At 54.3% G+C, this 57,671-nt stretch carries 49 protein-coding genes and 1 pseudogene (2 of these 50 cut by a window edge); 38 read left to right on the top strand and 12 right to left on the bottom strand.

Annotated elements, in window-relative coordinates:
* Window positions 1-272, top strand: the 3' portion of a protein-coding gene (locus KB449_RS01400) for a DinB family protein (RefSeq protein ID WP_282906644.1). 217 nt of this gene lie to the left of the window's left edge; only the last 272 of its 489 coding nucleotides appear in the window; its start codon lies beyond the left edge, outside the window; its stop codon occupies window positions 270-272.
* Window positions 273-559: 287 nt separating this feature from the next.
* Window positions 560-2,932 (top strand): alpha-L-arabinofuranosidase C-terminal domain-containing protein, encoded by a 2,373-nt coding sequence (locus KB449_RS01405; RefSeq protein WP_282906645.1) that lies wholly within the window; start codon window positions 560-562, stop codon window positions 2,930-2,932.
* Window positions 2,933-2,952: 20 nt separating this feature from the next.
* Here the strand turns inward: KB449_RS01405 and KB449_RS01410 are convergent, their stop codons facing one another.
* Window positions 2,953-3,096: an adenylosuccinate synthetase gene (locus KB449_RS01410; protein ID WP_282906646.1), complete on the bottom strand. Its 144-nt coding sequence runs from the start codon at window positions 3,094-3,096 to the stop codon at window positions 2,953-2,955.
* Window positions 3,089-3,958 carry a LysR family transcriptional regulator gene (locus KB449_RS01415; protein WP_282906647.1) on the bottom strand — a complete coding sequence of 290 codons (870 nt, stop codon included), beginning with the start codon at window positions 3,956-3,958 and terminating at the stop codon, window positions 3,089-3,091. The genes KB449_RS01410 and KB449_RS01415 overlap by 8 nt, the downstream gene beginning before the upstream one ends.
* Before the next feature lie 122 nt (window positions 3,959-4,080).
* Between KB449_RS01415 and aroC the strand changes: the two genes are divergently transcribed.
* On the top strand, window positions 4,081-5,136 hold the full coding sequence (aroC, locus tag KB449_RS01420; RefSeq protein WP_282906648.1) for a chorismate synthase: 1,056 nt from the start codon (window positions 4,081-4,083) through the stop codon (window positions 5,134-5,136).
* A 269-nt stretch (window positions 5,137-5,405) separates the two neighbouring features.
* Here the strand turns inward: aroC and KB449_RS01425 are convergent, their stop codons facing one another.
* The 3 genes from KB449_RS01425 to KB449_RS01435 form a co-directional block, all read right to left on the bottom strand.
* A complete protein-coding gene (locus KB449_RS01425) occupies window positions 5,406-6,695 on the bottom strand; it encodes a glycoside hydrolase family 27 protein (RefSeq protein WP_282906649.1) in 1,290 nt (429 codons plus the stop codon).
* A gap of 115 nt (window positions 6,696-6,810) precedes the next feature.
* Window positions 6,811-7,698, bottom strand: coding sequence for an AraC family transcriptional regulator (locus KB449_RS01430; RefSeq protein WP_282906650.1), 888 nt, complete (start codon window positions 7,696-7,698; stop codon window positions 6,811-6,813).
* Window positions 7,699-7,728: 30 nt separating this feature from the next.
* A complete protein-coding gene (locus tag KB449_RS01435; protein ID WP_282906651.1) occupies window positions 7,729-8,595 on the bottom strand; it encodes a helix-turn-helix transcriptional regulator in 867 nt (288 codons plus the stop codon).
* A gap of 124 nt (window positions 8,596-8,719) precedes the next feature.
* Between KB449_RS01435 and KB449_RS01440 the strand changes: the two genes are divergently transcribed.
* From KB449_RS01440 to KB449_RS01475, 8 genes are all read left to right on the top strand, one after another.
* Window positions 8,720-10,255: a glycoside hydrolase family 31 protein gene (locus tag KB449_RS01440; protein ID WP_282906652.1), complete on the top strand. Its 1,536-nt coding sequence runs from the start codon at window positions 8,720-8,722 to the stop codon at window positions 10,253-10,255.
* A 452-nt stretch (window positions 10,256-10,707) separates the two neighbouring features.
* Window positions 10,708-10,899, top strand: coding sequence for a hypothetical protein (locus KB449_RS01445; RefSeq protein WP_282906653.1), 192 nt, complete (start codon window positions 10,708-10,710; stop codon window positions 10,897-10,899).
* Window positions 10,900-10,904: 5 nt separating this feature from the next.
* Window positions 10,905-11,405 carry a GNAT family N-acetyltransferase gene (locus tag KB449_RS01450; protein ID WP_282906654.1) on the top strand — a complete coding sequence of 167 codons (501 nt, stop codon included), beginning with the start codon at window positions 10,905-10,907 and terminating at the stop codon, window positions 11,403-11,405.
* A 90-nt stretch (window positions 11,406-11,495) separates the two neighbouring features.
* Complete coding sequence (locus KB449_RS01455) at window positions 11,496-13,631, top strand: winged helix-turn-helix domain-containing protein (RefSeq protein ID WP_282906655.1); 2,136 nt, start codon at window positions 11,496-11,498, stop codon at window positions 13,629-13,631.
* A 75-nt stretch (window positions 13,632-13,706) separates the two neighbouring features.
* A complete protein-coding gene (locus tag KB449_RS01460; RefSeq protein ID WP_282906656.1) occupies window positions 13,707-14,363 on the top strand; it encodes a DUF4386 domain-containing protein in 657 nt (218 codons plus the stop codon).
* A 152-nt stretch (window positions 14,364-14,515) separates the two neighbouring features.
* Window positions 14,516-15,508: a cation diffusion facilitator family transporter gene (locus KB449_RS01465; RefSeq protein WP_282906657.1), complete on the top strand. Its 993-nt coding sequence runs from the start codon at window positions 14,516-14,518 to the stop codon at window positions 15,506-15,508.
* A gap of 138 nt (window positions 15,509-15,646) precedes the next feature.
* Window positions 15,647-16,087, top strand: a complete 441-nt coding sequence (locus tag KB449_RS01470; protein WP_282906658.1) for a hypothetical protein — start codon at window positions 15,647-15,649, stop codon at window positions 16,085-16,087.
* Window positions 16,088-16,228: 141 nt separating this feature from the next.
* On the top strand, window positions 16,229-16,999 hold the full coding sequence (locus KB449_RS01475) for a hypothetical protein (protein ID WP_282906659.1): 771 nt from the start codon (window positions 16,229-16,231) through the stop codon (window positions 16,997-16,999).
* Between the two features lie 337 nt (window positions 17,000-17,336).
* On the opposite strand, the gene KB449_RS01480 is transcribed toward KB449_RS01475, so the two are convergent.
* Window positions 17,337-18,455: a phosphotransferase gene (locus tag KB449_RS01480; protein WP_282906660.1), complete on the bottom strand. Its 1,119-nt coding sequence runs from the start codon at window positions 18,453-18,455 to the stop codon at window positions 17,337-17,339.
* A gap of 183 nt (window positions 18,456-18,638) precedes the next feature.
* Between KB449_RS01480 and KB449_RS01485 the strand changes: the two genes are divergently transcribed.
* Complete coding sequence (locus KB449_RS01485) at window positions 18,639-19,322, top strand: VOC family protein (protein WP_282906661.1); 684 nt, start codon at window positions 18,639-18,641, stop codon at window positions 19,320-19,322.
* Window positions 19,323-19,596: 274 nt separating this feature from the next.
* Here the strand turns inward: KB449_RS01485 and KB449_RS01490 are convergent.
* Window positions 19,597-19,880 (bottom strand): annotated as a pseudogene (locus tag KB449_RS01490) (carbohydrate ABC transporter permease); the annotation flags it as partial.
* A 244-nt stretch (window positions 19,881-20,124) separates the two neighbouring features.
* Between KB449_RS01490 and KB449_RS01495 the strand changes: the two are divergent.
* A complete protein-coding gene (locus tag KB449_RS01495; protein ID WP_282906662.1) occupies window positions 20,125-21,573 on the top strand; it encodes an ATP-binding protein in 1,449 nt (482 codons plus the stop codon).
* 52 nt (window positions 21,574-21,625) lie between these two features.
* Here KB449_RS01495 and KB449_RS01500 read toward each other — a convergent pair whose 3' ends face one another.
* Window positions 21,626-22,933, bottom strand: a complete 1,308-nt coding sequence (locus tag KB449_RS01500) for an amidohydrolase family protein (protein ID WP_282906663.1) — start codon at window positions 22,931-22,933, stop codon at window positions 21,626-21,628.
* A gap of 158 nt (window positions 22,934-23,091) precedes the next feature.
* Here KB449_RS01500 and KB449_RS01505 point away from each other — a divergent pair, with 158 nt between their 5' ends.
* Window positions 23,092-23,520 carry a MarR family winged helix-turn-helix transcriptional regulator gene (locus KB449_RS01505; RefSeq protein ID WP_282906664.1) on the top strand — a complete coding sequence of 143 codons (429 nt, stop codon included), beginning with the start codon at window positions 23,092-23,094 and terminating at the stop codon, window positions 23,518-23,520.
* 69 nt (window positions 23,521-23,589) lie between these two features.
* Here KB449_RS01505 and KB449_RS01510 read toward each other — a convergent pair whose 3' ends face one another.
* Together KB449_RS01510 and KB449_RS01515 are read right to left on the bottom strand one after the other, a co-directional pair.
* Window positions 23,590-24,252, bottom strand: coding sequence for a zf-HC2 domain-containing protein (locus tag KB449_RS01510; protein WP_282906665.1), 663 nt, complete (start codon window positions 24,250-24,252; stop codon window positions 23,590-23,592).
* Complete coding sequence (locus KB449_RS01515; RefSeq protein ID WP_282906666.1) at window positions 24,237-24,737, bottom strand: RNA polymerase sigma factor; 501 nt, start codon at window positions 24,735-24,737, stop codon at window positions 24,237-24,239. Before KB449_RS01515 ends, KB449_RS01510 begins: the two co-directional genes overlap by 16 nt.
* Before the next feature lie 200 nt (window positions 24,738-24,937).
* Here KB449_RS01515 and KB449_RS01520 point away from each other — a divergent pair, with 200 nt between their 5' ends.
* The 10 genes from KB449_RS01520 (at window position 24,938) to KB449_RS01565 (ending at window position 32,995) form a co-directional block, all read left to right on the top strand.
* Window positions 24,938-25,426 (top strand): DedA family protein, encoded by a 489-nt coding sequence (locus tag KB449_RS01520; RefSeq protein ID WP_282906667.1) that lies wholly within the window; start codon window positions 24,938-24,940, stop codon window positions 25,424-25,426.
* A gap of 11 nt (window positions 25,427-25,437) precedes the next feature.
* A complete protein-coding gene (locus tag KB449_RS01525; protein WP_282906668.1) occupies window positions 25,438-26,004 on the top strand; it encodes a class I SAM-dependent methyltransferase in 567 nt (188 codons plus the stop codon).
* 26 nt (window positions 26,005-26,030) lie between these two features.
* Window positions 26,031-26,717 (top strand): response regulator transcription factor, encoded by a 687-nt coding sequence (locus KB449_RS01530; RefSeq protein ID WP_282906669.1) that lies wholly within the window; start codon window positions 26,031-26,033, stop codon window positions 26,715-26,717.
* A gap of 109 nt (window positions 26,718-26,826) precedes the next feature.
* Entirely contained in the window at window positions 26,827-27,816 is a 990-nt protein-coding gene (locus tag KB449_RS01535) for a HAMP domain-containing sensor histidine kinase (RefSeq protein WP_282906670.1), read from the top strand.
* Window positions 27,817-27,911: 95 nt separating this feature from the next.
* Complete coding sequence (locus tag KB449_RS01540; protein ID WP_282906671.1) at window positions 27,912-28,235, top strand: hypothetical protein; 324 nt, start codon at window positions 27,912-27,914, stop codon at window positions 28,233-28,235.
* Between the two features lie 195 nt (window positions 28,236-28,430).
* A complete protein-coding gene (locus tag KB449_RS01545) occupies window positions 28,431-28,997 on the top strand; it encodes a helix-turn-helix domain-containing protein (RefSeq protein ID WP_282906672.1) in 567 nt (188 codons plus the stop codon).
* Between the two features lie 543 nt (window positions 28,998-29,540).
* Window positions 29,541-30,758: a CynX/NimT family MFS transporter gene (locus KB449_RS01550; protein ID WP_282906673.1), complete on the top strand. Its 1,218-nt coding sequence runs from the start codon at window positions 29,541-29,543 to the stop codon at window positions 30,756-30,758.
* Between the two features lie 169 nt (window positions 30,759-30,927).
* Window positions 30,928-31,512, top strand: a complete 585-nt coding sequence (locus tag KB449_RS01555) for an ATP-binding cassette domain-containing protein (protein WP_282906674.1) — start codon at window positions 30,928-30,930, stop codon at window positions 31,510-31,512.
* Entirely contained in the window at window positions 31,505-32,263 is a 759-nt protein-coding gene (locus KB449_RS01560; protein ID WP_282906675.1) for an ABC transporter permease, read from the top strand. The genes KB449_RS01555 and KB449_RS01560 overlap by 8 nt, the downstream gene beginning before the upstream one ends.
* A gap of 177 nt (window positions 32,264-32,440) precedes the next feature.
* On the top strand, window positions 32,441-32,995 hold the full coding sequence (locus tag KB449_RS01565) for a dihydrofolate reductase family protein (RefSeq protein ID WP_282906676.1): 555 nt from the start codon (window positions 32,441-32,443) through the stop codon (window positions 32,993-32,995).
* A 173-nt stretch (window positions 32,996-33,168) separates the two neighbouring features.
* On the opposite strand, the gene KB449_RS01570 is transcribed toward KB449_RS01565, so the two are convergent.
* Window positions 33,169-34,773 carry a response regulator gene (locus tag KB449_RS01570; protein WP_282906677.1) on the bottom strand — a complete coding sequence of 535 codons (1,605 nt, stop codon included), beginning with the start codon at window positions 34,771-34,773 and terminating at the stop codon, window positions 33,169-33,171.
* Window positions 34,773-36,563 (bottom strand): cache domain-containing sensor histidine kinase, encoded by a 1,791-nt coding sequence (locus KB449_RS01575; protein WP_282906678.1) that lies wholly within the window; start codon window positions 36,561-36,563, stop codon window positions 34,773-34,775. Before KB449_RS01575 ends, KB449_RS01570 begins: the two co-directional genes overlap by 1 nt.
* Before the next feature lie 245 nt (window positions 36,564-36,808).
* Here KB449_RS01575 and KB449_RS01580 point away from each other — a divergent pair, with 245 nt between their 5' ends.
* The 14 genes from KB449_RS01580 to KB449_RS01645 form a co-directional block, all read left to right on the top strand.
* On the top strand, window positions 36,809-38,158 hold the full coding sequence (locus KB449_RS01580; protein ID WP_282906679.1) for an ABC transporter substrate-binding protein: 1,350 nt from the start codon (window positions 36,809-36,811) through the stop codon (window positions 38,156-38,158).
* Between the two features lie 62 nt (window positions 38,159-38,220).
* Window positions 38,221-39,108: a carbohydrate ABC transporter permease gene (locus tag KB449_RS01585; RefSeq protein ID WP_282906680.1), complete on the top strand. Its 888-nt coding sequence runs from the start codon at window positions 38,221-38,223 to the stop codon at window positions 39,106-39,108.
* Window positions 39,109-39,918: a carbohydrate ABC transporter permease gene (locus KB449_RS01590; protein ID WP_282906681.1), complete on the top strand. Its 810-nt coding sequence runs from the start codon at window positions 39,109-39,111 to the stop codon at window positions 39,916-39,918.
* Window positions 39,919-39,945: 27 nt separating this feature from the next.
* On the top strand, window positions 39,946-41,244 hold the full coding sequence (locus tag KB449_RS01595; RefSeq protein ID WP_282906682.1) for an FAD-dependent oxidoreductase: 1,299 nt from the start codon (window positions 39,946-39,948) through the stop codon (window positions 41,242-41,244).
* Window positions 41,241-43,556, top strand: a complete 2,316-nt coding sequence (locus KB449_RS01600; RefSeq protein WP_282906683.1) for a glycoside hydrolase family 36 protein — start codon at window positions 41,241-41,243, stop codon at window positions 43,554-43,556. The genes KB449_RS01595 and KB449_RS01600 overlap by 4 nt, the downstream gene beginning before the upstream one ends.
* Window positions 43,557-43,635: 79 nt before the next feature.
* Complete coding sequence (locus tag KB449_RS01605) at window positions 43,636-48,756, top strand: galactose-binding domain-containing protein (RefSeq protein WP_282906684.1); 5,121 nt, start codon at window positions 43,636-43,638, stop codon at window positions 48,754-48,756.
* Window positions 48,757-48,852: 96 nt separating this feature from the next.
* A complete protein-coding gene (locus KB449_RS01610) occupies window positions 48,853-50,172 on the top strand; it encodes an FAD-dependent oxidoreductase (protein ID WP_282912708.1) in 1,320 nt (439 codons plus the stop codon).
* Between the two features lie 558 nt (window positions 50,173-50,730).
* Entirely contained in the window at window positions 50,731-51,591 is an 861-nt protein-coding gene (locus KB449_RS01615) for an ankyrin repeat domain-containing protein (protein WP_282906685.1), read from the top strand.
* A 134-nt stretch (window positions 51,592-51,725) separates the two neighbouring features.
* Window positions 51,726-52,715 carry an aldo/keto reductase gene (locus KB449_RS01620; RefSeq protein ID WP_282906686.1) on the top strand — a complete coding sequence of 330 codons (990 nt, stop codon included), beginning with the start codon at window positions 51,726-51,728 and terminating at the stop codon, window positions 52,713-52,715.
* Window positions 52,716-52,762: 47 nt separating this feature from the next.
* Window positions 52,763-54,148 (top strand): LLM class flavin-dependent oxidoreductase, encoded by a 1,386-nt coding sequence (locus tag KB449_RS01625; RefSeq protein WP_282906687.1) that lies wholly within the window; start codon window positions 52,763-52,765, stop codon window positions 54,146-54,148.
* A gap of 18 nt (window positions 54,149-54,166) precedes the next feature.
* Window positions 54,167-54,946 (top strand): ABC transporter permease, encoded by a 780-nt coding sequence (locus KB449_RS01630; protein ID WP_282906688.1) that lies wholly within the window; start codon window positions 54,167-54,169, stop codon window positions 54,944-54,946.
* Window positions 54,947-55,021: 75 nt separating this feature from the next.
* Window positions 55,022-56,074 (top strand): ABC transporter substrate-binding protein, encoded by a 1,053-nt coding sequence (locus KB449_RS01635; RefSeq protein ID WP_282906689.1) that lies wholly within the window; start codon window positions 55,022-55,024, stop codon window positions 56,072-56,074.
* Between the two features lie 19 nt (window positions 56,075-56,093).
* Window positions 56,094-56,867, top strand: a complete 774-nt coding sequence (locus KB449_RS01640) for an ABC transporter ATP-binding protein (protein WP_282906690.1) — start codon at window positions 56,094-56,096, stop codon at window positions 56,865-56,867.
* Between the two features lie 175 nt (window positions 56,868-57,042).
* Window positions 57,043-57,671, top strand: partial view of a sulfurtransferase gene (locus tag KB449_RS01645; protein ID WP_282906691.1) — the 5' portion only. It continues 226 nt past the right edge of the window; the window shows 629 of its 855 coding nt (coding positions 1-629); the start codon lies at window positions 57,043-57,045; its stop codon lies off the right edge, out of view.

Consider the following 57,671-nt stretch of genomic DNA (forward strand, 5'->3'; position numbering starts at 1 on the left):
AAGCCGCATCCGTCCCGGAAATCTTGACGCTTTTGGAGCGATCCACCGCGGCAGCGGCCGGCAAGATCCGCGAGTGGAGTGACGACGAACTCCAGCATCCCTTCAGCTGGACGCTTGGCGGCACGGCGATCGTCTCGACCTCGCGATACGAGCAGGTTCGCTCGACGCTTCTTAACCACTGCTATCATCATCGCGGTCAATTGACGGTTTATCTCCGCCTGCTCGATGTGCCGATCCCCGGCATTTACGGCCCCAGCGCGGACGAGCAATAAAGAGAATCATCTACGGCAGCCCAATTCGTCCGATCGGACGAATTGGGCTGTTTGCATATCCGCAGCATGGCCTTTAACGGCATTCATTTTCGCATCATCGATCAGGTTTTTCTCGATCATCGATCATTTACGCTGTAAATAAAAGATGAGATTCTAGGAAATAGAACGCGCTTTGCGTGTCCGGCCGGTCTGCGCCACGGCGGCGTTCTCCAGCTTCGCACAGGCGATTGCGCCCGCCTGTTGGCCGCATACGCATACGGCAAATGACGTTAAGGAGCGAATCTCAGATGACCATTCCAGGCAAATTGACGATAAACACGCAACAAAAAGGAACGCCGCTGGGCGACCTGTTCGGCATCTTTTTCGAGGATCTCAATCACGCCGCGGACGGCGGGCTGTACGCCGAGCTGGTCCGCAATCGCTCCTTCGAGTTCGATCCGATCGATCATCCGGACTATCGCGCGCTGACGGGCTGGGAAAAAATCGAGCGCGGCGCGGGCAAGGCGACGCTAACCGTCGAAGATGCGCATCCGATTAATGATCGCAATACGCATTATGCGGCCATCGACATTATAGAGGCAGGGGATGGCGTCGGCATCGCCAATCAGGGCTTCAATACCGGCATTCCCGTCCGTGCCGGCGAGCAGTATCGGTTCTCGGTCTATGCAAGGCGGGACGCCTCCTTCGCGGAGCCCGTGCGCATTGCGGTCGAGAGCGAAGACGGGACGGTCCGTGCGGAAGCCGTCATCCAGGTCGAATCCGCCGAATGGAAGCGCTACGAGACCGTGCTTGCTGCGAGCGCAACCGACTTCGGCAGCTGGCTGACGATCGTGACCGGAGGAACGGGCAAGCTGTATCTGGATATGGTGTCCCTGTTTCCCGCGAAGACGTTCCGCGACCGGCCGAACGGACTTCGCGCGGATATCGCGCAGCTGCTGGGCGACCTGAAGCCGAAGTTCATGCGGTTTCCGGGTGGGTGCCTGGTGCATGACGGCTCGTTGAATGCGGAAGACCGGGATTCCATGTACCGCTGGAAAAATACGATCGGCGACGTCGCGCAGCGTCCCCCCAGGCGCAACAATTGGCGGTATCATCAAACGCTTGGACTCGGTTATTATGAATACTTTCAATTCTGCGAAGACATCGGAGCAAAGCCGATTCCGATCCTGCCCGCCGGCTACGATCCGCATCACAAGCGAATCGTGCCGATCGAGGCGCTGGGTCCGTGGATCGACGACGCGCTCGACCTGATCGAATTCGCGAACGGCGACGCGTCGACCGAATGGGGAAGCATCCGAGCGAAGCTCGGGCATCCGGCACCCTTCAATCTCGAATATATCGGAATCGGGAACGAAGAGGTCGGCGCGCCGTTTTTCGAACGGTACGCGCACTTCCACAAGGCCATCAAGGACAAGCATCCGGCAATTAAAATCATTAATTCCAGCGGCCCCTTCGCCGCGGGCGGCGAGTACGAACGCGGCTGGCGCTCTGCCAGGGAGAACGGGTCGGACTTGGTGGACGAGCACTATTACCAATCGCCGGAGTGGTTTCTGGCCAACGTCCGTCGGTATGACAGCTTCAAGTCGGAAGAGCCGAAGGTGTTCCTGGGCGAATATGCTTCCTGGGGAAATGCTTATCTAAATGCGTTGGCGGAAGCCGCGTTCATGACCGGGCTGGAGCGGAGCGCGCATGCGGTCGGTCTGGCGTGCTACGCGCCGCTGCTCTGCAACGTCGATTACGTGAATTGGAAGCCCGATCTGATCTGGTTCAACAACCGCGAGGCGTTCGGAACCGCGAATTATTACGTGCAGCAGCTGTTCATGCACCATCAAGGCGACTACTTGCTTCCGGTCGAGGCCTCCGGCTTGAAGCCTTCCGAGCCCTATCGGGAAGTGACGCCGATCCGCGGCGGGATTGGATTTGGCGCGAACGCGAACGTGGTCGAGTACACCTCGATCCGATTGATCAATCATGCGACGGGCGAGACCCTCTCCTTTGCGGATACGGCGTTTGACCGAACGGGCGCGGGAGACAAGCAGACCGCCATGCTAGGCGCCACTCATTGGGAGGACTATACGCTCTCGCTCAAAGCCAAAAAAACGGACGGCGGTCAATGGGGATTTGCCGTTTACTTCGACTGGGCCGACGACCGGCAGCATCTGCAGTGGGACATCGGCGGCTGGCAGAACCAGGATTCCCTGATCCACTCCGTCATCGGCGGCAAAGGTTCGGTACTCACTCAAAGTCTGTTCGAGGTGCAGAACGGCGTGGAGTACGATCTGGCGCTTCGCGTTACGGGGAGAAAAATCGTCGCCTCTATCGACGGAGTCGTGGTCGGGGAGACGGAGGACCATATCCCGTACATCGAGCCTCTATATTATTCGGCGAGCCTGGAGGAAACGACGGGCGACATCATCGTGAAGGTCGTCAACGTCCGCTGCGAGTCCGAGACCGTGGAGCTGGCGTTCGAGGGCGTGGAGAGCGGCCGTCCGCTCGTCGCGGAAGTCCATGAGCTTAGCGGCCACGGTCTCGAAGACGAGAATTCGTTCGAACAACCGGCCAGAATCGCGCCGCGCACGAAGACATTCACGGTCGATCGGCCGGCATTCGCTTACGAGTTTCCGAAGCATTCGGTGACGGTTATTAGGATATCTGGTTGATGCCGTGAGTCTAGCCTTGCCTAGTCGATCCAGACCGTCTGCTCTCTTCGGGGCCCTACGGACACGCATCCGACTTTGACGCCGGTCGTCTCTTCGACGAAGGCGATATAGCCGCGCGCCGCGGCCGGAAGCTCAGAGAATCGGCGTGCGCCGGGGTCAGTCATCCAGCATATCCATAAAGGCTTTGGCTGCGAGCGAAGGCGCCGAATCCTTGCGCAAGCCCATTCCGAAGTGCCTTGCCGGCAGCGGAACTTGTGTGTTCAGCGCCAGTAATGAGCCGCTTGCAACGCGGGAAGCGATGAAGGCTTTCGGGACGAAGGCTACGCCATAACCGCGCTCCGCGAATTCCGCGAGCATCTCAAGACTGCTCAGCTCGAAGTCGGCTTCGGCCTGGATCCCATGCGATTGGAACCATCTTTCGATAAACAGCCGGGACGAGCTGCCGGGAGACAGCATCAGAAGAGGGAGCTCCGCAAGCCGCTCCATCGATAGCGTCTCCTCGGCCCAATCGGCATGCACGCTTCCTGCGACAGCGCAATACGGCGAAGCATGGGAGACGCCTACTTGGATTTCTTCGTCCTCTACGGGCAAATGAACGAAGCCGAGGTCCAGCGAGCCCTCCTTCAACCTTTCCACGATTCTGCCGGTCCGTTCTTGCGAGAGCTGAATACGGACAGCGGGATATCGGGCATGAAAAGCGTCTAGCGAGGGGAGAAGGAAGTCTTTGACGATCGCCCCGTTTGCGCCAATCCGCAGCCGGCCCTCCTCGAATTGCTTCAGCTGCTTCATATGCCGCTCTGCCGCATCGAGTTCGGCGAATGCTTGCCGTACATAGCGGTATAAGGCTTGTCCTTCCGAAGTCAACCGGACCCCTTTGGACAGTCTGTCGAACAGCCCAATCCCGAGCGCCTCTTCAAGCTGCTTGATCGCGTAGCTTACCGAAGGCTGCGTCATATGAAGGTTTTGCGCGGCTTTGGTCAGGTTGGAAGTTTCTGCGGCCTGCAAGAAAATGCGATACCATTCCATATTTGCGATTATTTGATATCGTTCCTCTCTATGACAAACGTCGATTATTCTGATTTCATTTATTGCAAGTATAGCCCTAAACTCAAAGAGAAGAAATCTTAACGAGTCGGGGAGGCGGCGGCATGGCCGGAAGTACGTTCGGGGAACGCTTGAAAATGACGACGTTCGGGGAGTCGCATGGCGTGTCTGTCGGTGTCATTGTGGAAGGCGTTACGCCGGGCGTCGAGCTTGACGAAGCTTACATTCAGGTTCAAATGGACCGAAGGAAGCCGGGGCAGTCCTCGGTCACGACTCCGCGAAAGGAATACGATAAAATTCGCATTTTGTCAGGCGTCTTTGAAGGTCGAACGACGGGGACGCCATTATGCATCATGCTCGACAATACGGACATGATCCCTTCGGCATACGACGATCTTAAAGCCATGTTTCGGCCCGGACACGCGGATTTTACCTACGAAAAGAAGTACGGCATTCGCGACTACCGGGGGAGCGGCAGGGCTTCCGGGAGAGAGACGGCAGCGCGGGTAGCGGCCGGCGCAGTTGCGCGCAAGCTGTTGGAGAGAAGAGGCGTGTCCGTCCTGGCGTATACAACCGAGATCGGCGGCATCCGGTGCGAAACCTTCGATGCGGATGCGATCGATCGCAATATCGTGCGGGCGTGCGACGCTCAAGCGGCGGTACGCATGATCGAACAAGTGGAACGATTAGCTGCGGAAGGGGACAGCTGCGGGGGAATCGTGGAGTGCAGGATCGGCGGCGTCGAGGCGGGGCTCGGAGAGCCTGTGTTTGACAAATTGGACGCGGAGCTTGCGAAAGCGATGCTGTCTGTCGGCGCGATCAAGGGAATTGAATTCGGAGCGGGCTTTCAGGCTGCTTCGATGCGGGGGAGCGAGCACAACGACCAGATGGATGCGGGCGGCTTTCTGACAAACCATGCGGGCGGCATCGTCGGCGGCATCAGTACCGGCTCGGACATTGTGTTCCGAGTCGCCGTCAAGCCCACATCATCGATCTCTACCGCGCAAAGGACCGTTGACGCGGATGGCCGGGAGCGGGAGATCTCGACGATCGGCAGGCACGACCCGTGTATTTGCCCCCGGATCGTTCCTGTGATCGAAGCAATGGCGTGCATGGTGATTGAGGATCATTACAAGAGACAAACGGCTCTGCTAGACTAGGTTGATGAAACTAGGCAACGACATAAAACCGATTAAACCCGAGGGGTGTACGCAGGCGGCAAGAAGTCTCAACCAGAAACAAACTTAGCTCGTACGCGGCGAACCTGCCGCAAGAGGTCCCAACCAGAAACAAACGCAGCCTGAACGCGGCGATCCCGCCGCAAGAAGTCTCAACCAGAAACAAATCGAGTCCCGGACGCCAACGTCCGAGACTCGATTATTCTCAAACCCAAAACAACCCCAAAAACCGGCAAGCTCGTAGTCCCACGCTAGCTCAACCTCACCAATCGCGCCCCATGCGACGCGACCTCCAGCTCGAGCCGCTCTCCAACCGGCGCAAGCGCCGATGAAGCCCACATATCGAACGCCTTGGCGTCGTCGGCGCGTCCGCGCCAGCCGAGCGCGTCCAGCCCGACGCCGACCCGCAGCGGCGAGTCGCCAACATTAAACAGCGCGACATAGCGCACGCCGTCAGGCCCGTTCGATGTCCAGACGATGCGGTCCCCGTCCCGCGACACCAGTCTGGCGTCCGTTCCGTCGCGATGCATGGCGAGCACGTCGCGGTTCGTGAGCAGCGACAGCGTCCAGTCGTCGTTGTCGTTCAGTTCGCCGCCGAAAAACAGAGGCGAGCGGAACAGCGTCCATAGCGTCATCATCGTCACCTGCTCGTCCCTGCTGAAGCGCGTCCAGCGGTCCGCGCCGCCGCCGTCGACCGAGCGGATGCCGATGTGTCCGAGCGGCAGCATGTCGCAGTCGGGCCAATGTCCCGGTCCCGTCCGGCCCTGCCACTGCTCGCAGCGGTCGAACATGTCGAGCAGCGGCTCCCACAGGTCCCAGAAATCGTCGGTCATCCGCCACATATTGGCGTTCGCCTCCAGGAAGTCGGCGTGAGCGAGCGGCGCCGGTCCCGGCGACAGGCTCAGCGTCATCGGACGTCCGCAGCGGTCGATCGCCCACCGAATCATCGCGATCTCCGGCAGATGCGTATCGTACAGCCGAGATGCGGCGATATCGTCCACTTTGACGAAGTCGACACCCCACTGCGCATACAGCTGGAACAACGAGTCATAGTAGGCCTGCGCGCCTTCCTTGGATGCGTCCACGCCGTACATGTCGGTGTTCCACGGGCAGATCGAGTTCGGATGCGCGATATCGCGCGCGGTGTCGGATGTGCCTTTGATCGCCGTGGCGGCATGCGCGGCCTGGCGCGGGATGCCCCGCATGATGTGGATGCCGAATTTAAGTCCGAGATCATGAATGTAGTCGGCAAGCGGCTTGAAGCCCCGGCCGTCCGCCGCGGACGGGAACCGGTTCACGGCGGGCATCAGCCGCGAATATTCGTCCATCTCGAGCGGCACGAACGAACGGTACTGCGAGGAGACGGCGCCCGGCTCGTACCACTGAATATCGACGACGACGTATTCCCAGCCAAATTCCTTCAGATGCGCGGCCATATAGTCGGCATTGGCGCGGATTTCCTTTTCCGTCACGGCTGCGCCGTAGCAGTCCCAGCTGTTCCAGCCCATGGGCGGCGTCGGGGCGATCAGATGATGATGCAAGCGGAGACACTCCCTGTACAAGAGATATTATTGCGGTCATGTCCTCATCATAATGCCGACGGAACTTGCTGAGAACCGTAATTTCAGATGATGGATAGCACAAAATTGCTGTCCGTCACGAATCGTAGAACAGCCGGCTGTACGGGAGCTGGCGGCCTTCGCGATACTGCCCCGGCGTCTGGCCGGTCAGCTTGCGGAACACTTTGATAAAATAACTGCCGCTCGAGTACCCGACGGCCGAAGCGATCGCTTCGACGCTCCAGTCGGTCCGGCCGAGTAGCTCGACGGAACGCTCGATGCGCACGCGGTTCAGATAATCGTTGGGCGTCTGGCCGACATAACGCGAGAACGTCCTGAGGAAGTGATACTTGGACAAGCCCGACTCGGCAGCCAGCTGCGATTGGCCGACCATCTCGGCGTAGTTCGCGTCGATGAAGCGGACAGCCGCGCGGACGGCATCCGGCCATGCGTCCCATTCCCGGTCTGGCGCCGACGCGAAGCGGGCGAGCGCCATGACGAATTGATAGACGTGGGAGGAAGCGGTGAACGGGTCGGTTATTTTGCCGCCGCGCGCTTCCTCGAAGATCGCCCGCAGCTTGCGGATCGGGGCGCTGCCTGACGGCAGCTCGATGATATCTCCCAGCTTCGACTTGATCGCCTCCCAGGCGGGGAGGAGGAGACGCGGCCTGAACAGCAGAAAATAAAAGGTCCACTCCGCATGGTCCGCCGGCAGATAGTAGCGATGGTCTCCGGGAATCTCGACGAGGAAGGCCGAGCCCGGGCGGACGTCTTCCCGTCGCTCCCCGATCTCGACGGCACCCTGGCCGGCCAGCGTGTACTGAAAGAGCAGGAGCGGCCCGTCGTCGCGCGTCAGGCCGTCCCAGCGATACGCGGCGCTGACCTCCCGCTCCCGTCCGACCGCGAATAAGCCGCATAACGGCAGCTCCGGGGAATCGGCGAAGCGGAAGCCGTAGGTGCCGTATTCGGCGGCGGCTTCGATCATGTCATCGTCTCCTTTTCGCACCCCTCAAGGTCAATCGTAGTAGATGGCATCGTACGGGAACTCCAGCTTCTTGTTCCGGTACGCGACCGGCGACATATTCATATATTCTCGGAACACCTTGCCGAAGTAGCTGGGGCTGTCGAAGCCGCACCGCCTGCCCACTTCCTGAACCGGCAGATCCGTCGTTCGGAGCATCGCGATCGCGGCTTCAACCCTTCTGTCCCGCAGATAGGCAAGCGGCGAGGTGTGCTCGGCTTTTTGGAACAGTCTGCAAAAATGATATTTGTTCACTCCAAGCTCCCGGGCGATCGCATCCAGCGTTAAGGGCGAAGCGAAGTTCGCCTTCATCAGCCGCTTGGCTTCATGCAGCAGCGTGTGAGACTTCGAGCTGACTTCCCGTCCCGCATCACGGCTGGATTGGAGCAGCGCGAGCATCCACTCGTAGGCGAGGACCGACAAGCGGTACTTATCCGTGATCTTCTCTTCGGAGACAGTCCGATAGAGCTTCCACAGCTGCGAGATTAAGGGAGAGTCCGCATCCCTGCGAATGACCGCCCCTTCCTGCGCCAGGACGAGATCCCAGATCCGGCTGGCTTCGTCGCCCCGCAGATTAAGCCAGAGCACTTCCCAAGGGGCGCCATTCTCCTCGTAGTAATAACGGTGGTTGCCCGGAATCCGGACAAGGAACGCCGACCCTTTCGGCAAGCGGACCCGCCGCTGCTCGTATTCGATCCAGCCTTCGCCGCTAAGCGTATATTGGAAGACGACATGTCCGCAGTCCGGACGGTCATCGCCAGAGAAGGCGTATCCGGCGTTCGCGATGTGCTGCCAGCCGATCGAATCGACGGTCAACATCGATTGCTCTTCATGGCGAAATCCGTAGACGGAAGGCTCCATCTTCTATTTATCTCCCATTTCGTCAAAGTCAATTTTGTTATAGTATAGCGCACAAACTTAAGATTGTCCCCCAACAGGCCCGGCGGTAATATCGAGGTACGAAGCCGTCCCTTAAGGAGGAAATATGAAATACGAGACAATCCGCATCGCATTGCTGGAAAATGAATATTGGTGGGGCGGGGCCGTAAGCGATGGCGTGCAGATGCCGTTTGGCGGCCGCGACCACTGGAGAGATCTGTACGGCGATGCCGGCTATAACCAGGCGAGTCCGCTGCTGCTCTCCAGCCGGGGGAGGAGCGTATGGTCGGAAGCGCCGTTCCACTTCGCCTTCAAGGACGGCGCGCTGACCGTCTCAGGGCAAGCGGGAACGATCAAGATCGAGCAAAACGGGGGAAATCTGCGGGAGGCGTTCGGTCATGCCGCGCGCACGTATTTTCCGGCGTCGGGCGCCTCTCCGGATCCGCTGTTTTTTAACGTGCCGCAGTACAATACCTGGATGGAGATGAGCTACGAACCGACGCAGGAGAAGGTGCTGGCTTATGCGGAAGCGATCGTCGCGAACGGATTTCCGTCCGGCATCCTGATGATCGACGACAATTGGCACGAGGATTACGGCACGCTGACGTTCCATGCGGGGCGCTTCCCGGATCCCAGGGCGATGGTCGAAAGGCTGCATGCGCTCGGGTTTCGCGTGATGCTGTGGGTCAGCCCGTTCGTCAGCCCCGACGGGGAGGTGTTCCGGTATCTTCACCGGCAGGGGTTTTTGCTGCGGGAAGCGGACGGCGAGCCTGTCATCCGCAAGTGGTGGAACGGCTACAGCGGGATCTTGGACGGCACGAACGAGGGCGCCCTGAACTGGTTCAACGGGCAGCTTGATCGTCTTATCGAGAAGTATGGAATCGACGGATTCAAGCTGGATGCCGGAGATCCGCAGTACTACAAGCCTTCGGACGTCGGCGCAAGGCCAGCGACGCCGAACGAGCAGTGCGAAGCATGGGCGCGGCTGGGACTCCGGTATGCGTTCAATGAATACCGGGCCTGCTGGAAGCTGGCCGGCCAGCCGATCGTCCAGCGCCTGAGCGACAAAAATCACAGCTGGATCGGGGACGGTCTCGCCAGCTTGATCCCGAACGGCCTGGCGCAAGGGCTGGTTGGCTACGCGTTCAACTGCCCGGACATGGTCGGCGGCGGCCAGTACGAGGACCTGATCCGTCCCGACTTCGAGGTCGATCAGGAGCTGTTCGTGCGGTACGCGCAGTGCTCGGCGCTGTTCCCGATGATCCAGTTTTCCACGGCGCCCTGGCGAGTGCTGGATGAACGGCACTTGGCTTATTGCCTGGAGGCCGCCAAGCTTCACTGCACGCTCGGACCCGAGATCGAGCAGCTCGTCCGGCAGTCCGCGGCGTCGGGCGAGCCGATCATGCGGCATATGGCGTACGCGTTCCCGGAGGGCGGCTTCGAGACCGTCTCCGACCAGTTCATGCTGGGGAACGACATTTTGGCGGCGCCGGTATTGGAAAAAGGAGCGACCTCGCGAAAAGTCGCCTTCCCGCAAGGGACATGGCAGGGCGACGACGGCAGCTCCGTGAGTGGCCCGTGCACGGTCGAAGTGGAGGCGCCGTTGTCCAGGCTGCCCTGGTATCGCCGCGAACAAGCATAGAAGCATAGGTTAAACGGAAGAGCCCATCACGCAGCGGGCTCTTTTTGTTATTAGGATTAATAGGCGGAATCGTGCAAAAGGTTCGCGTAATTGTCCGAAGGCCAGCCGGCGGCATTCCGTTCATGCTGCCGCTTACCTCGGATACGGAGCAAATCGCCCGCGTTTAACTACGAGACGGATGCTTCTAATTTTAAACTGTTCGAGTCGTTCGTGGAGGCGTGCGAGTGTTCGTATCAGATTCAAGCGTTGTTAGTTTGATCCAAGAAAGTACTAGAACACGGAATTGGTAATTCTACTAAACTTACTACGTTTATATATGGTAGAATATAGTATTACGTGATATATTGCAGATAAGTAATTGAAATAATTTCCTATCGCGTATCTCATAATGTTTACTAGGATACAAACATGGACATCATTCTAGGGTAAGCAACTCTAGGAGGTGTCTAGCGGTGAAAAAAGGGAGGAGATTAAAGATGCCTACTGCTGCGACGAAGCCCATACGTCCTACCAAAGCAAGTTTTAACTCTTCTGAGGAAAAGCAAAAGTTTATCGACTATGCTACTCAAACAAAAAAAACAGAGTCGGTAGGCATGGATAAGGTTAGAGAAATGGTTCGTAACCATAGAGAAAAAAGGAAGTAATCATTTTGCTTGAGTGGGACTTCATCGATCAAAAATATATGACCAAAATTGAGGATTTTCAATGTAGCGACGAACCAAGCGTCCGAGCATTTCTTCAAGAAGAGGCTTTGTCTTTCCATAACCTTGGGATTGCCAAAACAAAGTTATTTTTTGATGATGAAGACAATCTTGTCGGATATTTTACGCTATACAACGACATGATGACGATAGGCAGAAAGAAACGTAGACGACACAATTTAAACGAACTGCCGTCATATAAATATTATCCCGCAATTAAATTACATTACATGGGCGTTGACCAGCGGTTTAGAAACAGAGGATTCGGGGCGTACCTTCTCTCCTCGGCGATGGTTGCGGCTAAAGAAGTATCAGAGCAATCCGGATGCCTTTTCCTTACAGTAGAATCGCTAAAAAGTGCTATAGGATTCTATTACAAATACGAATTTAACAAATTGAATGTCAATGGCTCTTACCTCAATATGTTTCTTAAACTAAATGAATTGTAGCGCGACCACTTCCTCTCCGAAGTGGTTTTTTATGATTGCCCCGACAAGTCCGCTCTTTGATGACGCCATCCCCGATGGTAAGATATAACTATGTCGACGACGATACTAGCCACCAAATTTCATATGCCGCCGCGCCGCCCCGGCACGGTGCTTCGCCGGCGGCTGATCGATAAGCTGCAGCAGGGCTTGCACCGCAAATTGACCCTGATCTCCGCTCCCGCAGGTTACGGAAAAACGTCGCTGGCCGGCGAATGGATCGCCGATTGCGGGCGGCCGGCCGCATGGCTGTCCTTGGACGAAGCTGACGGCGAGATCGCGCGCTTCCTGGCCTGCTTCATCGCGTCCCTGCAGACGATCGAGGAGAAGATCGGGCATGGCGTCCTTGCCGTGCTTCAATCGCCGGAGCCGCCGCCGATAGAGCCGGTTCTCTCCGCGCTCGTCGAGGAGACGGCGGGCATGGCGCCGTTCATTCTCGTCCTGGACGATTATCACGCAGCGGCATCGATGCCCGTCGACGCTGCCGTTGCTTTCTTGCTCGATCATCTGCCCGCACATGCCCATCTGGCGATCGTCACCCGCGAGGACCCGCTTATCCCGGTGGCGCGGCTGCGGGCGCGGGACCAGATGACCGAATTGCGCGCGGCCGACATGCGATTTACATCGGCCGAGATCCAAGACTTCCTGAACGGCGTCATGGGACTTCGTCTGCCCGCGGATCAAGTAGGCGTACTGGAATCCCGCACGGAAGGCTGGATCGCCGGCTTGCAGCTCGCTGCGCTCTCGATCCAGGGCGACCGCGGGTCGGACCGCTTTATGCAGTCGATCTCCGGCAGCCATCGATTCGTGCTGGATTATCTGGTCGAAGAGGTTCTGCATCGGCAGCCCGAAGCCGTTCAGGATTTTCTGGTGCACACCTCCATCCTCGACCGCCTGTGCGGTTCGCTTTGCGATGCGCTGCTGACCGATCCCAAGGCAACGGGTCGCCATCGGCTGCTTGATCTTGAACGCCAGAATTTGTTCATCGTCCCTCTGGACCATGAACGACGGTGGTATCGATATCATCACTTGTTTGCCGAATCCTTGCAGAGAAAGCTGCAGGATCGTCTGGACGCGAGCGGCATCGCGGAATTGCATGGCCGAGCAAGCGCATGGTATGAAGCGCAAGGCTTCGAGCTTGAAGCGTTCGGCCATGCCGCGAAGGCGGCCGATATCGACCGCGCCGCACGGCTGCTCGAGGGCAACGGGATGCCGCTGCATCTTCGCGGAGCTGCAGGTCTCGCGCTGCAATGGCTGGCTTCGCTGCTTCGAGCCGAATTGGACGCCAGGCCGGCTTTGTGGGTCATGTACGGATCGGCGCTGCTGATCGCGGGGAAGCCGACGCATATTGAGCCCAAGCTGCGAGCCGCGGAAGCGGCGTTCCAAGACGCCCCTCAGGATGCCCGCGTCCAGGACTGGATCGGGGTAATCGCCGCGACCCGGGCCGCGGTGGCCTCGCTCGCGCTGGCTGCGACGCCGGTCGGCTCCGAGCTCAAATTGCAGTCAGCCGAAGCTACCATGCAAGCGTCGGCGCAGGACGACAAGACCGAAGACTTGATCGGACTGATCGCGCCCGTCAAGGATGCGGGGGCAAGCGCAAGCGCCGAGATATTGGACCGGGTGATCGCCCAGTCCAGCCGCGCATTGGCTTACCTTGGGCCGGACCAGCTATCCGTGCGGACGTCTGCCGCATGGATGCTTGGCGTCGCGTGCCAACGGCGGGGAGACTATGCGGGGGCCAGACAGGCGTACCGCCAAGTCGTCTCTTACAGCCACCAGCTTGGCCACACGCTAATGGCGGTCCTGTCATGGATCGGACTCGGCCAGATCGAGGAGGCGGACGGCCAGCCGGAAGCGGCAGCCTCGAGCTACGAAGAAGCGCTCCGGCTGGCCGGCGATCTGCCGCTTCCGGCGCTGCGCGAAGCGCAGGACGGTCTTCGGCGCGCGAGGCAGGACTGCCAGCCGGGAGCGAAGGGCGGCTTGATCGAGCCGCTCAGTCCGCGCGAGCTCGAGGTGCTGGCCCTCATCGCCGAGGGACTCTCCAACCGGGACATCGGCGAGCGGCTGTTCTTGGCCCTGGACACGGTCAAAGGGCACAATCGAAGGATTTTCGAGAAGCTGCAGGTGCAGAGGCGCACGGAAGCGATCGCGCGCGCCCAAGCGTTGAATCTGCTCCCGCCTCCCCGATAACCACACTAAAGTGTCTACGGTTCGTCGCGCCCCCTTCGCTATAATTCGGGTAACACAAGCGAAGGGGAGATCCGCATGAATGGATTGGCAAAAGCGGCAGGCGCGCTTTTTTTGGTATCGACGGCGGCGTACATGATCGGGAGCGGGCTGCTGAATCCCGTCCTCCAAGGGTCCGAAGTTCTTGGGCGTATAGACGGAGCGCGAACAAGCGTAATCGCGGGAACGCTGCTGGAGCTCGTCAATGCTGCGGCGGTCGCGGGAATCGCGATGCTGCTGTATCCGATATTAAAAAAGCGGCATGAGGCGTTTGCGCTGGGCTATTTCGGTTCGAGGATCATCGAGTCCGCAATTCTGATCGTCAGTTTAATCGTTCCGGTCGTTTTTCTGATGTTCGGTGAAAAGGATGCGGCTACCGCGGCAGCGGATCGTTCCGTCTATCAGGCGATTGCGGATTGGGCGGTAGAAGCGCATTATATGCTCTTTGAACTGGCCATGATCGTGCTGGGATTGGGAAGCCTGCCGTTCTGTTACATTCTCTATCGCTTCAGGCTGGTGCCGCGATTTTTGCCCGTGTTCGGCTTCGTCGGCTATGCCGGCCTATTGACGAGCAGCTGCCTGGCGCTGGCCGGCCGGGATATGGGGACCGCTCTGTATATTCCGGGAGCCATCTTCGAAATCGGACTTCCGCTCTGGCTCATTTTTAAGGGCGTTAATCCGCGGACGGAAGGTTAGTTGGATACCATTATAATTTATCCATTAATGGGTAATCCCATTATAGTGGATGAAGGATCCCGCGCATGATATGAAAACGCAAAGTTAGCGCGACCGTCGCCCTGTTCTTAACTTAGAAAGCTCTTGACATCAATTAGGAGGGACTATGCATCGTGGAATCTGACAGGCAACGGACAGGCTTTATCGCATTATTGAAAAAAGGCAATACCTCTTCGGCTACGGCTGCCATCGGCAACACCGGGGTGGCGATCGTCAAGGGCATCGCGGCGGTAACGACGGGCAGCGGGGCGATGTTCGCATCGACCATGCACTCGATCGCCGATGCCGTGAATCAAGCTTTCGTATTCGCCGGCAGCGTGTTAGCCGAGAAAAAGCCGACGCGCCGCTTCCCCACCGGATTCGGCCGGGTCATTAACCTGTTTTGTATGGTGGCCGTCATCGTCGTCACCGTGATGGCTTACGAGACCATCCTGGAAGGTTTCCATCTGCTGGCGCACCCTTCCGCAGAATCGCATGGCTTTTGGTTTAATCTCATTGTGCTGCTCCTGTCTGTCGCGGTCGACGGATTTGTTCTTATAAAAGCGATGAAGGAAATCGTGCATGAATCGCGTACGGAAGCGAAGGGACTGGCGATCGTCCCTCAGGCCTTCAAAAACGTAGGACGTGCCGCGCCGCCGACGCGCCTGGTCTTTTACGAAGATCTTGTCGCGACGACCGGTGCGCTTCTGGCGCTTCTGGCTGTTGTCGTTACGTCGCTGACGAGCTTTGCGTTGCTGGACGGCATCTCGACCATCCTCATCGGCTTGCTGATGGTCGGGGTAGCGTTCAAGGTCGGTTACGATAATATGGTCGGGCTCATCGGCGTATCCGCTCCCCGCGATGTCGAGGACAAAGTCGCGCAGATCATTTTCTCCAACAGCTACGTGACCGATATTTATCAAATGCGGATTTTGCAGGAAGGCCGTTACTACCACGTCGAGGGACTGATCGAGCTGCGCCCCGGTCTAACGCTTGCGGACGCGGACGATATCAAGTTCAAGATAAGAGATCGCTTGCTGCTGGACAGCGACATTGCAGATGTGACGATCGGGATTATCGAAGACAACGGCGTGAAGAACTGGAATCCGGAGCCCGTGAATTCTTAAGCGCATTAACTGGTAGCCTGCCGGCGCAATCCGGCGGGCTTTTTTATGTGGAGCGGAGGCGGTCGAGCAACTTTTGAAGAAAGCTTAACGTTCTAAGCTTGTAACAGGTATTTCCACTATTGGGATGGGGGGGGCGGAATGAGAGTTTTTACGGTCATTTTGTTGCTTCTGTGCATCGCTGCGACCGGCTGCGCGAACGATGCGGGCACAAAGGGGAAGGTCGTGCTGAACGGAAAAGAAATTGTATCCGTGAAGCTTGAATGCGCGGAGTTTTGCAAGCAAGCGGGGACTCCGTTTGCTGAAAAGACGTTTACGAAAGAAAATGGCGAAGAGCTCAAGGTATTCCACAAGGCGATCGTTAACGCAGAAAAAATAAATGGGGAAGTGGATTATGGCGTCATCTTCTTCATGAATCTCTCGTTCGAGGATGGCAAGCAAAAGAAATACGTACTTAACGTCGCAGACGAAGCGGGCAGAACCGCCTTGCTCGTGGACACGGACGATAGCAGCCAGGGATACACGATATCCAAAGGACTAACGAACGAACTGAGAAGCGTTATTTATGGGGCTAACGATTAAGATGGAGCAGGTTGGCGATTGACAGCGGTAATTCCTGCGTGATATTTTGGCAATAGAATAAAGGCCATGCAACCTTCGGGTTCAACCTCGCTGCAAAGTGGGTTGAGCCCTTTTTGCATTTCAAATTCGGGGAGGATACGTATGCTTAGAACGGAACGGCTGCTGCAGCGGCTGGGCGAGATCGGCCAATCGCTCGAACGGACGGGAGGCGCGCTTTTATTGTTAGGCGTCGGTTCCGTCGGGGTCGAGACGGCGCGGTTGGATGAATATTCGGATCTGGATTTCTTTGTTATCGCGAAGCCGGGGGAGAAGAGCAGATACCTCGATCGTCTGGATTGGCTCGAAGACACATTTCCGCTTGCCTATGCCTTTAAAAATTCCGACGCCGGTTACAAGATTCTGTTCGAGGACGGCATATTCGGGGAATACGCGATATTCGAGGAGCGCGAGCTGGCGAACGCCGCCTATCCGGAGGGCCGAGTCGTCTGGAAGGATCCTGCGTATCAAAACCTCGCCATCGCCAAGTCTGCCATTCCGATCCCCGGCCTCAAAGCAGAATCGTTGGACTTTCCATTGAACGAGGCTTTAACCAATCTTTACGTAGGTCTCGGCCGCTTCGCAAGGGGAGAGCGCCTATCCGCCGCAAGGTTCATCCAAGGCTACGCGATTGACCGAATTCTGTCGGTGCTTCACCTTCTGGAGCCCGAGGTCGATTACTATCCCGATCCGTTTGGCAACGAGAGACGATTGGAGAAAAGATTCCCCCGCTTCGCGACGATCGTCGGGGACATGATGCAAGGATACGACCGCGTCCCCGAATCGGCCCTGCGCATCTTGGCGTTTTTGGAAGAGGCGTATCCGGTCAATCCGAGGATGTGCGAGGAGATTCGGCGATTGGCTGAGCGGGTTTGACTGTAGAAGCCGGAGCTGTTGTAAAGGTCTCTTTGCCAGACGTGCGGGCGACAGAAGGGCAGCCAACGGAGGCGAGGAAGCGCTGTACAGCGTCACATAGCGGTGCCGGATAGCCAACGGAGGCGAAGAGGCGCTGTACAGCGTCACATGGCGGTGCCGGATAGCCAACGGAGGTAAAGAGGCGCTGTACAGCGTTACATGGCGGTGCCGGATAGCCAACGGAGGCGAAGAGGCGCTGTAGAGCGTTACATCGTCCGATCGAGCAGACAACCGGGACGAAGAGGCGCTGTACAACGTCACATGGCAGTATAGGCCAGCCAACAGGGGCCAAGAGGCGCTAAGTAGCGCCTCCAGCCATTTCAATTGACGCTTCCGCAAGCTCAAGCAAATGCAACGCAACCGCGCAGCGTTCATTCCATTTAGCCGGAACCTCATCGGTTTCGGGGAGGCGAGAAAGCTGCTCGAACAGGCTGGGAAACATCATTCCGCACCGTATGCCGGCAGAAGCCATAAACCCGAATTTAGCTAATCGATCATCTCCGCGCCACCCGGCTTTACGCAGACCTCCGCAGTATCGAATCGCCATATCATCCGCAAATGCCCGCTTATCGGGTAGATGGCCAAGATCCGAGTTCAGGCTCAAGCCGTAATAACGTCCCAACTCCTCCCCGACACCGGCAAGACCGCAATTGGACCAATCGATCATCGTCAGCCCGCGGCCTGCAGAAGGAAACAGGTTCGGCTTCCAGGCATCGTTGTGGGTGAATACTTTCGGAAGCTTCTGAAGGCTTGCCAGCAGCAGCTCCCTGTTTTGACAAAACGACAGATAGCGTTCAAAAGTGCCTTCGGGCAAAAGTTCTTTTACGCGCGATTGAGCCCATGTCTCTTCAAGTCTTGCGATACCGCTGTCGTATTTATCGCACTCGTGCGTCCAGGACTGGAGGAAACCACGGCATAGCCAAGGTTCAGAAGGCAGCGGGAGACCGGCAAGATAGGCGCCGTTAAACTGCCCTAGCATCTCGGCAATCTCCCCGTACCTTGGCAGCTCCCATGGTCCATCCAAGTGTTCGGTAATCTCCTCCAGCCACATCCGCCATGTGCCGTCATCCCCTTGCTCGACGCCATAACACTGCGGCGCCCGCACCGGCTCGGGGAGCGTCTTGAGCAGCCCGGATTGGTAGAGCAGCGGCTCGCGTTTCCAATAGCAGTAGTGGTTGGGATCATCCGTCTCGGGCGCCGGAATGATCACTTTGAGGATAAAGGACCAGTCGAGCGTCATCCTGTCGACAAGCACCTTCCCAGTAATGCGATATAAGGCGTCCGTCACCGTATTCGACGCTTTCCAATTCAGCTTGGTCATAGACCAATCGGCCAGCGATAGTTCATCTGCGTTGAATTTGACGGCAAGATGGCGGACGATCTGTTGTTTTGAGATTGCCGCTTGCAAGTCGGGCATGGGCGCTCCTCCAATTTTGGCTTTTATGAGGACAGAACCATGGTAACATTGCAGTATAGGAAATGGGAATAATCGGGCGCAAAGGTTTGTAGGAGGGAGTCCATTTTACTGGAAGAAGAGATGGTTCGGATCGATGGCAACCCGGGACACTAGTTTTGTGCAACAAGACGAGGAGGGGCTTGTTTGAGAATACAACATGTCCAATTACTGACGAAACACTTAGGACAACTAAAGGCATTTTATATAAACGAACTTGGACTTCCCCTGGCGAAAGATTCCGATAATACGTTTACTGTGGGCATCGGGCGCTCGGGGCTTACTTTTGTGCAGACTCGTAATGCCGAGGACCCCTTTTATCATTTTGCGTTCGACATCCCTCGGAATAAAATCGATGAATCCATCGCGTGGTTACAATCGATCGGCGTTGCCATCCATGTGTTCCCGGATTATTCCAACCGCGTATACTCCGAATCTTGGAATTCAACCTCCATTTATTTTCACGACGCGGGGGGAAATATCGTTGAATTCATCGCAAGACACGATTGCGGCCCTGACATCGATACGCCGTTTACGGCTGACAGTCTTATCAGCATTAGCGAGATCGGGCTTGTCGTTAGCGACGTGAACAAGGTTAAAGACGCGATGCACGCCGATTGTTTTATAAACGAGTATAAAAATGGCCATGAATCGTTTGCTGCCGTAGGGGACGAAGACGGATTGTTCATTTTGTCGGCGACCGGTAGAGTATGGCTTGGTTCCGATATAAAAGCGCAAGTGTTTAAAACGGAAGTTACGGTTGAAGGAAGTCAAGCCGGCGTGTACGCGGTTGGTGAGTATCCGTATACGCTGTCGTTTGTTGGTTCGTAGTACCGGATAAAAAAAGGGCGGTCCCTTTGTCCAGAACGGGGGCGCCCTATTAAACGAAGTTAACCTTCGACTGACCAACTCACGTCGTTCCGGTCAATCGTCACGCGGACTGTCCGGCCTTCCGTCGTGTACACGATGGAGGCTGCTTGGCGTTCGTCGTCGAGGTCGAACTTCTGAAGGCTGGTGGCCGGGGATCCGGTCGCAGCCGGCTGCGGTAAGACAATGCAGGCGATGCCCGCCGTTCCGTTCGCTTGGCCGCCCATCGACAGAACGGCAGGATCGTGGTGAGCATCGCGTATTCCGCGCCCAGCCAGTTGATCGGGGAAGAGATCAGATGGTATTTCATCAGGAATTGATTGGCCATGCCATTGTACGCGTTGAAAATAATGAAGAAGACGATGGACATGACGGCGTCGCTGATAATCGTGGGCAAGAAATAAATGGCCCGCAGCAGCTGTCTGCCGCGAAATGCCTTATTCAGAACGACCGTCAGACCAGCGAGATCGGCAGCGTCAGGATGAGCTTGCCGCCTGCGTAGATAAACGTGTTTTTCACCGAAGCCGCGCCGTAGCCGGGATAATCGTAAGAGAGAGGAGAAAGTGACTGTGAGGGGGGAGATTATGGTTGGTGGCAGGAAATCTAGCTGTCTTTAAGAATTCATGCGCAAGATTGGTATGCCACGATGGATAACGGAGAACGTTAAATTGTAGATGGGAATAATGAAAATAGTCCTAAAAGTGTAAAGTATAATTTACACTTTTGTAGATAATAATTATAATAGAAGTAATCGGGGGTGATGAGGATGAAGGATTTGATTACCGACGAAAGTGTCTTGCAAGTGTTGCGGGGCTACAATAAGTGGTGGGAAATCGGCAAGGTGCCTAATGACTTCGCCAAGCCCGTAAAGCGATTTGCTTACTTCGACGCAAAACAAAGCTTTGAGCACACGTCGATTCGGCGGCATGTCATTTTAACCGGACCGCGCAGAGTCGGAAAATCAACGATCATGTATCAGACCATACAAGACATGTTGGACATAGGAATCCCATCTAAAAATATTCTTTATGTTTCTTTCGACCATCCGCTATTAAAAATGTCGGCCATGGACCGGATCTTGAAAATATATATTAATAATGTCGCCGTAGATGAGCATATTTATCTCTTTCTGGATGAAATTCAGTATGCCCAGGAGTGGAACGGGTGGTTGAAGACGATCTACGATAACTACCCTTCTTATCGGGTGATGGCAACCGGATCTGCAAGTCCGGTCTTAAGCGACAAAATGCCGGAAAGCGGCGTGGGGCGCTGGGTCCAGATTCGGATCCCAACCTTATCCTTTTATGAATATTTGGAGCTCCGCGGGATCGAAGTCCCTCTCCTTGAACAAAAAATCAAACCAACAGCTTTAAGCGAATTAAGCCAGAAAGAACTGGCCGGATTAATGGGAAGCCTGGAACCCCTGGAGCGTCATTTTCACAGGTATTTATTGATCGGCGGTTTTCCCGAAATTGCACAAACGGACGACCTGCCGTATGCCCAAAGGATTATTCGCGAAGACGTGGTCGATAAAGTGTTAAAGAGAGACATGGTATCTCTTTTTAATGTTAGGCATATCGACGAGCTTGAACGCGTATTTCTCTACCTATGCCTGACGACCGGAAATATCGTAGAAGCAACGACAATTGCCAACAACATGGACATCACGCGACCGACGGCATTAAAGTATCTGGATTTTCTCGAGTTGGCTAACCTCATCTATATGGGATATCCGGTCGATATGGCCGGGAAAAAAATACTGAAAGCAAAACCGAAAGTTTATCTGGCGGATGCGGCTATTCGGAATGCCGTCCTTCTGCAGGGCGAGGAAGTGCTGCAGGATCCCGATCAGATGGGCATGATCGTTGAATCTGCCGTATACAAACACATCAATACCTTCTACTATAACTTCAACCCCAGAATTGGATATTATAGAGATTCGAATTCACAAAAAGAAATCGATATTGTCGTTATGATGCCCAACTCTAAAATATTGATCGAGATTAAATATCGCGAGAATCCAAGGATTAAAGAGACGGAGGCTATTGTAGACTGGTCTAAAAAAGAGGGATCGTCGACGGCTTCTCTACTGGTGACGAAGCATGCCGGGGATTATGGGATGTTGGATCATGCGCCTATTATGAGAATCCCGGCGTTTGCGTTTTTATACCTGCTAGGTCATGCGGAAAAAACGCGGTTTAGAAAACCGGAATAGCAGCAGGGTACGCCTTAAAGTAGGGTACCCTGCCGCCGCAAAATGGTTGTTGTTATCGTTGCTGCACACCTTTAAACCATACGGCTTTAAGTGACAGGGTGTCCGAGATGTCAGTTGTCGGATCGCCGTCTACCAATACGAGATCGGCACGCGCACCTACGGCTATGCGGCCGCGATCGTGAAGACCGAACCGACGGGCCGGCTTCGAGGTAGCGGACTGCAGCGCTTCGATCGGCGTGAACCCGGCCTGAACCAGCAGCTGCAATTCGTGATGTACGCTGGCTCCATGAGCAAGTCCGCCTAAATTCGGAACGGGAACGGGGGCGACATCCGTCCCGACCAGAATGTCCACGCCGGCACGGTGAAGGTCCATCACGTTTTTAAAGCTATTCTCCAAGTTGCCTTGCGGGAAGGTATTGAAGCTGGCATTCAAAATATCGATCCAGTCCGGGCTTAACTTGGTGTGAACGCGATCGTCGTTCGCCAATTCCGCTGCCGGGTTCCCAAGAATGGACGAGTTCAATACCAGGCACGGCGTAACAAATGCGCCGGAATCGACAATGGCTTGCACGACCTCCGGCGTGTAAGCGGGCCTGTCGATAAACAGATGCCCCAAGCCGTCCACGCCAAGATCGATGGCGGTTTGCGACGAACGAGCGGTTAAGACGTGTGCGATGACGATTTTATCGAACTTATGGGCTTCATCAACGGCTGCTTTTAGAATCTCGTCGCTAAGTACAGGCAGGCCGGGGGCACCCATGACGGTTCCTTCTTCGATCATGATCTTTATATAATCGGCGCCATTTTCCACCTGGGCGCGCACATGCTTAATCGCTTCTTCCACATTCGTTACTTGCGGCACTTCTTCATGATCGTGCGCATAAGCCGCCAGCATCGCTTCCCGGTCTTCCTCCGACAGCTTCTCCAGTTCCTTTAATATGAATTCCGGAATTTCGCCATCATCGGGCAGCAACTCGTCCGGATGTCCTCCGGGAGCGGTGATTGCCATTCCGGCAGAACGGACATCCGCGACGTCATCGATATTTTTTAATTGGATCGCACGCCCTCTTTCCGTAAAGTCGCCGTTCATTTCGAGCTCTGTCGTCACGCCGAAAAGCAGCGCATCGCGTAATCCGCCGATGGAAGTGTGGACATGCGCATCGATCAAGCCAGGCAGCAAGGTTGCGCCCTCAGCGTCGATGATCGTTGCATCGACCGGAATTTCCCCGCCCACCTCAATAATGGTTCCCCCTTTGAGGACAACGCTCCTTGATTCGATCACTTTTTCGCCATCGAAAATACGCGCATTCGTAATCGCCGTGACTTTTTCTACAGTTGAACTTTGGACTTCATGGTTCATTTGGTGGTTCCTCCTTGGCGTTATCATTTGGAATACTTCGCAGTATAATTGTTAGATATCTAACTGTCAATAAACTAATTATTGTTTGACACGGTCTCTGGTTCTCGATATAGTTTAATTACTTACAGTTAGCTTTCTAACAGTACGGGGGGACGACTATGAAGCCTCGCAAGGAGACGCCTTATCTGGATTTGTTTCAGCTTATTGGCCTTAAATTAAAGAAAAAAGCGGATGAAAGCATAAAAGAGTTGGGATTAAACGCCCAACAAGGAAAAATAATCGGCTATATTTACGAGAAGCAAGACAAGGATTTAATTCAGAGGGATCTTGCGGATCGGTTCCATCTGCGCGGGGCCAGCATTACGAGCATGCTTCAAGGTCTTGAGCAAAGAGGATATATCGAGCGGAAAATCCCGGCTAATAATGAACGGCAAAAGAACATTTATGTATTGCCGAAGGCCGTTGAATTGATCGAGGAATTCAATGAATCCTTCCAAAAGGTGGAGGATGAGATCGTTCAAGTCCTTTCGGAAGAGGAAAAGCAAACTTTAAAGGACTTGCTCATCAAAATCAATGAACGCTTATAAGAAAGAATGGCAGCCGATCACAGGATCGTCTGCCATTTTTGGTTGAACGAGTGGGCAAATAGCGGAGCATTATCGTCCGAGATAACGCTGATACGCTTCTTCTTGTTCGGCGGTTGCTGTGGGAATTGTCATCCCCTTTTCCCAGATCGTGATCCGGTCGTCCTTGTTGATTCCTTCGAAGTAAATGCCGGTCTTCTCCAGATTCGTGTCCGCGTTCTTGGTCGACAACCAGTTCTCAGGCAAGGTTATCATACTTGCTTTCTCCTTGGAAAACAGCTGCCGATGCTCGTAAATCCGGTAGATCTGCGTGTGTTTGTTGCCATGCGTAGTTACGCGGCTTACAAAGCCCTTTATATTCGCGGTGACGCGATAGTGGATCGTACCGTCCTGCGTCTGATACACTTCGGTAATTTTCGCCTCGCTCGCGGGTACGGGGAAGTCTCGCGTTCCGAACAGGTAATAAGCGCCGATCAAGAGCGCGGCGACGATCGCGACGCTGACGCTTGCGATGAGCCACTGTCTGCGCTTTATTTTTTTCATGAAGTTGATTTGCTTAGGCGGAGCCGCTTTAATGCCGTGGGTATCCCGCGTCATTTGCTCCAACGTTCTCCTGCATTCTCCGCAGCCCGCCAGATGTTCTTGAATGGACTTGTTCGTCGACTCGCTGGTGAGGCCCTCGATATAGTTGGGCAGCAGATCTTGCACGATCTCGCAATTCAATCTCGGTTCCATTCGGATCTTCCTTTCGTCATTTTTTGTTTGCCGCGATAGAAGGTGACCCGCGCCCAGTTCTCGCTCTGGCCCAGAATGTCGCCGATCTCGGCAAAGCTCAGCTCGCCGGAGAGGCGCAGGTACATAACTTCTTTGGTCTTTGCGTCCAATTGATGGAGCGCCCGGAACATGGCGAGCTTCTCTTCATTATGCAAAACGTCCTTTTCCGGATCTCGGCCTGCGGGAAGAGGCGCCTCCAGCTCATCCAGGGAGACGGAAGGCTTCCGCTTATTTTTGTTCAGCTCCTTATACCACGCCCGCTTGGCGATCTGGCACAGCCATACGGACAGCTTGCATTCTCCGCGGAATTGGTGAATGGTCTTCATCGCTTGATAGAACGTCTCCTGCGTCAGCTCTTCCGACAGATCGGCGTTCTGCGTGATGCTATATAAATATCGATAAACGGTTTGCGCGTAGTTCTCGTATAGCTGCTCCATACTCTCCATCGATTCACCTCCCACTACATAAGTATCGGTTATAGGGATTTCGTTACGATATTTTTGAAATAAAATGCTTTCTGCATTTTTCTATATCCGAACCTTCAGAATTCCTTCAGAAAATTCTCAGGTAGAAACTAAGTAATTTTTCTTAAACTGATTTTGTCCTGCCAAGGGACGTGACGGATTACGCGGAGAGGAGAACGGACATGGACCAAATGATGTCATTGGTGAGCCAGTACGGTTATATCGTGCTTTTTTTAGCTTTTTGTTTGGGGCCATTTGGCATTCCGGTTCCAAGCGAGGTGACGCTGATCGCCGCCGGATTGATGACCGCACACGGGTTATTGCATCCCATTTATACGTTCGTATCCATGCTGCTGGGCATTACATCCGCGGTGACGATCGGGTACTGGGCCGGCAGGCTGGCCAGGAAATACGGGATTCTCAATAAATGGAGCCGTTACAAAGGCTACCGGAAAGCGGAGCAATTTTACGTCAGGCACAATGGGACTGCCTTGGCTGTCGGCTATTGCATTCCGATCGTTCGCTACTTCGTTACTGTTCTGGCCGGGGTGAACGGCGTGTCTTTTAAACGGATCGTCTTCGTTTCCTATCCGAGCGCCATCGTATGGATCGGAACGATCTATGGGATCGGCTGCATTTGCGGAAATCAAATCATTCGAATTTTCCAATGAGGGGTGAGCGCATGTTTAAGAACCATTCGCTGCTTTTCTTCAAGAAGTTTGTTCATAATCCCAAATATGTCGGCAGCATGATTCCAAGTTCGCGTTATTTGGCGAACCGCATGGTTGCGGCGGCGGCGTGGGAGAAGGCTGACCATATTGTTGAGATCGGCGCAGGCACCGGTGCGATTACTCGCGTCATTGCACAGCGTGTGCGGCCTGACAGTAAGGTGGTTTTGTTTGAGAAGGAGAAGGAGATGGGGGAACGGCTTCAAGAAGATTTTCCCCGGTTCGTCCGGGAAAGTAATGCATTGCGTTTAGTTGCCGAACTAAATAAGCACAATATACGAAGCGTCGACTACATTTTCAGCGGGTTACCCTTTTATAACTTTTCTCCGGTTATGCGGCTCCAACTCATTCAGCAATGCAAAGAAGCGCTTAAGCCGGGAGGGAAATTGATCGCTTTTCAATATTCTCTGCAAATGAAAAAGCTTCTTGCGGCGCATTTTGAAATTGAAAGCATCTCCATTGTACCCTTGAATTTTCCCCCGGCGTTTGTTTATGTTTGTAGGAAGACGGAAAAACATTAATCTTTTCATTTGAAGGTGAAAATAAGATGAGCGTAATCCTAGTCGTTGACGACGATACGGAGATCAGGGACGTGATCCATGTTTACTTGCGAAACGAAGGCCACGCAGTCCTTGAAGCCGGCGACGGCGTGGCTGCGCTTGAAGCGCTCGTTCAACATCAAGTAGACCTGATCATCTTGGATGTCATGATGCCCCGAATGGACGGCATAAAAGCATGTATGCGCATTCGGGAACAATATTCGATTCCGATCATTATGCTTTCCGCCAAAGAAGGCGATATGGATAAGATCATGGGACTAACGACGGGAGCCGATGATTATATAACAAAGCCGTTTAATCCGATGGAGCTGATCGCTCGCGTGAAGGCGCAGTTAAGACGGCAGAAAATGCTCGTCGCGAGGGACGGTGCACACGGTCAAATCGCCATCAGAGAGCTCGTGGTCGACGCTGCCAAGCACTTTGTATCGATCCGAGGCCAACAAGTCATGCTTACGCCGCTTGAGTTTTCCATTCTTAACAAGCTGGCATCCAGCCCGGGACAAGTATTTAGCGCGGATGCGATCTATGAATCGGTATGGAAAGAGCGAGCCGGCTATTCGGACAATACGGTCATGGTCCATATTCGCAATCTACGGGAGAAGCTTGAGATCAACCCGCGGAAACCGGAGTACATCAAGACGGTATGGGGTGTTGGCTATAAAATGGATAACTAGGCGTTTCAAATTCAGGCGCAGCGTACGGTACTCCTTTCTTGGGGCCATGCTTCTGACGGTTGTGTTATCTTATCTATTCAGTTTGTACGTTACTGGATGGATCGGGCAATTGATCGATTCGACAACGTCAAAAGGAAAGCTGGGATATATTCCGTATTTAATCGCCGCTTCGCTAACCGTGTTCATTATGAGTTTTCTTCTGTTCTTCTATCTGCTAACGAGGCGTATCATTAAATACTTTTCTGTTCTGTCAAAAGGACTCGATCTGATCTCCCAAGGCAATCTGGAATACCGGGTTCCCGTCGTTCGCGAAGACGAGCTGGGCGCGCTGGCCAAAAATATGAATAAAATGGCCGAGCAGCTCGCAGCGCAAAAGGTGAAGGAAAAAGAAGCGGAAGAATCTAAAATGAACCTGATTACGGGCGTGTCTCATGATCTTCGTACGCCGCTGACGAGCATGATCGGCTATTTGGATTTACTGCAAAAAAGATCCTATTTGGACGAAAATGAATATAATCGGTTTGTAAACAATGCATCCAGCAAAGCTCAGCAGTTGAAAAGGCTCATTGACGATCTTTTTATATACACCCGGTTAACTTCCGGTGATATCACATTCTCGGAGCAAAAAGCGGATATGCGCGAGCTGCTGCAACAGGTATTGTTTGAGTTTGTGCCGATCGCCGAAGAAAATCATGCAGCCGTTCATACGCACGTCAAGGTTGAAAAGGCACCGGTTCATATCGACCCTGAGCAAGTCGCTCGGATCCTGGACAACCTCCTGATGAATGCGCTGAAGTACGCGACCATGCCGAAAATAATCGATATACACCTGTCCTCCGACCACACATCCGTTTATTTGACTATAGAGAACGAAGGAGAGCGGATTACCCAAGAGCAGCAAGCCAAGCTTTTTGATCGTTTTTATAAGGTCGACCCTATGGAGCATGAATCCCACCTTCAAGTAGGCGCCGGCTTAGGTCTTGCCATTGCAAGACAGCTTGCAGAACGCCAGGGCGGCCGCCTTACTTTTGCGTATAGCGAAGGGAATTATGCGTTTACGTTAGAGCTGCCTTTGTTTACATTGGATTCGTTAACCTGAATGCAGGACAGCAGGATCTATCGCTCGCAGACTACCAGTTAGCGAGATCATGGATAGATCAAGCCTTGCGCTAAAAAAACCTAAGGAGGTTCAGAATGGTAAAAGTACTGAACGGATTGGCCGTATTTTTTATCGTCGTAGGGATTGTCTCGGGGATCATCCTTGGAAACGACGGTGCCGACGGATTTCGTTGGGGAGCAGCCTTGACTTGGTGGGTCAGCGGCATCGTTACCGGAATTCTGTTTTTTGCGGTCGCCATAATTCTGGATTATGTCGAAGACACGAATGCCCGGGTACGAAATCTGGAGTACGAGCTCATTCTAAAAAACGCGTCTCGTCCTGCACCGACGAACAGAGGAAACGCCAAAGCCGATTTAAACAAGCTGCGCGGATTGCGGCTGGGTAACCCCGAGGATTAGACAGGCAAGCAAGCGGCACTTCGCCGGCATTGAGCGATATCGCGAGCGGTTCGACGACGATAAACGGTCCTGTTGCACGGCGACCTGCATCACGGCAACATCCTTCGCCATGGCGAAGGGCAGTGGGCCGTATGGAAAAGGCGACGGATAAACCCTATACTAGCTGTAACTGTTTTTTGTTGAGGTGAATATCGAATGGATGAAGTCGATGATTCCAAGCAAATGGTATTGCAAATCGGCGGCGCCTTGAAGAAGTACAGAAAAGAAAACAATATGAGTTTAGACGACTTAGCAGCGTTAACGGGCGTAAGCAAGCTCACGCTGGGGAACATCGAACGCGGCGAGACCAATCCAACCTTGGGGATCATCTGGAAGATTTCGAAAGGCATATCTTTGCCGCTCTTTTCTTTGTTTAAATCTGAACCATCCGTAAGTTTGTATCGAGCGGGCGAAGGAATGCGGTTTTCGAACGATCAGAAAAATTGGACCATCGAACCTTTCTTCAAAAACGCAAGCAGCGATATTGAAATGTGCCGGGCTTATTTGCAGCCCAACAGCTCGTATCACCCCGAGGGTCATCATGTGAACACGACTGAGATAGCGACCGTCATGACCGGTTCCGTTGAAATTCAGGTCGATGGCGAGGCTTATACGCTGAATCAATACGATACGATTAGTTTCCGTGCGGATTGCCCGCATTCTTATACTAATCATACGGATCGCGAAGCGGTGCTTCATATAGCCTTAAAGTATGGTTTTTGAATATACGGAGAGCCCCATCGTACAAACATCTTCTTATACAACGCCAGATTCCGCGTACGGAATCAGCGTTGTATTTTTTTATTTGTACATGAGAAAGTAAAAATGTTGGCGGCGATTCGTAGGCATGTAAGCGCACATTCGGTATGCCGGATCATTTCGGTGGCTTGCGGGACCCATAACTGCATTTATACATGTATTTTCTGCCGACCAATGGTACCTGATGAAATACCTGCAAATATGCAGGTAATTCAAAGTATAAGGCGGGAATTCGCCTGACGGAGTAAAATAACTGCGCTTTTGCATCTATTCTGTCCAAAAGGGCCAACATCGGCGGAAATAGATGCATATTTGCAGGCGTTGCAGCGATAGAACGCCTCTGCCAACGATAGACCCACCCATCGGAATGTTTTTATATATTTTAAAATATTTATTGTTAAAAATAATATACTATAATATACTTTTCTTGTTCGCGCGGACGAAGACTCATTGTTCTTAAATGGGGAAGAAACAAACATGTGTTTGATCAGGAAGGAGACATGGACATTGTCGGACAAACCAATTAAAATAGCGGCCGCCCCCTCCACTATAGGAGTGCTTATACTCGGCATCATCGTTATTGCAGCTAATTTGCGTGCCCCTTTAACCTCGGTCGGTCCTTTGGCAAGTCTCATAAAGGATGAGGTTCATCTTTCAAATACACTGGCAGGGTTGATAACGACGGTACCGTTGCTTGCCTTTGCCCTGTTATCGCCGCTGGTACCCAAATTAGGGCGAAGGTATGGGTTTGAACGCATGATTTTAATCGCCCTGATTTTTCTGACTGTCGGAATTGTCGTACGTTCGTTCTCCGGTGCTGCCGGTCTGTATATGGGAACTGCCATTCTTGGATTCGCAATCGCCGTTTGTAATGTATTATTGCCGAGTTTAATCAAGCGGGACTTCCCTGGAAAGATTGGCTCCATGACGGGTGTTTATGCCATTGCGATGAACTTGTGCGGAGCGATTGCATCGGGGATCAGCGTGCCGCTTGCCGCGAACGCAGGGCTGAATTGGCAGGGCGCATTGGGGATATGGGGGATATTGAGCTTTGTATCCATTCTCAGCTGGTTGCCCCAATTAAGAAATCAAGCCAAGCACGCAACTTCGACGAGACAACCGACGGCCGGCCACCATGTGAATGTTTGGCGTTCCCCCCTTGCCTGGCAAGTAACCTTGTTCATGGGGATACAGTCGATGGTTTTTTATGTGCTGATTGCCTGGTTGCCTGAAATATTAATACAGCTAGGCATTGACGCAAGTCAATCCGGCTGGTACCTCTCCATCATGCAGCTAGCCGTGCTGCCGTTCACGTTTATTGTTCCCGTCATGGCCGGGCGGATGTCCAGCCAACGTTCGCTCGTCATCATCACAACCCTTTTGCTGCTGACGGGAACGCTTGGATTGCGCTATGGAAGCTCCGCAATCGTTTTGTTATGGATTATCATCCTTGGCATCGGCGTAGGCTTCGCCTTCAGTTTGTCCATGATGTTCTTCAGTTTGCGTACGGAGCATGCCCATCATGCGGCGGAATTGTCCGGCATGGCACAAGCCGTCGGATATCTGCTGGCCGCCATCGGTCCCGCGCTCATCGGATATTTGCATGATGCGACAAATAGCTGGAATCCGCCGCTTTTCATCTTGCTGGGCGCTTCAGTCTTGCTGTTCATCGTCGGCATGGGGGCAGCGAGAAACCGTTTTGTAAGTGTGAAAGAAGTGGCATAGATTTGGGGACACAGCCTGCCAGCTTGCCGCGAGTACGAAATTCACGAGTGGGATAACACGACGATAACGGCAAGGAATCCGCCTTTGGCTGGTACAGGGCGGATTCCTTTTTGGAATGTACGCAAATCCTTACACCCAAAAGGTGATGGGGATGGGGAACAAGGAGAGCATGGAGGAATCGCTGGAACAAGCCGGTTTGCTGGACGCCCGCAACAAAAGAGTGAAAAATTTTTCGCTGGGCATGAAGCAGCGTCTTGGCATCGCCCGGGCCTTGCTCCACCATCCGGAATTGCTTATTCTCGACGAACCGACAAACGGACTGGACCCGGCCGGAATCAAGGAAGTGCGGCAGTTAATTATTGACTTGGCCTCCAAGCGGAATATTGCCGTGCTCGTATCAAGCCATATCTTAAGCGAGGTCCAGCAGATGGCGACGAAGCTGGGCATCGTGCATCGCGGAAAGCTGGTTGAGGAGATCGAGCAGCAGGATCTGCAGATGAAAAACAGGCATTGCGTCGAATTTAAAGTGAGCAACGAGCGCGAGGCGGTCATGCTGTTAGAACAAAAAATGGACATTCGCGATTACTCCGTTCCCGAACCGGGGGTTATACGGGTGTTCGAACAGTTATCGGAGTCGGCCGCCATCAATCGAATGCTGGTTGAGAACCGGATCGAGGTTGCGGAAATCACGATGCTGCGCGAAACCTTGGAAGATTACTTCCTAAGCTTGACGGGGGGCGAACGCAGTGCTTAACGTTTTCTATGCCGAGATATTGAAATTAAAACGCACCCAGCTCCTGTGGCTGACGCTCTTCGGCGGCATGCTGCCGGCCGTATTATCGATATTCGGGCAATCAAAGAACTTGAATTGGAACGAGCTTTTGATCAACAATTCTCTGTTCCTCAATGTCATGATCGCGCCGTTGCTGCTCTCGCTGCTCGCAGGCTTTGTTGTCGTTCGGGAATACGGCGATAATACGATTAACCAGCTTTTCGTATACCCGCATCATCGTGTGAAGATCCTGATCGGCAAGATGATCATCATTCTGTTCTTATCGACGGCAATCTTTGTGTTGAATTATGCTTTGACCTTGGCTGCGGGCAGCATCATGAGCGAACAGCGGCTTTCAGAAGCGTTATTCTGGAAGTTCACCCGCGCAAATGCATGGATGTTGGCGTTCCAAGCGCTGCTTATCCCGGTTACGATGACGGTAGGGATCATAGGCAAAAGCTTCATTCCGCCCATTGTGCTGGGAATCGTAGCCGTTCTCATCAATATGATGGGAATGCAAGGGGTTGAAGACCATATTGCCGGGCACGTTACCTTTGTCAGTTATATCCCTTTCGGCTCCATGATCGTACACTTACTGGATATTATGAAAGCGAATGTCCCCGATGATATATACCGCATCCATGCACTCTATCCTCAGGCAGCCGTCTTCTTGTTGTTTTTTCTCTTCAATGTATTCTACTATACGAAATCCGAGGTCCATAGCGGTTCTTGAACGTAATGGATCAGGTATCAATAAAAAGGAGCAGCTGCCGCGCGGATGACGATCGCCGGTATGCCGACTGCGTTGGAGGGAGGTGTTCATTGGCGCTGCACTGGAATTGTAATATGACACAAGATGACATATATAAGCCTTATAATGGGAGGCAGATGAACGAAAGGGGTGATGTTTGTGAAACGAAAGATCATACTGGATTTGGCCGTTACGCTGGACGGTTTTATTGAAGGGAAAAACGGCGAAGTCGATTGGTGCATCATGGATGCGGAGATGGGATTCGATCGGTTTTTGAATCAGATCGACACGATTTTTTACGGAAGAAAAAGCTATGAGTTATGGGGACAATTCACGCCGGATCAGGAATCCGGAGAGGCCGAAAAACAATTTTGGGAATTAGTCCATCGCAAAGAGAAATACGTGTTTTCCAGGACGCAGAAGGGAACCGATCATAATGCCGTCTTCATCAACGACAATCTCCTTGAAGAAGTCGATCGGATCAAGAATAAGCCTGGCAAAGATATCTGGCTGTATGGCGGAGCGAGTCTGATTACGACTTTTATCCGTTTAGGACTGGTCGATGAATTTAGATTATCCGTTCACCCGGTCGTATTGGGAGAAGGGAAGCCGCTGTTCGTCGATGTCCGGCAGCGGTTGAATTTAAAATTGGTGGATACAAAATCGTTCTCCTCGGGCGTTGTGCAATTGATTTACCGGCTTAACGAAAAATAATCGGAATTTAAAGCGTTAAAAGCGGTAGTCACAAGACTTGTTTCCCGGTCTTCGGCTGCCGCTTTTCGTTCGGTTTAAAGCTTAGGACCGATATGGGAGATCCTTAACTTTGTCTCGATCCTATGCTGGTTAACCCAATTAAGAAATCGTCAACCCAAGCAAGCAGCGACGATTTACCTATTCTTATACTCGCTGGGCGTGAAGCCCGTCCTCTTCTTGAACACCTTATAGAAATACTTCACGTTGCTGAAGCCTACCATTCCAGCCGTCGCTATGACGTTGTGCTCGCCCGCCCGAAGCAGCTCCTTGGCTTTCTCGATGCGATAATTGCTTACGTAGTCTACGAAGTTTTCGTTCATCTCTTTCTTGAAGATGTTGCTGAAGTATGTCGGCGTGAGGTGAATGTGTTCGGCTACGGACTCCAGGGATAGTTCATTGGCGTAGTTGTCATGGATATATCTGCGGGCTTTCTCGACGATTCGTTTATTTCCCTTATCTCTAGCTTGCTGCAAAGCCTTGAAGCTAACATTTAACGTATCGTGGAACCATTCGATAATCTCATCGATATGCGTGCATTGATTGACTTCTTCATATAGCGTGAGCTCGTCGCCCAATAACGCCATCGGCTCGACATCCAGACGTTCAAGTATTTTATGAAGCAAGATAATGATCTGGAAATTCAGTTTCAACAAGCTGGCCCTGTCCACATAATCAAGCGAGAAGAACGGGGTATACAGTTCCTTGACAATGTTCATGGCCGTCTCTTGCTCGCCTTTCTCGAGCGCCGAGAGCATCTCTTGCTCGATCTGGAAGCTGAGCACTTTGAATTTATCGCGTCGAACGTTGGGATTGTCGAAGGGAATGACGCAATTTCCTCCCCGAATCAGGCGCTGCGACAGCGCGCTGTGGGAGGTTTCGTAAGAACGAATCAAATGGAGGAAATCGGCCGTCGTTGTACCGACTCCAATCGTTACTTCATGCTGAAGAAACTTCAACACGCTGTCTTTGATTTCAATGCAAGGCTTCATGAGGGGGGATATCTCGGCGTTAGATTCTTCATCGGGAAAGTTGACAAGCAAACCAAGCCCTTCCTCCAAATCGAATGCGAACGAGGAGAAGCCGTGATTCATGAAGATTTCGCCGGCAATATTCTCAATGCCGTATTTGATCAGGGACATTTCGTTCGGCGAGAAGCGTTCGATCAGTACGACGTACCGATCCAGACTGATGCTGAGCACGCAGAACGCGCGGTGCGCGAAGCTGATCTCCAACTCCTGAAGCCGATGCCGCAAGTAGTTCTCTGGGTTCGATCTCTGAGTTACGAGCTCTCTGACGAAGCGGCGCCTCATCGAGGAGACGCCTTGGTTCATCTTGATCTTCATGAGCAGGTTGGATTCATGAAAGCGATCTTGCTGTTGCAGCTTCTCCTTCGACTTATGAATTACGATCTGAAGCTGCCCAGCGGATACGGGCTTGAGTAAGTAGGACAGAGCGCCAAGATCCAACGCGGTTTGAACGTATTCGAACAAGTCATACCCGCTCAACAAGACGAATAGCGTTTCGTCGTTCATCTGTTTTAATGTCTTCAACAGCTCGATGCCGTCCATTCTCGGCATTCGAATGTCGGCGATAATCAAATCGGGGCGATGGTGCGCGATTAGCTGCAAGGCCTCGACGCCGTCTTCGGCTTGCTCGATGTCGCTATAGCCCAGGCCTTCCAAGCTTTGAATCACCGAATCTCTGACAAGGGCTTCATCGTCGACGACGAGTATTTTCATTAGCGATCTCCTCCCGGCAGGGTTAGGGTAAGGGACGGCTTGTCCGAAGCTTCGGCGGGCAGCGTAATCTTGACGACCGTCTCCGAGCGATTGTTTATGAATAGCTTCAGTCCGTACTGGCTCCCGTAAGTCAGCTTGATTCTGGCGTTCACATTGAAGATACCCATATGTTCGGAATAGGGATTGGTGGTGAAGTCCCCGTTCCATTCCAGGGATTGGTTAATGCGCTGCAGCTTGTCTGCCTCTATCCCTGCGCCGTTATCGACAATGTAGACGAAGAACATATCCTTGGAGGATTTCGCGGTTATTCTAAGCGTTCCTTTCCCTTCTTTGGGATCCAGGCCATGAATGAAGGCGTTCTCGATCAAGGGCTGAAGGGATAGCCGAACGATGCCGTACGACAGAACGTCATCGTCGATATCGTAGCTCACCTGGTACCTGTCGGCGAACCGGCATTTCTGGATATAGATATACTTCTTGACATGCTCAAGTTCTTCCGAGAAGGAGACGATGTATTTGCCCTTGCTCAGACTGTATCTGAACATGGCGGACAGGCTCTTGATCATGGTGGCGGACTTGGCGAAGTCCCGCTTATCGATAACGGATAAGATCGAAGTCAGCGTGTTGAACAGAAAATGCGGATTAATCTGGCTTTGGAGCACATCCAGCTCGGCTTGCTTCTTCAACAGGCCGATCTGGTAGTTCTGCTGGATCAAACTCTCGATGTTCTGGACCATTACGTTAAAGGCGACGCCGATCTGGCTGAGCTCGTCCTCTCCCCTGATGGCAACCCGCGTGCTGAAGTCTCCTTTGGACAGCTTCCTCAAGGAGAAGAGGAGCTTCTTCAACGGGCTAGTGACGACGTGCGAGAAGTACAGGGAGAGCACGAAAGCGAACAGGATGAGGACGGTCAATAATACCAAGTTGATATCGCGCAGAAACAAGTTTTTTTCCTTCAACTCCGACAAGGGAATAGCGGAGATGACCTTCCATTGATACTTCTCGGAACCGCTGAAGTTGACTAGCCATTCGCGAGATTCGATGCCGAGCTTGAAGGATCCGGAGATATTCGCATGGGCACGTTCGATCAGTTTGTCGTAATAAGCCGGAGAAAGCGTCGCGTCAGAATAAATGACCGCGCCGCTGTTGCCTACGACCATGAAGTGTTGATTATTCTCCCACTCGATCGCGGAGACGATATTGGAGAATTGGGATATTTCCTGATCGAACACGATAATGCCCGCGGGCTGACTCGTTTGCAGATTAATAATCGAGCGCGAGATGGAAATGACGGATTTATTGTTCGGAGAGCCTGCATCGATGAATTTATTGAGGTGCGGTTCCATGATCAGGGGCATGCCTTTCAGGCCCATCGTCTCCGCGACCCACGGTTCTTCTTTAACGTTGTATAGATTGATTGCATTGCCTTGTTTGCCGGAATAGTAAAGGACGCTTCCGTCCGTAGACAGAAGCGTTATCGCGTATAGATTTTCATTGCTTTGAAGCAGGCTATTCAAATAATTGGACACTCTGCTGTAAGTGGACAGATACTCCGTGCTCATGCTTTCGTCGGTGAGAGACAGCACATGGATGATGTCGTCCAGGTTGGAATAGATCGCCATCGACTGGCGCGTCAAATTCGCCAGATTCTCTTCCATGGTTTTGACGATCTGCTGATTGATCCGCCCTTGATAGTTGGTATAGTCTCTCTCCAGCCTCGCCGTGGACATGGTGTACGAGATGCCGCCGAACAAGATAATCGGCAAGGAGGTTACGGCGACGTAGATCATAAACAGCTTGCTTTTGACGCTTTTACGAATGAGCTTGACGATCGTTATCGCCCCCTGTCTACGATCGGTAGACTTACTCTACCATCCACATTTGCGAATAAGCAATACGGGCAATAGGAAAGCCTCGATTGCATAAAAAAGTGTACCTTTTTTTAATTTTTGATCACTTCTCGCCTATAGCCGATGACTTTATATTGGAGATGCGAGGACAAGAATTTAAATCGACAGAAGAGGGTGGAAGTAACATGAGAAAGTCATGGTTAAGTTTCCTAAGCTTCGCTTTATTGGCGTTACTTATTTCCGGATGCGGGGCGAACGGGAACAACGAAGCGAGCCCGTCCGCGCAGCCTAGCGGAGAGGCGAGCCAGCCGGCGCAATCAAGCGGCGCCGAAGCGGAGGAAGTTACGCTTAAGTATGCCTCGTGGATGTCGAAGGGCGAGGATAAGCCGACGCTCGATGCATTCATGCAAGCGAACCCGAACATCAAGATCGCGGATGAAGTAATTGACGGCAAGCAGTACAGCCAGTTGATTCAGACTCGGATTCTATCGGAAGATGCGCCTGATGTCTACTTGTTGCCTTTCGACCAATATACGAAATACGCGAAGGAAGGGCATCTGCTCGACCTGACCGACGAGCCTGGCATGAAGTTGATGATCGACAATCCGTTGGTTGACGAGGCTTTCAAGATCGATGGCAAAAGATACGGGTTCATGGTGAACTCCGGCGCGCCGATCAATCCGATCTATTACAACAAGAAAATTTTCGAAAAGTATAATCTCGCTCCGCCGACGAATGCCGAAGAATTCCTGAAAGTCAGCGAAACGCTCAAAGCGAATAACGTCGAGCCGCTCGTATTTGGCGCGAAGGATGCCTGGACGCTGTCGGGTACGCTCTTTACGGCCATGTTCCGGTCGTATGCATTGCCTAAAGCCAATAACGATATCTTCTATTCGTTGGCTACGGGCAGCGCAAAGCCGTCGGAGCTCATCGATTATCCGCTCTCCTTCATCGCCGAGCTGACGCAAAAAGGGTACATCTCCAAAGCATCGTCCACGCTGACCTATGACCAGTCCGTACAGTACTTCGCGGACGGCAAAGCGGCAATGCTGCCGCAGGGCACATGGGTTCCGACGTTGGATCCGATCGTTAACGCGAATAAGGACGTATTCGAATTGGGTGCTTTCGTTCCGCCCGTTCCGGAAGTGGACGGCAAGAAACACGCGCTCAGCAACGGAGATCGGATTCTCGTTATCTCCTCTAAGACCAAGAACGTGGAAGCGGCCAAGAAACTGTTCAACTTCTTCGTCGAACCGGCGAATTTGCGGGCGTACATCGAAGCGCAATCCTTGTTCACGGTGTTGAAGGGACTGGATTTCAAGACGGCTCCGGTGCTCCAGGATTTTGTCAATAGCTTCGCGTCCGATAGCTTCGCGGTCACGATCGGCAGCAAATCCGCGTTGACCCCGGCCTTTAATAAAGAAGTGGATATCGCGCTGCAGAATATTCTGGTCGGCTCGACGGTGAGCAAAGAATTGAAACGGTTGGATGAGGAATTCGAGAAGACGAAAAGCCAGATGGTCATTAAGGAATAACAAGAACGGGGGAGGCGGAGTTGTATTTATCCGCCTCCTCATCAAATGAATGGAGCAAAGAGATGATTACCAAACGCGCAAAACGAGATTTTATATCGGCCTGTCTCTTTTTGGTCCCGGCGTTATGTTTGTTTCTAACCTTCAAGTACTATCCGCTGATGATGACTTTATATTATTCGTTCACGAATTGGGATGGATTCAGCAAGGCATTCGAATATGTGAGTTTCGATAACTTCTTGAACATCTTCCATGAAAGCAAAATTTACGGCGCCTTCATGAATACGATCTACTTCGCGGTAATCAGTATATTGGTCGGTACCGCGGTACAGCTGGGATTGGCCATTATCTTAATTAATAAGCTGAAGGGCAATCGTTTTTTTAGAACGATTTTATATATGCCTTCCGTAATCAGCTCGTTAATCATTAGCCTGACGTGGATCTCGTTCTTTCAATATAACGGCATTATTAACCGGGTGCTCGAATCAGTCGGTCTGGATATGCTCATTCGCAATTGGCTGGCCGACGCCGACATTACGATTAACGTGCTAGCGGCCATTAATATATGGCAGTGGGCCGGATACGGAATGATTATCTATATTACGGGCTTGCAGAGCATCCCGACTGAAGTGAAAGAAGCTGCCGCGTTGGACGGTGCGACGGGCTGGAGCAAATTCATGCGGATTACGCTCCCGCTTATTATGCCTGCGGTTACGGTCAATATGTTCATCTCGATAACGGGCGCCCTTAAGGTGTTCGAGCTTCCTTTCATACTCACCGGAGGGGGTCCGATGAACTCGACGAACACCGTTACCATGCAAATCTACAACACGGCATTCCTTTCCAACCAGTTCGGGTACGCGAGCAGTATCGGCCTGACATTCTTCCTATTCATCGCTATTCTGACCCTTATTCAATTGAGAATAACGAGAAGGATGGAGGTGGAGTACTAGATGATTCGGAAATTCCAGTATTTCGTGTTGTATGTCGCCGTTGCGGTCATCTCCATTCCGGTGCTTAACATCGTGCTAAGCAGCTTTAAGACCAACGAAGAGATCAACCGCGTATTCACGTTGCCTTCGTCGTTGCAGTTCGATAATTATCGCCGCGTGTTCGAATCTTCGGAGATTCCCCTCAATATTCTCAATTCTCTTGGTATTACCGGCAGCGCGATTCTGATCGCGATCTTCTTGACTTCGATGGCATCCTATACGTTGGCGAGAAGATACGAAGCATTCTTTCAACTGATCTATCTGCTGTTCATCAGCGCGGCCATGATTCCGGTCGCCGCGAATTTGGTGCCGTTGTATGTCCTGATCAACAAGCTGGGGCTCGTCGATACCCGAACGGCCATCGTGCTGATCAGCGCGGCAAGCGCGATTCCGATGGGGATTCTGCTGTATACGGGATTTATCAAGGGCATACCCAAGAGCTTGGAGGAATCGGCCAGCATAGACGGATACGGAAAAATAAGCATGTTCTTCAAGATCATCTTTCCCTTGCTGAAGCCAGTGACGGTTACTTACGCGGTCATCTCTTCCATAAGCGTATGGAATGACTTCCTCATGCCGCTGCTCTTCCTGCGGACTGAATCGAAGAAGACGATTACGCTGGCCGTGTACGCGTTCACGAGCGAATACGTCAATGATTGGGGAGCCATCTACGCGCTTCTGACCATTGCTTTTATAATACCGGTGCTGTTCTTCATCTTGAACCAGAAGCACTTTTACAACGGGATGACGGACGGCGCGGTAAAAATGTAGAACAAAAGCGAAAGAAGGGGAATATCAGTGAGCCAAGCTGTATATGAGGAGCCGTCTCAACAAATACCGATCCTGGTAACGGCGGATGTCGTCGTCTGCGGAGGGGGACCGGCAGGAGTCGCGGCAGCCATCGCCTCGGCGCGCGGGGGCGCACGCACCGTTCTGCTGGAGAATCAGGGCTGTCTAGGGGGCATATGGACTTCCGGGCTGCTCTCGTGGATTATCGACGCCGGCAATAAGAAAGGCCTCATGCGTGAAATCGTTGCTCGTCTGGATCGACGTAAAGCGAGAATCGCCAGCTCAGGGGAGGACTTTACTTACGATCCTGAAGAAATGAAGCTCCTGCTGGAGGAAATGTGCGAAGAAGCGGGCGTAACGGTCATGCTGCATACCCGTGTCGTCCATGCGGCCGTCGAAGGGGCGGGGCGGCTTACGCTTGCGATTACCGAATCCAAATCGGGCAGACAGGCGTGGGCCGCGAGCCTGTTCATCGACGCTACCGGCGATGGCGATCTTGCGGCTCGCGCGGGTTGCCGATTCGATCTGGGCAGACCCCGCTCGGGGGAAACTCAACCGATGAGCCTGATGGCATTGGTTGCGGGAATCAATCCGGATGAAGTGGCTGTCTATACGATGGACGGCGTTAACGAGACGCCGAAGGCCAGACTGCTCGAGCGGATGGAGCAAGCAGGACAAACGCCATCTTATGCGGCTCCGTCGTTATTCCATATCCGCGATGGCTTGTTCGCTCTCATGGCCAACCATGAATACGGGGCTTCCGCGCTTCAGGCGTCGCAGGTCACCCAGGCTACCCTGCATGCAAGGAAGGAGCTTCATCGCATTATCGACGGCCTTAGGTCGCTCGGCGGCGAGTGGGCGAACATTCGGATCGTCAGTACGGCTAACCATATCGGGGTGCGCGAAGGCAGGCGAATTCATGGACGGTATACCGTTAGCGAACAGGATCTGCAAGCGGGCATCTGGCACGAAGATGCCGTCTGCCGCGTTCGTTACGGAATCGACATCCATTCCACGAACCCGGACCAGGGCAAAGGATTCGGCGACGATGGCAAGAGAAGCTTGCCCTATGATATTCCCCTGCGCGCGTTAATCGCGGCGGACGTGGACGGCTTGCTTATGGCCGGTCGCTGCATTAGCGGGGATTTCATCGCGCATTCCAGCTACAGGGTTACGGGCAACGCAGTTGCCATGGGACAGGCTGCCGGAGCGGCAGCGGCAATCGCCGCGATCGCGAACGTATTGCCGCAGCACTTGAATGGGGCGGATATCGCACAAGCGCTGCAGCGATTGGAGGAAACGAATTGAAACCAAAGCTGTACATGGATCTATCGAACGAGAGCGGGCAAATCGCTATTGGTTATGAAGCCGACGCGGACATCGTTGCGTTTCATTTCGGCTTCTGCATCAAGCTTGGATCCGGAATCGTAATGACGGAGAGGGATTTCGTACGAGGAAGCTGTGAACGCCTTGGCGAGACCGGCGAAATAATATCGTATGCGGCGCATTACGGGAATTCGCGAATGGCGCTTGTACTTCGCCTGGACTTGGCTCAAACCGGCAGCTATGCGGAATGGTCGTTCCGGATCGATAACCGCAGCGATGATCCGATTGAGATCGCAAGCGTGGACATCGGAGACGGACTGCTGACGAGGATCGGCCAACAGCCGTCTAGCGCACCTTGGAAGGCGTTAAATATTGGCCTGCAATCTACGGACGAGCACGTTGGAATCGAAACCTTGACGCCCAATCGCCAACTTTATTTCGATTCCGTGACGATGCTTCATCAGACGGCGACCGGGAGGAACATTCTGATCGGATGCTGCACGTTCGAGCGCTATTTTCCCCATCTGCTGGTACAAGCGAGAGACGAGGACTCTTGCTACATCAATATCTCGAATGTAATGGAGCATTCGATCCTGCTGCCCGGGGAATCGGTTGCAACCGAGAAAGCGATCTTGCTGGTCGGAGGGCGGGACCATGACGGCCTGTTCAGTTTGTATATGGACAAGGTATGCCGGGAGATGAACCCGACCAGCAAATTTCGCAAGCCGCCTACAGGGTGGCTGTCGTGGTACTACTATTACGGGACGGTAACAGAGCAAGACATCTTAGACAATGTAAGCGGATTCAAAGAGTATCCCGACATTCGCCCGGAATATATCGTCATCGATGCCGGCTGGTTCCTGGAGTCTGGATTCGGGGATTGGGAGGCGAACGGCAAGTTTCCGCACGGCATGAAGCGGCTGGCTGACGAGATCGCGGCGGCGGGCTATAAGCCGGGACTGTGGTTTTCTCCGTTCCTGGCAGATGCAGGATCGCTAATGGTCAGGGAGCATCCGGACTGGCTGTTAAGGAAGAACGGCATCCCGGTCGCGGGAATGAATCCGACGGGAAGCGACGTGCTCGAACTGCATGAGAAGAACAAGATCAAATTCGTGCTGGATCTCACGCATCCCGAAGTGCTGGTTTATCTGCATCGCTTGTTTCATCGCGCGGTCCACGAATGGGGCTTCAAGTATATCAAGTTGGATTTCCTTGTTCGGTCTTTATTCACGGATCAAGGCAACCACTCCAGTCTTATCCGGGATCAAGTGTTCTTCCCGGGTACGACAACGGCACAAGCTTATCGTAACGCGATGCGCGTCATCCGGGAAGCGGCAGGAGAGGATTGTTATATTCTCGGCTGCGCCGCCCCTCTATTTACCAGCATCGGGAATCTGATCGATGGCAACCGAATGACGCCTGATATTACACGCAGGAACTATACGCCCGACCAAATCAGGCCAACGGCTTGGGAACTGGTGAAGATGTGCTCCAGAACGATGGCGGCGAGGTATTTCTTGCATGGCAGAGCGGGCTTCAACGATCCCGATGTGCTTGTCGTCCGGGGGCACGAACCGGAAGGGATTACCGATGAGTACATGCCTACGCTCGACGAAGCCCGCGTCTGGTCAGGCGTCGTCGCGCTATCCGGCGGGATGTTGTTCTATAACGACAAGCTGACGACACTGGAAGAGGACCGCAGGCCGTTGCTCAATCAGCTGTTTCCCATCGGTCCGGGCGCGGCCGTCCCGGTCGACTTTTTCAATACGGCCGTCCCCGCAATATGGAGGCTGCCGGTGCAACGAGGCGCGGATAGCTGGACGGTCTTGGGCCTATTCAATTGGGGAGAGACGACCAAGGATATCGCCGTAGACTTGAGAGAGCTGGGTTTTCACGAGGAGGAGGAGGCGCACGGCATAGAACTGTGGTCTCAAGCGTACGTTACGGGCCGAGATCGGTTGACGGCGTTCCAGGTTCCGCCGCGGGCGATGAGGTTTATCTCTCTGCAGGCCAAGGGTGACCGTCCCCATGTTATCGGCACGGATATGCATTTCACGCAGGGATGGGCCGAATTCGAGCACGTGGTCTGGGAGGATCGGACATTGACGCTCAAGTGGAATCCCGACTATACGCGGCGCGGGACGATATCGATCTATGTTCCTGCAGCGTTCATGGCGGATACGATCGATAGCAATGCGCGGGAAGCAAGCCGGTCAGGCCAAAGACTTACGGTTGTTCCGCATCCGGACGACGGCGGGACGTTATGGGTGAGATTCGATAAGGGCAGCCATTGATTCGCCGAACGAACACCGAATAGAGGAGATGGTCATCATCTTGCACAGGGGAATAAGCGTAAAAAAGTGGCTAGTCGTCATGAGTGCCGGTTTTGCGTTGTGTTTTCTGTGGAATTGGCCCAACATGACTTCCGCCAGCGCTTCAGGCATCATCCAGGGAGAATGGCACTTAAGCGAGGGGAGCGGAACATCCGCGTCGGATGCATCGGGCAATCACAATAACGGCACGTTGAACAACGGAACGGGGTGGTCAACCGGGAAGATCGATAGCGCGGTCGGCCTGGATGGCGTCAACGATTACGTCAGCATTCCCGACAGCGGCACCTTGGACGGCATGAGCGCGCTTACCGTATCGACATGGATCAACCTTAATCAGTTGCCGACGAATAACTACGACGTCGTAGGCAAAAACGCAAACGGAAATTCTTATCGGCTGGCCGTAAGTTCAACGGGTATTGGTAGTTTCGTGGTGAAGACAACGAATAACGATTGGTATACAGCAGGCACCGCCGCCACCAGCTCGACCGCTCTAACGCCGGGAACCTGGCACCATCTGGTAGGCGCCTACGACGGAAGCTATGTCAAAATCTATGTCGACGGCGTTCTGCAAGGCACGGGCGCGCAAGCGATTTCGGGCAGCATTCATAATAGCGCGGCGTCGCTGAAGTTCGGTTACGGCAGCGGTACGAACATCGACTATACGAAGGGCAAAGTGGACGAAGTCCGGATTTATGACGGGGCGCTGAACGCCGTCGAGGTTCGGAATCTGTACCAGTCCTACGCAACGGTTTGGCAGCCCGCTGAGCTTACTTTTATTTCCGACGCCTCCTATACAAACCCGTATAAGGATGTGGATATTAGCGCTACCTTCACCGGACCGAACATGGAGAGCATGACCGTGCCCGGTTATTGGGATGGGGGGAACGTATGGAAGATCAGATTTTCGCCCACTGTCGCAGGTACGTGGACATACGCGACCTCGAGCACGAATACCGGCGATTCAGGCCTGCATAACCAGTCAGGAACAATCCGTGCCGGCGCTTATACGGGCAATCAAGAGATCTATAAGAAAGGATTTCTTAAGAAGAGCGGCAACAACCGATATTTAACCTACCAAGACGGATCTCCGTTCTTCTGGTTAGGCGATACGCATTGGTTCGGCTTGTCCCGTGAATCTTGGAGCAGTTCCAACGATGCCAGATGGAGCTCGCAATTCAAAGGCATGGTAGATAAGCGGGCCGAAGACGGATTCACCGTGTATCAGACGAATCTGTTCGTCGGGGAATTGGGGGATGCGGGGTCGCAAGGAACGAGCAACGAGGGCGGATATGCATGGGGACTCGAGGGCTATGCGGTCGGCGCCTCCACCGTGGATACGACAGGCTATTATAAGCCGGCGAACAAGGCTTTCGACGGCAACGCAAATACGAAGTGGCTCGCCAAGGATAATACGTTCCCGCAGAAGCTGTATATCGACCTGAAGCAGAACACGACGCTAAGCAAAGTGGATACCGAGTTCGATTATGCGGCGACCTGGAATTATATAATCGAGGGTTCGACGGATGGCGTGAATTACGCGGTGCTGGCGGACCATGTATCGGGAAGATCGGGCCAGCAGGCGACGGATACGACGAATGCGACGGTGCGCTACGTCAGAATTACAATCACCGGCAATAGCCAAAACGCGGCGGCGGCGATAAAAGAGTTCAAAGTGTATGATTCGGGCAATCATCTGATGAATAACGATCATAAATGGGATGTGCCCAACGTCGCGTTCTGGCAGGATGTAGACCGCAGACTGAATTACATTGCGGATAAAGGCATGGTGACGGCGCTGGGCCTGGATTGGGGCAGGGAGCTGGAGCCTTTCCTGGAGAACGATTTCAAGCGGATGTCGAGGTATGTGGTTGCCAGATACGGCGCTTATCCGATGACGTGGATTCATGCCGGGGAATATGCTTACGGCGACGACCAGACCTGGGGGGCTCTTGCCGCTTATACGCGGTCGATCGATCCGTACCGCCAAATCACGACGCTCCACAACACGGCCGACAATCCGAATTTGTTCCGGAACGAGTCGTGGTACGACATCGACTTCTTGCAGGGCGCGCACGATGCAAGAAGGGAAATCGCTTACTGGAAGGGACGTTACGACCTGACCCCGACCGTACCGGTGTTGGAGTCGGAGATCGATTATGAATCGATACTCGGCATTCCGGAATATTACACCCGGGAAGATGCGTATAGAAGCTTCATGGCAGGCAGCTTCGGCTTCACCTACGGGGCGGAAGGCATCTGGAACGCCGTGACGGATTGGAACGATGCGTTCCAGACATGGGGCAAATCTCCGCGGCCTTGGTATAGCGGCATCGACTTGCCGTCGGGAAGCCACATGAAGTTCTATAAGGATTTTCTGACGGGGATCGACTGGGCGTCGCTAGCGCCAAGCCCGACTGCCATTACCTGGGGGAGCGGAGCGCCCGCGTCGGGTATACGGCAGCCTTATCAGAAGGCTAATTCCGCTCGCACGGTGGTCGTTGCGTATTTGCCGAGCTGGGGCGGGGAGTATACGGGGACGGTCAATGGCCTGTCTACCGGGGATACCTATACCGCCAAATGGTTCAATACGAGAAACGGCCGATATACGACGATTAGCAGCAATTTCAGTCCCGGAGCGGGTGGTACTTGGAGCATTCCGGCCCAACCCGACGGGGCGTACGACTGGGCGCTGCTGCTATACGCCACGACGAATCGGGTCAATCAACCGACGGCGTCCGTTGCGGGGGGCACATTCGCGGGCGCCCAAAGCATAACGTTGTCCTCATCGACGTCGGGCGCAACGATCTATTATACGACGGACGGCACTACCCCGACGGTGAACAGCACGTCGTATACCGGGGCGGTTACCCTAAGCGAGAAGCGTACGCTGAAAGCGATAGCCGTGAAGAGCGGCATGACGCAAAGTATCGTAACGACGGAATATTACGACTTCAGCGGCGGGACGGTAGCCACGCCTGCGGCTAACGTGGCAAGTGGTTCCTATGGCGGCTCGCAGACCGTTACGCTCGCATCGTCTACATCCGGTGCAAGCATCTATTACACGACGGATGGAACGCCGCCTTCGACGGCGAGCCTGTTGTATAGCGGTCCGATTACGATAGATCGAACAGGCACGCTGCGGGCGATCGCGGTTAAGAGCGGGTATACGAACAGCGAAGCCATGGAGAAGCAATATCGAATTCGCACGAAAGATCTGATTTCCAAATGGAAGGATGTCAAGGCATCTTCCAGGTTGAGCGGGAATGAAGAGGCAAATGCGGTCGACGGAGATATCCAAACCTGGTGGAGCCCGAATAGCTCGCAGAACGAGTGGATCGAAGTCGATTTGGGAAGGCCATACGACATCAGCTTGATCAACTTGAGGTTTAAATCCTCGGCGCCCTACTTCTATCGGATCGAGATTAGCGGCGACCGTTCGTCCTATACGACGGTTGTCGATAAGTCCGCGATGAACACGGTCGGCTATGGAACCTCGCATGATTATCCGATAGGGACCACCAAGGCAAGGTATGTCAGGCTGACCATGGTCGATATCTACGAAGCCAAGTCGGACGGGAAGTTCGCCTTGCCCGAGATCAGCGTGTACGGCCAAAGCGTGAATCTGTTGCAAGAGCTGGCCTTCGGCAGCGAAACGAATATAATCTACGGAAAACCGGTCAAAGCATCGTCCTATATCAACAATTCCTCCAGTGGAAAAAATATAGGAGACAACAATGCGACTACGTCCTGGCAGGCGACAACCGGCAAGTTCGCGGGCGAATGGATCGAAGTGAACTTCGGGGAGAATAGAACCTTTAACGTTGCGAAGCTCATGGAGTTCGGCAACCGAACGAGCGGCTACAGAATCGAATACTGGAACGGTACCGCATGGCAGACGGCCTATACGGGCACGACGATCGGCACCGCGAATCAGTTCAAGACGGTAAGATTCCCGGAGGTAACCGGCAGCAAGGCGCGGCTATATTTTACTTCGGGTACGTCTCAGCCGATTATTTACGAATTCCAGCTATTCGGCAAGACCGATCGAACTTCCGCGTCCTCCCAGTTTAGCGAGAGCCACATCTCATGGAATGCCTTCGACGGCAATCGCAGCTCGGCTTGGCAAGCAGCGGTCGGAAGCTATGCCGGTGAATGGATCGAGCAGGATATGGGCGTGAATACGACGTTCAATACCGTGCAATTATCGGAATACGCCAATCGCACAAGCGGCTACCGGATCGAGTATTGGAACGGCTCGGCATGGTTGACGGCCTATACGGGCACGACGATCGGGGATTCCAAGACGGTTAGCTTCCCCTCCGTAACGGGAAGTAAAGCAAGGATCTACTTCACGGGCGGCAGCCAACAACCGGCAATCTACGAATTCGAAGTATACAACAGAACCTATACGGCGTCTTCCTTCTATAATGGCGACAATACCTACGCTGCCGACAAAGCCTTTGACGAGAATGCGAGCTCGGCCTGGCAGGCGGCTAACGGACAATTTGCCGATCAATGGCTGGAAGTAGATATGGGCAAAGATACGATCTTCAGCCAGGTTCAACTCTCGGAATGGGACAACCGAACAACGGGCTATCGCATCGAATATTGGGACGGGTCCGCTTGGCAGACCGCATACACCGGAACAACCATCGGCAGCGGCAGCACGGTGGAATTCGCTTCCGTTGTCGGCAGCAAAGCCAGAATTTATTTTATCTCCGGCAGTCATCAGCCGAGCATCTATGAATTTAAAGTGCTCGCGGACAGCAGGGATCTCTCGCAGAACGCCTCCGCGTCGGTATCGTCCTTCAGCAATGTGAATCACACGGCTGCCAAGGCAGTTGACCGAAACGCGGGAACGTATTGGTCGGCTTCATCCGGCGCATTCCCTCAGTGGCTCAAGCTCGATCTGGGACAATCCCGTTATCTTACGAGCATGCAACAAACCTTCAACAACAACACGACCTGGAAATTCAAAGTCGAGGTATCCGATGACGACGTGAATTATGCGACATGGGTAGACAACTCGTCAACCGGAGCTGCGGGGACGAATTTCTATTACAACTTCGAAGCCAGGGCCAGGTATGTCAAGCTAACCGTAATCCAGAGCTCATCGGGAGATTGGGTAACAAGCACCGAGTTTGTCGTGTCCGGTAGATAACTAAGAATCGGGAGCATAATGGTTCGATTTATGCTCCTTTCTCGCGAAAGGGGTACTGCGTCCGTGGGCAGGGAGTTCTATAAGCTTTCATTGAATATGCCAATTGCAGATGAATACGATGTCGTTGTTTGCGGCGGTGGAGCCGCGGGATGCACGGCGGCGATTCAAGCGGCACGAGCGGGAGCGCGAACGGCCTTGATCGAGAAGAACGGCATCCTCGGAGGGACGACGGTCGTCGCTTCCGTCAATTTTCCGGGACTGTTCCATACCCGATCGGGCAGACAAGTCATTCAGGGGATAGGCTGGGAATTTATCGCGGAGACGGCGGCGCGTGGCGGGGCCAAGCTTCCCGACTTTTCGATTCCTTATCCGCCGAAGCACCATCCGAGGCATCAAATTTGGGTCAATAAGTTCATCTATAGCAAGGTAATTGACGATTTGTGCTTAGCAGCGGGCGTTCATTTGAGATTTCATGAAATGCCCGCGAACATTCACGAGGATAGCGAAGGACTGTATGTGACCGTAGCCGGGAAAACGGGGTTGGAGACGATCAAAGCCCGCAAAATCATCGATGCGACGGGCGATGCGAATGCAGCAGGGCTCATGGGGTATGCCATGGAGCGATCCGAATATCGCCAGCCCGGCACGTTGATCTATCGCATGGGCGGTTATGATCCGAAGGATGTGGATAAGCGCGTACTGGAGCGATTGTATGCGGAAGCATTCGCGTCCGGTAGAATCGCCGCAACCGACCATTCGCATCCGGAAGCGGGAGACCCTCCGTTATGGCGCGAGCTAAGAACCGGCGGGGGGAATGCCAACCACCTTATCGGCATCGAGGGCGACTCTTCCAGAACGAAAACGGAAGCGGATTTGAAAGGGCGCGCGGTTTTGATGAACGTGTATCGATTGTTGCGCAAGGTCCCGGGTTGCGAAAACCTGGAAATCGACTATGCTGCCAACGAAAGCGGGATACGCGACACGAATCGGATTATCGGAGAGGAACGGATTACAGGGGAAGCTTATACCGGCGGATATATATATCCGGACGCCATGTGCTACAGCTACTATCCGATCGATATCCACAGGCATGATGGCAACGACATCGATATTAGGCCGTTAGCCGACGGGATCGTGGCAACGATTCCTTACGGCGCGTTAATTCCGAAGGGCAGCAAGCATGCGCTGGTTGCCGGCCGCTGCATATCCGGAGACGACGAAGCCCATTCCGCTTACCGTGTTCAAGCCACTTGCATGGCTACGGGGCAAGTCACCGGCGCCGCGGCCGCGATTGCATCGAAGAACCGCATCGCCGTTGGCGATGTTGATCTGCATGAGCTGCGGGAGACGCTGGGTAGGCACAACGCGATTGTGCCGGGGCTTGTTTCGAAAGGGATAATGGAAGGAGAGAAGTGAACGAACAAGACCGAATTCCCGCAACGGGAATTCGGCCTTGTCGTGCGCGACGAGCGTCGCTGCAATTCCGATCTGGAAGACAACGTACGCTCCTATGACTCGAAACGTCCGTATTTACAAAGAAAGGGCCGGGATGCCCCACCATAACGGTGCTACGAATCCCGGCCTTTGCTCTGATTTTTTTATTATGTGCGATGTCAACACGACGGTGAAATTGTGTATGAATAATGCTCTAATCTCCATTTCAGCAATCAGTCGCTGCCTCTTTCCTGATGAAGTATCATTCACGAACCTAATGTATCTTAACGGACCAGATCAAACATCTGGATTGGCGAGCTAGAAGCATTGACATCGTCGGTAAAGCCGCCCTTGAAATCTTACCCCAAAAGCGATCGTTGATTAGTCGTTGTATCATAACTTTTTCCCCGCAATTGCCCAGTTTCGCAGAACCTTCAATTAAACCATCTAAAAAAGTCGGAATTTAGGTCTATTCAAACTCCGCAACCCGTGCTATAGTAATTTTGTAATTTTAATTACACGTAAGCGACGAGGAGAACCATGCCGAAGAAAAAAAGCACTGCGGTGCTTTCCATCCGACTGGACGATGAAGTCCTCAAGGCTGTGGATTTGCTTGTCGAATCCGGGCTCGAGTCCAATCGCTCGAGGGCGGTCGCCCACTTCGTGAATGTCGGCGTGCGGGCTTCCCACGATCTGCTGGTGGGGGCAAGAGAGCAGGCGGATAACCTTCAGCGGCTGAAAAACGAAATGTTCGAGGCCGTGAAGCATCACGACATCGACAAAGTCGCCGAGCTGATCCACCGGGACGCGAGTCTGGTGAACGTTAGCAATCCGCAAGGGGAGACGCCCGTGCTGATGGCCGTGCTGCTTCGCGCGAACGACATTAAGGAACTGCTGCTGCGAAACGGAGCGGGCAGGCTGAATGTATTCGAGGCTGCGGCGGTCGGTTATAGCGCTAGGGTGAAGGAGCTGCTGGACCAATCTCCGGACCTGGTGAACGCCTACAGCCATGACGGGTTCCCGCTCCTGTCTCTGGCCGTGCAATTCGGCAGCACCGATACGGTGAAGCTGCTGCTGGAACGGGGCGTCGACATTCATGCGCGAAGCCGCGACGGCAGTCTGAACAACAAGGCGATCCACGCAACCGTATTCGGCGACTATGGACATCTCGTAGACCTGCTAATGGAGCATGGGGCCGACATTCATGCCAGATGCGAGGGCGAGCTTAGAAAAAGGTTCAACGTGCTGCATGTGGCGGCTTATTTCGACAAAGCGGAGCTGATCAAGAAGTTTCTCGGCTACGGAGCCGACAAGACGGTAAAAAACGCGAGCGGAGAGACGCCTTACGAATTGGCCATCTCGCTCGGACATATGGCTTCCGCCGAGTTGCTCCTGAATTAGCCGGCTGACGATAACCGCATTTATTCGTTTACCAATTACATACGACAACTCGACCGGACAGACGGAGAGTCGCTGATTTCGCAAAGCGGCCTGCGTCTGTCCTTTTTGTCGTAACGGAAGAGGGGAAGAGCTTTATGCAATACCGGAGGTTGGGAAGAACGGGACTTAAAGTGTCCGAGGTCAGTCTGGGAACGATGGCGTTCGGGCGCTGGATCGACGAGAAGGCATCCGGAGAAGTATTGGATACGGCGCTGGAGGCGGGAATCAACCTGATCGACACCGCGGACGTTTACGGAAGCGGCATGGATAACGGCGACCGGTCGCGGTTCGGCGAGTCGGAGGGAATTCTGGGAAGGCTCCTTCAGGGCCGCCGCAACGACATTTTACTGGCGACGAAGTTCAGCGCTCATGTGGGTCCGGGCGTCAACGACGGAGGACAGAGCCGTTACCACGTCTACCGCGCGCTGGAGAACAGCCTTCGACGGCTGCGGACGGATCATGTCGATCTGTACCAGATTCACGTCTTCGATCCGGAGACGCCGATCGAGGAGACGCTGCGTGCGCTGGACGATCTGGTGAAGCAGGGCAAGATACGCTATCTCGGCTGCTCCAATTATGCAGCTTGGCAGCTGGCGAAGGCGCATGGCGTCAGCGCGCTGCACGGCCTTCACCGATTCGAGAGCGTCCAGCCGGAGTATAGTCTGATCACGAGAGGCATCGAGCGGGAGCTCGCGCCGTTCGTCCAGTCGGAGCAAGTCGGCGTCGTCAGCTACAGCCCGCTTGGCAGAGGAATTCTGAGCGGCAAGTATCGCCAGGGAGAAGCGCCTCCGTCGGAATCCCGGCTGGCTCATGGGGAGAAGCGGCTGGAACTGCTGCTGGATACGAATCCGGCGTACGCGCTCGTCGACGGGATCCGCCCGCTGGCTGAAGCAAGAGGCTGGACGCTTGCGCAATATGCGCTCTCCTGGGTACTCAGCCATTCCTTCGTGACTTCAGCGATACTGGGTGCGTCCAAGCCGCAGCAAATTCGCGACTCGCTCGCCCACGCCGGCGAGAGATTGACGGTCGAGGAGCTCAAGGAAATCGACGACATCTCCCGCCGCATCGGTCTTTTTACGTTATAAAACCTTGTTTTCGCATTGGCAAACTAAAAATTAGGGGGAGAACCATCATGACGCAATCTACGCAAGCCAAGCCGTCCAAGCGCCAACTCCATCTGGGGTTGTTCCTGTTCTCGACAGGCTATCACCCTGCCGGCTGGCGGCTGCCGGAAGCGGCGACCGACGGCGCGTTCGATCCGAAATTTCTGCACCGCGTAGCCCAGAGGCTGGAGGAAGCGAAGTTCGACTTCTTCTTCCTCGGCGACGCGCTCGCCACGAGCGCGGACATGCAGCACACGTTCCCGTCGCAGATGGTTCGTCTCGAGCCGTTCACGATGATCGCGAACATCGCGGCGGTCACCGAGAAGATCGGTTTGATCGTGACGGCGAACACGACGTACTCCGAGCCGTATACGGTCGCCAGGCAGACAGCTTCGCTAGATTACCTGAGCGGCGGCCGCCTCGCCTGGAACGTCGTGACCGGCATGGACGTGCGGGCGGCTCAGAACTACAGCCGGGAGAAGCACTGGGATAACTCCAAGCGGTACGACTACGCGGACGAGTTCGTGAAGATCGTGCAGGAGCTGTGGGATTCCTGGGAAAACGAAGCGTTCGTCCGAAACAAGGAGACTGGGCAGTTCGTCGACGGCAACAAGGTGCATCGGATCAATCACGAGGGCGAGCACTTTTCCGTCGCGGGTCCGCTGAACGTGGCGAGGCCGCCGCAAGGACAGATTCCGCTGCTGAACGCCGGCACGTCCGAGCGCAGCCGCGACCTGGGCGCGCAGCAATCCAGCGCCGTTTTCACCGGACAGATTGTGCTCGAGCTCGCGAAGACGTTCTACGCCGAGATCAAGACGAAAGCCGTACAGTATGGAAGGAGTCCGGATGAAGTGTTCATCCTTCCGGGCCTCGTGCCGCTCGTCGGCCGCACCTCGGAGGAAGCGCGAGCCAAGTATCGGGAGCTGAATTCGCTGCTCGTGACCGACTACGATGTAACGCCGCTGTCCGCGAGGATCGGAATCGATCTCTCCGCATATCCGCTCGACGGTCCGCTTCCGGACCTGTCGCTCTCGTCGCTTCCGGGCAACGAGGCCAAGTGGCTCGTCGGGCTGGCGCAAAAGGCGGAAGGACGCGAAGCCATCACCGTCCGCGAGCTGTTCCACTACTTCGCCGCCACGTCGCGGGGCCATCTGCTCATCGTCGGCAATCCGGAGGAGATTGCGGATCAGATGGCGGAGTGGTTCGAGGGAGGCGCGGCCGACGGCTTCAACATCTGCCCGCCGTACATGCCGGGCGGCCTCGATCTGTTCGTCGACCTGGTCGTACCGGTGCTCCAGCGCCGCGGCCTGTTCCGGACGGCGTATGAAGCGAATACGTTCCGCGGTCACTTCGGCCTGTCCGTTCCCGAGAATCGGTTCGCCAAAAAGGCAGCCCTGCAAGGCGCGAGCGAGTAAGGGAGGGAGTTGAGCCACATGGGCCATGACGGCAAGAAGCGCTACCGGTGGCGCATTATCATCGGGCAAGTCGCGCTGCTGATCGCTTGCCTGGGCATCATCGAATACCTCGTACGAGCGGAGATCGTCGGCAGCTTGTACCTGTCGAAGCCGACCCAGGTCGTGGAGGAGATTTACAAGCTGTTCGCGGACGGCGAGATTTTCCACGACCTGTTCGTCACGCTTAAGGAATTCGCCGCGGGGTACCTGCTAAGCGCGTTCGCGGGAATCGCTACGGGAATGTTCCTCGTGCTCGTGCCGCACGCGGAAAATTTCTTCCGGCCGTTCCTCTCGGCACTGCTGGCGGTCCCGAAGGTAACGATTATCCCCCTCCTGATGCTCTGGCTCGGAATCGGGTTGTCGCACAAGGTCGCGATCGTGTTCCTGTTCTGCTTTTTTACCATCGCGTTCAATACGATCACGGGCATCAAGCAGACGGCGGAAGCGCATCTCAAGGTGGCCCGGGTGTTCGAGGCGTCCAAGCTGCAAACGATCGTCAAGGTCATCCTGCCGTCGGCTGCGCCTACGATCTTCGTCTCGCTGAGAGTGTCGGCGGCCACGGGGCTCGTCGGCGCGCTGTTCGGGGAGATGGTCGCGTCCAAGGACGGGCTCGGCAACCTGCTGGTGGAGGCGACCTCCCTGTACGACACGGCGAAGGCATTCGGGATCATCACGGTCGTGACGGTCGTATCGGTGCTTATTATCGGCGTCATCGATCTGCTGGAGAAGCGGGTCGTGCTGAAATGGAAGTCATCTTAAGAAGTTAGCGAGCTTAACCGTTAGCACGCTAACAGTTAGGACAAATAAACAGTGACCTTTGAGGAGAGAGAAACCATGTTGAAGAAAAAATGGATGGGAACCGGAATCGTAACAGCGGCGCTTGCGCTCGTTCTCGCAGGCTGCGGCGGCAGCAACAATAACGCGGGAGGCGCGGCTTCCCCGTCGGGGTCCGAAGGCGCATCGGCATCTGCATCGCCGTCGACATCTGCGTCGGCGTCGGCTCCAGCGTCAGCAGAGCTTCAGAAAATCCGGTACGCGCCGTTTAACGGCGTGAGCGGACTGGCCGTGCGCTTCGGCATCGAGAAGGGCTTCTTCAAGGACGAGGGGCTGGACGTCGAACTGATCTCCACCCAGAAACCGATCGAAGCGCTGACGAGCAAGGATGTCGACATCGTGGACGTAGCAACGACCAACGCCATCGTGGCCGCGGGCAAGGGCGCTCCGATCAAGATCGTATCCTCGATGTTCCGCACAAAGGGGCCGTTTTACCTGGTCGCCAGAACGGGCATCGATAGCGTCGAAGACCTCAAGGGCAAGAAGGTCGGCGCCGCTGTGCTCGGCAGCGGATTGGACGTGTACACCCAGACGATCCTGAAGGCGCATGGCCTCAGCAAGGACGATGTTACATACCTCGCCGACGGCGTTAACGATGCGGCTTATGCGAGCCTCACGTCCGGCCAAGTCGACGCGACGATTATCCACGAGCCGTTCGCTTCTCTTGCGGAGATTGAAGGCACCGGCAAGATTCTCGCCAAGGGCTGGGATTACCTGCCGACGTTCCATACCGGCGTCCTCGCCTCCCGCAACGACTTCATCGAGAACCATCCGGAGCTCGTCGAGAAGCTGCTGCGCGCGTACTTCAAGTCGCAGGACTACGCGAAGAGCAACCTGGACGAGTACAAGAAGTACTTCCTCGAAAACGTGAAGATCAATCCGGCTGCGGTGGACAAGGCGTTCGAGCGCGAGAACGTGCTGTGGGAGAACAACCCCGACGTAGACCTGAACGCGCTGAAGGATACGCAGCAGGTTCAAGTCGACCTGGGCTTCCAGGATCAGATTTACGACGTCGATAAAATTCTGGATCTGCGGTTCATTCCGAAAAAATAACGCGAACGGGGGCGATCATATGGCGGGGTTCGAGGTCCGCGGCGTGTCTAAAGTATACGGTGGAGCGACGCCGACGGAGACGCTCTCGAATATCGACTTGACCATCGAAGACGGCGAGTTTCTGAGCATTCTCGGTCCGAGCGGCTGCGGCAAGAGCACCTTGCTCGAGATCCTGGCCGGGCTGCAGCTGCCCACCTCCGGCGAGGTATGGTTCGGCGGAGCGAAGCTGAAGGGGCCTGGCATCGAGCGGGGCGTCGTCTTCCAGGATCCCTCGCTGTATCCGTGGAGATCGGTGGCGAAAAACGTCCAGCTGGGACTGGAGATGCGAGGCGTCGCGAAGAGCGAACAGCGGGAAGGCGCGCAGCGTTATCTCGACTTGGTCGGGCTGAAGGGGTTCGAGAACAAGTATCCCCATCACCTGTCCGGCGGCATGAAGCAGCGCGCGGGTCTTGCCCGGGCGCTCGCCAACGGCCCCGAGGTGCTGCTCATGGACGAGCCGTTTGGCGCGGTCGACTATCTGACCCGGCTGCAGCTACAGGACGATCTGCTGAGAATCTGGGAAGCGGAGAAAAAGACCGTCGTGTTCGTCACGCACGACGTGTCCGAGGCCGTATTCCTGGGCGATCGGGTCGTGCTGCTGTCCCCGAGGCCGGGGCGGATCAATCGGATCTTCCAGGTGCCCAAGGAGCGTCCGCGAAAGCGCGACGACGCCGAGCTGCTGAAGATACAGAACGATATTTATGCGGCAATTCACGAGGTGAAGTCTCCGGAGAGTTTGGAGTTTACGATTTGACTAAGGGAAAAGGAAAAGGAAAAGGAAAAGGAAAAGGAAAAGGAAAAGGAAAAGGCAAGGGCAGAGGCAAAGGTAAGCGGAGGCAACGGCAGGCGTAGTCAGTAAAGACAACAAGGTGCAAAGAGAGTCAAGGCAAGCGGAAATCGAGGAAAAAATGCGAAGGAGCGTGGAAGATATGTCATTGTCCAATGTAGCGAGCGTGGCGCAAGTGCAGGAAAGGCTAGCCGGCGTGGAGCGTATCGTACTGCTCGACGTGCGGTTTAACCCGAAGGACTCGGCTTACGGCAAGAATGCTTATGCGAAGGGGCACCTGCCGGGCGCCTTGTTCATCGACTTCAAGGCCGATCTGACCGACCCGGCCCAAGAGCATGGCGGGCGCAGCCCGCTGCCGTCGCCGGAGCGACTCGCTTCGCTGTTCGGGTCTCTCGGCATCGACCGCGAGACCGCCGTCGTCGCCTACGAAGACGGCAACGGCCCGGCTGCTTCACGGCTGTGGTGGCTGCTCCGCTACTTGGGCGCAGATCGCGCGCAAGTGCTGGACGGCGGCTATTCCGCCTGGACGGCCGCCGGCGGCGATGTGTCTGCAGAGCCGGCAGCGGCCGTGGCGCCGCGCGAATTCGTGCCCGCGCCTCGAGCCGATTGGCTCGTCGGCGTGGAAGAAGTTCGCGTCGCATCCGCCGGGGGAGGCGCGGCACTGGTGGACTCGCGCGACGCGGCGCAGTACGCCGGGCGCGAGGCGCCGTTCGATCCGGTCGCCGGGCACATACCCGGTGCGGCAAACTACTTCTGGAAGGACACGCTCGA

The organism is Cohnella hashimotonis (assembly GCF_030014955.1).
Lineage (GTDB): Bacteria > Bacillota > Bacilli > Paenibacillales > Paenibacillaceae > Cohnella > Cohnella hashimotonis.

What these genes read in the sequence shown, in the direction of transcription:
- KB449_RS01405 (WP_282906645.1), top strand. Translation starts at nt 560, where the DNA reads ATGACCATTCCAGGCAAATTGACGATAAACACGCAACAAAAAGGAACG.
- KB449_RS01410 (WP_282906646.1), bottom strand. Translation starts at nt 3,096, where the DNA reads ATGACTGACCCCGGCGCACGCCGATTCTCTGAGCTTCCGGCCGCGGCG.
- KB449_RS01415 (WP_282906647.1), bottom strand. Translation starts at nt 3,958, where the DNA reads ATGGAATGGTATCGCATTTTCTTGCAGGCCGCAGAAACTTCCAACCTG.
- aroC (WP_282906648.1), top strand. Translation starts at nt 4,081, where the DNA reads ATGGCCGGAAGTACGTTCGGGGAACGCTTGAAAATGACGACGTTCGGG.
- KB449_RS01430 (WP_282906650.1), bottom strand. Translation starts at nt 7,698, where the DNA reads ATGATCGAAGCCGCCGCCGAATACGGCACCTACGGCTTCCGCTTCGCC.
- KB449_RS01435 (WP_282906651.1), bottom strand. Translation starts at nt 8,595, where the DNA reads ATGGAGCCTTCCGTCTACGGATTTCGCCATGAAGAGCAATCGATGTTG.
- KB449_RS01440 (WP_282906652.1), top strand. Translation starts at nt 8,720, where the DNA reads ATGAAATACGAGACAATCCGCATCGCATTGCTGGAAAATGAATATTGG.
- KB449_RS01455 (WP_282906655.1), top strand. Translation starts at nt 11,496, where the DNA reads ATGTCGACGACGATACTAGCCACCAAATTTCATATGCCGCCGCGCCGC.
- KB449_RS01460 (WP_282906656.1), top strand. Translation starts at nt 13,707, where the DNA reads ATGAATGGATTGGCAAAAGCGGCAGGCGCGCTTTTTTTGGTATCGACG.
- KB449_RS01470 (WP_282906658.1), top strand. Translation starts at nt 15,647, where the DNA reads ATGAGAGTTTTTACGGTCATTTTGTTGCTTCTGTGCATCGCTGCGACC.
- KB449_RS01475 (WP_282906659.1), top strand. Translation starts at nt 16,229, where the DNA reads ATGCTTAGAACGGAACGGCTGCTGCAGCGGCTGGGCGAGATCGGCCAA.
- KB449_RS01480 (WP_282906660.1), bottom strand. Translation starts at nt 18,455, where the DNA reads ATGCCCGACTTGCAAGCGGCAATCTCAAAACAACAGATCGTCCGCCAT.
- KB449_RS01495 (WP_282906662.1), top strand. Translation starts at nt 20,125, where the DNA reads ATGAAGGATTTGATTACCGACGAAAGTGTCTTGCAAGTGTTGCGGGGC.
- KB449_RS01500 (WP_282906663.1), bottom strand. Translation starts at nt 22,933, where the DNA reads ATGAACCATGAAGTCCAAAGTTCAACTGTAGAAAAAGTCACGGCGATT.
- KB449_RS01505 (WP_282906664.1), top strand. Translation starts at nt 23,092, where the DNA reads ATGAAGCCTCGCAAGGAGACGCCTTATCTGGATTTGTTTCAGCTTATT.
- KB449_RS01510 (WP_282906665.1), bottom strand. Translation starts at nt 24,252, where the DNA reads ATGGAACCGAGATTGAATTGCGAGATCGTGCAAGATCTGCTGCCCAAC.
- KB449_RS01515 (WP_282906666.1), bottom strand. Translation starts at nt 24,737, where the DNA reads ATGGAGAGTATGGAGCAGCTATACGAGAACTACGCGCAAACCGTTTAT.
- KB449_RS01520 (WP_282906667.1), top strand. Translation starts at nt 24,938, where the DNA reads ATGGACCAAATGATGTCATTGGTGAGCCAGTACGGTTATATCGTGCTT.
- KB449_RS01525 (WP_282906668.1), top strand. Translation starts at nt 25,438, where the DNA reads ATGTTTAAGAACCATTCGCTGCTTTTCTTCAAGAAGTTTGTTCATAAT.
- KB449_RS01530 (WP_282906669.1), top strand. Translation starts at nt 26,031, where the DNA reads ATGAGCGTAATCCTAGTCGTTGACGACGATACGGAGATCAGGGACGTG.
- KB449_RS01540 (WP_282906671.1), top strand. Translation starts at nt 27,912, where the DNA reads ATGGTAAAAGTACTGAACGGATTGGCCGTATTTTTTATCGTCGTAGGG.
- KB449_RS01545 (WP_282906672.1), top strand. Translation starts at nt 28,431, where the DNA reads ATGGATGAAGTCGATGATTCCAAGCAAATGGTATTGCAAATCGGCGGC.
- KB449_RS01555 (WP_282906674.1), top strand. Translation starts at nt 30,928, where the DNA reads ATGGAGGAATCGCTGGAACAAGCCGGTTTGCTGGACGCCCGCAACAAA.
- KB449_RS01570 (WP_282906677.1), bottom strand. Translation starts at nt 34,773, where the DNA reads ATGAAAATACTCGTCGTCGACGATGAAGCCCTTGTCAGAGATTCGGTG.
- KB449_RS01575 (WP_282906678.1), bottom strand. Translation starts at nt 36,563, where the DNA reads ATGATCTACGTCGCCGTAACCTCCTTGCCGATTATCTTGTTCGGCGGC.
- KB449_RS01580 (WP_282906679.1), top strand. Translation starts at nt 36,809, where the DNA reads ATGAGAAAGTCATGGTTAAGTTTCCTAAGCTTCGCTTTATTGGCGTTA.
- KB449_RS01585 (WP_282906680.1), top strand. Translation starts at nt 38,221, where the DNA reads ATGATTACCAAACGCGCAAAACGAGATTTTATATCGGCCTGTCTCTTT.
- KB449_RS01590 (WP_282906681.1), top strand. Translation starts at nt 39,109, where the DNA reads ATGATTCGGAAATTCCAGTATTTCGTGTTGTATGTCGCCGTTGCGGTC.
- KB449_RS01605 (WP_282906684.1), top strand. Translation starts at nt 43,636, where the DNA reads ATGAGTGCCGGTTTTGCGTTGTGTTTTCTGTGGAATTGGCCCAACATG.
- KB449_RS01610 (WP_282912708.1), top strand. Translation starts at nt 48,853, where the DNA reads ATGCCAATTGCAGATGAATACGATGTCGTTGTTTGCGGCGGTGGAGCC.
- KB449_RS01615 (WP_282906685.1), top strand. Translation starts at nt 50,731, where the DNA reads ATGCCGAAGAAAAAAAGCACTGCGGTGCTTTCCATCCGACTGGACGAT.
- KB449_RS01620 (WP_282906686.1), top strand. Translation starts at nt 51,726, where the DNA reads ATGCAATACCGGAGGTTGGGAAGAACGGGACTTAAAGTGTCCGAGGTC.
- KB449_RS01625 (WP_282906687.1), top strand. Translation starts at nt 52,763, where the DNA reads ATGACGCAATCTACGCAAGCCAAGCCGTCCAAGCGCCAACTCCATCTG.
- KB449_RS01630 (WP_282906688.1), top strand. Translation starts at nt 54,167, where the DNA reads ATGGGCCATGACGGCAAGAAGCGCTACCGGTGGCGCATTATCATCGGG.
- KB449_RS01635 (WP_282906689.1), top strand. Translation starts at nt 55,022, where the DNA reads ATGTTGAAGAAAAAATGGATGGGAACCGGAATCGTAACAGCGGCGCTT.
- KB449_RS01640 (WP_282906690.1), top strand. Translation starts at nt 56,094, where the DNA reads ATGGCGGGGTTCGAGGTCCGCGGCGTGTCTAAAGTATACGGTGGAGCG.